The sequence below is a fragment of the Prosthecobacter sp. Pr1 genome (genome assembly GCF_057652315.1).
Genome location: NZ_JBYFBS010000009.1, coordinates 1 through 57671, shown reverse-complemented (window position 1 = coordinate 57671; position 57671 = coordinate 1). Strand labels below are relative to the sequence as shown.

Sequence of the window (57671 nt, the reverse complement as noted above, 5' to 3'; positions counted from 1 at the left end):
GCCGGTGGCTGTCAGGCAGCCGCGCACGGTGGATTCTTCGCTGCCGGAGGCCACGGCGATGGGGAAGCGGCCGAAGAGGGATCTGGCAAACTCCGCCACAGGGCTCACGGCCTGCACCTCAGGGATGCGCCGGGCGAAGATTTCCATCTTCAGTTCATCCACGCTCACGGGGTCCACGGAGGCGCCATGCTTTGCATTGAGCAGCTTCACCACGTCCTGCTCCTTCATGCCTGCGTGTGCATAAAACTCTTCTTCGGTGAACTCATACGGCGCATCATGCTGCTTCAAAGCCTCCACCCAGGCGACGTAGTGCAGCGGCATGGAATCAACGAGCGTGCCGTCACAGTCAAAGATGTAGGCTTGGAAGGGGTAGTCGGGGATTTCGAGGGGCATGGGGTGCGTTCATAAACCTCACACGACGGCGGGCGGCAACCAACTTTTCGGATGGAGCCTCTGTCTTACGGGAGGTGATTCAGCTTTGCGAGAGCCGGAGTGGCTCTCGCAAACGTTGAGTCTTCACTACGATGCTCGATTCACCGCACTGAGCACCGCCTTGATGGAGGCGAGTTCGATGTTCGTATCCACACCTGCACCCCAGATGGTTTTACCGCTGGCGGTTTTGATCTGGATGAAGGCGAGGGCGCTGGCTTCGGTGCCGGAGCTGAGGCTTTGTTCGCGATAGGTGGCGACTTCAAAAGGCTGGGCTCCGCCATCCTGAATCAGTGCATGCGCAAACGCGGCGATGGGGCCGTTGCCTTTCCCGGCGATGCCGCGTTCCTTGCCGTTGATGACGAGGCTGCAGCGACAGGTAAAGACGCCGTCCACGCCATCGGCATGGAAGTGATGGAGGGCGAAGGGGGTCTCGCGCTCGATGTATTCCTTCCAGAACATGCCTTTCAATTCGGCGGCGGTGACCTCGCGGCCCAGCTTGTCCACGATGTCGTTGGCCAGCGGACCGAATTCACGCTGCATGTCCTTGGGCAGTTCGATGCCGAACTCGCTTTCCAGCAGGTAGGCGACGCCGCCTTTGCCGCTCTGGGAGTTCACGCGAATGACTTCACGGTATTCGCGGCCGATGTCATTCGGATCGATGGTGAGGTAGGGCACATCCCAGATGGATTTGTGCTCCTCGTAGCCAGTGAGGCCCTTCTTGATGGCGTCCTGATGGCTGCCGCTGAAGGCGGTGAAGACGAGTTCGCCACTGTAAGGATGGCGTGGCGCCACGGTCATGCCGGTAGTGCGTTCATACATGTGGATGAGGCCGCTCATGTCGCTGAAGTCGAGGCCCGGGGAGATGCCGTGCATGTAGAGATTCATGGCCACTTGCACGATGTCCAGATTGCCAGTGCGCTCGCCATTGCCAAAGAGGGTACCTTCCACGCGGTCTGCGCCAGCCAGCAGGCCCAATTCGGTAGCGGCGGTGCCGGTGCCACGATCGTTGTGCGTGTGCAGGCTGATGATGAGGCTGTCGCGGTTTTTGATGTTGGTGCAGATCCATTCGATCTGGTCGGCATACACATTGGGCATGGCCACCTCGACGGTGTCGGGGAGGTTCAGGATCATCTTGTGCTGCGGCGTGGGCTGCCACACGTCCATGACGGCTTCACTGATCTCCTTGGCGAATTCGACTTCCGTGGCGCTGAAGCTTTCGGGCGAGTACTGCAAGGTCACCTGCGTGCCGCCTGCGGTGAGGCGATGCAGGCGGTCTTTGATCATCTGCGCACCTTTGATGGCCACGGTGATGATCTCTTCCTTGGATTTGCCAAACACATACTTCCGCTGCGCAGGCGACGTGCTGTTGTACATGTGGATCACCACTTTCTTGGCACCGATGAGCGACTCGACGGTCTTCTCGATCAAATCCTCACGCGCCTGCACCAGGCACTGGATCGTCACATCGTCCGGGATGCGTTTTTCCTCAATAAGGCGGCGGTTGAAGCTGAATTCGGTGTTGGAGGCGGATGGGAAACCGACTTCGATTTCCTTGAAGCCGCATTTCACCAGCGCATCGAACATTTCGAGCTTCTGGGAGACGTTCATCGGCACGGCGAGCGCCTGGTTGCCATCGCGCAGATCGACACTGCACCAGATGGGCGCATGGGTCAGATGACGGGAGGGCCATTGACGGTTGGTGATGTTGATCAGCGGGAAGGGCTGGTACTTGGAAGACGGATTTTTTAACATGACGGGACAATTGGAGACAGGATTAACAAGATTTCAGAATTGGACAGGATTCATTCCTGTTCTGAGATAACTGCCGTGGCGTGACGGCAAGGGGCATGACGAGGAAACACGGGCCGCCTACCCTTGCGTAAGTCGCAGGGAGAGAAGAAGCAGAGCCTTGGCTGGCGTGGCGGTCATGGACAAGTGGAAGAAAGCAGAGAAGAGGGAGTAGTCAAGCGGGGCAAGAGAGCAGATATTTCACCAAGGCTTCATGCGGATTTCACATAAAAAGACATGACTCGCGGGGGGCGGTGTTTCATAGACTCAACCCCATGAAGGGTTTCCTGAATTTTTGCAGACGTTTCCTGCTCGGCGCAGGCATCATTTTCCCGCTGATCTCCCTGGGCACGGAACTGGGCACGCGTGGTTGTGCCTCGTCGTTCTTTGACCCTATTCCCACCTGGGCGCACGTGGGACTGGTGCTGCTCATGCCGGCTGCCATTTTCTTTCCCTGGATGGGCCGAAAGCGGCCGGGCACAGCGTGGGAGTCGGCTGGAGTATTCCTGCACGGGGCAGGACTCTTTCCTTCGATCCTTTACACTCTGGCCATGGGATACCTGAATGTCATGGGTCTCATGATGATGCCATTCGCGCTGGTTTTTGCGCTCTCACCTGCGGGCGCACTGATCGCTTTTCCATTCGCCATGGCCATGACAGGCCCTCTGGCCGCACTGGTGGCGTGGCTCATCACCTGCAAAAGCTTGTGGAAGCTGCCGGCGGCAACAAGGCGCATGCCATGGCTCGTCGGCATGGCCTTGGGCCTGATCGCAATCGCATCTGCGGAATGGCGCATGGTGAGCCTGCATGCCGACATTGGCACCGCCATGAAGGCGGCGCGAGCGCACGATGGCAGCACCGCAAAAACACTGCCCAGGCTGCGGACAAAGTGGCGGGAGGAGTTTTTGCTGAATCTATGCTACACCGGAGGGCAGGCGGGTATTTTCGGACCGCTGACACACCTGGTGTTCGGCTCATCCACGCTCTTCGTTCAAGGGCGCTGGAGCAGCACCTCATCCTTTGACCGCGAAGCCCTGCGCGAGCTCTACTTCCGTGTGACGGGAGTCCCGTTCAGCGATGCGCCGCCACCGCAAGGGATGACGCAAACCCGGTCCGGCATGCGCATGACAAGGGATGAGAGCCTGGACAGTTTTGCGTGGGATGAGGACAGCGGCGGAGCGGAGGTGGGGGCGCGGATTCGCGGGCTTTCGATGCAGACCTCGCGCATGGACTGGCATGTGGATAGTGATTCCGCGCTGGCGCATGGTGAATGGACACTGGAATTTCACAACCAGCACCGCAACGCGCAGGAGGCGCGCTGCCAGATGCTGCTGCCGCCGGGTGCGTGTGTTTCAAGACTGACGCTGTGGATCAATGGCGAGCCGCGCGAGGCCGCCTTCGGTGCGCGCTCACAGGTGACACAGGCCTATCGCCAGACGGTGGTGGTTGACCGCCGCGACCCCGTGCTGGTCAACATGGTGGGACCGGACCGTGTGCTGACGCAATGCTTTCCGGTGCCGGCCGGTGGCAGTATGAAGATCCGGCTTGGCATCACCGCGCCGCTGGATGCGCAGGCTCCGGCGGCCCTGTTCATGCCCCTGATTGTGGAGCGCAATTTCAGCATCCCGGCGGGGATCTCGCATGCGGTATGGGTGCAGTCGCCGCAGGCACTGGAGGTGCCGCAGGAGTGGCAAAAGGCTGCCGCCACTCAGAATGGCGGATGGACGTGGCAGGCGGAGGTGCCGCAGGCAGATCTGGCCGGGCTGAACTTTGGCGTGAAGCAGCCCCCCCTGCCGAAGGTGTGGACGACAGACGAGCTAGCAGGAAACGAGTCACCTGTGGTCATCGTGGAGCGCACCCAGGCTGCACCGCAGGCAGCCAGCAGCCCAGTCTTTGTCATCGTGGATGCTTCCGCCACTTTGCGCCCACATGCAGCCATGATCCGCGAGGCGTTGAAGCAGTTGGCGCAGAAAACACCACTGACGATCTGGGCCACCACGGATGGGGAAGCGACCGAGGTCGCTGTGGCGGAGCTCGGCAGCCGCCTGCAGGACTCCAGCTTTGCAGGCGGACGCGATGTGGTGCCTGCTTTTAAAGCGGCGCTGCAGCGTCTCCGCACAACCGCTGCTCCTGCCACATTGATCTGGCTGCACGGCCCCCAGCCTGTGGAGCTCTCCGGAGAGGAAGGGATCAAGCAACTGCTCGAACGCAGCGGCTCCCCGCCACCGATTCATGCCCTCGAACTGGAGCATGGGCGCAACAAGCTCCTGGAGGAATTGTACGATGCCACGCCCGTTTTCGGTGGCCTGCGCTGGAGTGGCTCGGGAGCAAATGAACTGGCCAAGACCCTGCTCTCCATTCGTAATGGCCCCACGACCACAGCCAACATGTCCCGCTCCGCCACTGCGCCAGCCGATGGCAAGGAGGTGTGGGATCAACTGGCGCGGCATGCGGTGTTCCGCGAGGTGATGGCGTCTTTCCAAGGGCGTGATCGCGTGCCTGAAGACCAGGCCAAACGCGCCGCGCTGCATCAGCTGGTCACGCCGTACTCTGGCGCAGTGGTGCTCGAAAATCAGCAGCAATACGACCGCGCGGGCCTGAAGCCTGTGGATGCAGGAAGCACGCCGCAGATTCCAACCTTGGGAACGCCGGAGCCGTCCAGAATGCTGCTGTTCATGCTCGGTTTGTCAGTGCTGTCCCTGCGGAGACGTCGGCGGTGAAGGGCTCCAAAGGCTGAGTGGTTAAAGATCGTCAAGAAGGTACAGCACGACCTGCTTGACCACTCCTTGCCCCTCTTGACTAATCTTTGACCTTCTTATGACCAAATTCCGCCCCTGCATTGATCTCCACGACGGCCGCGTAAAGCAGATTGTGGGCTCGTCCTTGCGGGATGATGGGACGGGGTTGAAGACGAACTTTGTGAGTGATCGGGATTCAGCGTGGTATGGCGAGCTCTACAAGCGCGATGGCCTGACGGGCGGGCATGTGATCTTGCTAGGCAAGGGGAATGAGGAGGCTGCGAAGGCGGCGACGGGGGCGTTTCCGGGCGGCTTGCAGGTCGGGGGCGGCATCCGCTCTTGCAATGCGGCGGAGTATCTGGAGGCCGGGGCGAGCCATGTGATCGTGACGAGCTACCTGTTTGAAACGGACGGCACTTTCAATCAGACGCGGCTCGACAAGATGGTGGCGGCAGCGGGAAAGGATCGGCTGGTGATCGATCTGAGCTGCAAGGCCACTGTCACGGGCTGGACGGTGGCGATGAATCGCTGGCAGACGCTGACGACGCTGGATGTGACGCCGGAGTCCCTGCGCTTTCTCGCGGGGCATTGCGCTGAGTTTTTGATCCACGCCGTGGATGTGGAGGGGAAGTGCGAGGGCATCGATGAGGCGCTGGTGAGCTTCCTCGGCGAGCATTCGCCAATTCCCATGACCTATGCCGGGGGCATCCGGCATCTGGCCGATCTGAAGCGCATCGATGAACTGAGCCATGGCCGCGTGGATGGCACGGTGGGCAGCGCGTTGGATTTGTTTGGCGGCACTGGCGCGAAGTATGAGGAGTTGGTGGCGTGGAACAGGCGGCAGGAGTAGTGCGGGCAATCCTGCCCGCGCCGAGCGCGCTTGAAGCGGGCAAGATTGCCAGTGTTACTTTCAGAAACGGGATGCTGGTTGCGTGAAATGGGCCTTGGGTTGCATGGGGGATCTTGCACGTTGAGAAAGCGCCATTCGCGGGCAGGATTGCCCGCACTACTCCAATCATGAAAATCATCCGCTACTCCGACTCGCAGGGAAACATCGCGCATGCAGCGCAGCAGGCCGATGGATCGGCGCTCGTCATTGAGGGAGACATCTTTGGTGAGCATCATGTGACGGAGCGGAAGGCGGAGGTGGTGAAGCTGCTTGCACCGGTGCAGCCGTTTGCGATTGTCTGCATCGGATTGAATTACAAAAAGCATGCGGAGGAGACAAAGGCGGAACTGCCGAAGCATCCGGTGGTGTTCATGAAGCTGCCGAATGTGGTGCAGCATCCGGGGGAGCCGATCCTGCTGCCGACGAAGCTGAAGAGCGACAAGGTGGACTACGAAGCGGAGCTGGCGGTCGTGATTGGCAAGAAGGCGAAGAACGTCAGCAAGGCGGATGCGCTGCAATACGTGCTGGGCTACACCTGCGGCAATGATGTGAGCGCGCGTGACTGGCAGAAGCATGGTGGTGGCGGGCAGTGGTGCCGTGGCAAATCATTTGATACGTTTTGCCCGCTGGGGCCGGTGCTGGTGACGGCGGATGAGATCACGAATCCGAATACACTCGCGATCAAAACGGTGCTGAATGGCGTAACGATGCAGGACTGGAACACGGAGGACATGATCTTTGATGTGCCGACACTGATCGAATTCCTCAGCGGCAGCACCACCCTGATGCCCGGCACAGTGATTTTGACGGGCACGCCGCACGGTGTGGGCGCAGCCCGCACGCCGCCGGTGTTTATGCGCGATGGCGACAGCGTGACTGTGGAGATCGAGAAGATCGGGGCGCTGACAAATCCGGTGAAGAGTGAACTGACAAAAACTGCCGCTCCGCAAACATCTGCGGGCTAAACTGGGGCATGGGAAGTGTAAGTCGCCGCCTTCGGTAGTTTGATCCATCGCAAGAAATCATGACCGATCATTTCTGCTTGGCTGGCAGCACCACCGCACCTACTGCTCAAACAACTGTTTCCCGTGTTTCAAATTTCCCATGCCCGCTGAACCGAGCCTCGACGATCTGCGTCGCTACGCGGTGGCGCGCACCCTGTTTAAGCCGACCACGCTGCTGGCCGCCATCCAGCGCTTGGGTTTTGTGCAGGCAGACCCGATCCGCGCCCCGGCACGGGCGCAGGACCTGACTCTACGCCATCGCGTCAAGGACTACCGCGTCGGCGACTTGGAGCGCCGGTATCAGAGGCTTGCGATCGACGAGGACTGCTTCGTCAACTACGGTTTTCTTCCACGCGAGCACCTGGCGCTGATGCATCCGCGCCAAGCCGCCCGGCCTTGGGATGCCGAGACCCAGCGCAAGGCCGCCGACGTTCTGGCCTTCGTTCAAGAGCGCGGTGCAGTTCATCCGCGCGAGGTCGAACAGCACTTTGCCCACGGGCGCGTCAGGAACTACTGGGGCGGCTCGAGCAACGCCAGCACGCACCTGCTCGACGGCATGCACTATCGCGGCCTGTTGAGGGTGAAGCGGCGCGACAGCGGCACCCGCGTCTATGAGGCAGCGACGCATCCCCCCCCCGGATGACAGCCCTGAGGGAGGCGCACGGCGTGCGGCCGCATTGATCGACCTGGTGGTGCGCAAGTATGCGCCACTGCCTGCCGCCAGCCTCACCTACCTCGTACGGCTGCTCGGCTATGGAGCGCCGCATCTGTCGGCCCAGACGCAGGCAGCACTTCGGCTGGCGCGTGAGCGACTGGCCAGTTGCCGCCTCGACGGAACGATTTGGTACTGGCCCGCCGACGAGAAACCGCGTTCGCGCCGATACACGGTGGACGAACGGTTGCGCTTGCTCTCCCCCTTCGATCCAGTGGTCTGGGACCGTCGCCGCTTCGAGCTGCTATGGGGTTGGAAGTACAAGTTCGAGGCCTATACGCCGCCAGCAAAACGCCAGCTCGGCTACTACGCGCTGCCGATGCTCTGGCGCAGACATGTCATCGGCTGGGCCAACGTGTCCGCACGGGAAGGCAGGCTGGAGCCGGTCTTCGGCTATGCGGGAGGATCGGCACCGAGGGACGCGGCGTTCCGCATCGCGCTGGATGAGGAACTGCAGCGCATGGCCCAGTTCTTCACCGCACGCTGATCCATGTCGGAACACAAATGACAGTCATTTAAGATGATCTGGATGCGATGCGGAAGCCTTCATTTGGCAAAGGAATGCAGAATCCAGAAGTCCGGAGTTCAGATCTCTGATTCTGATCATTCCTTTGCCATCCAATTCCCTTGCCAAAAAAATGCCGCTCCGCCGCCACTGGCAAAGCACAGATGAAGTCTGCGTTTGCTCCGGTTTCAGTGCCGCGTTTCCCAGAGCGAGCTAAACCTCGGGACTACCTTGCTTTTTCCAGTTCGCTGATCAGCTTCTCGTAGCGGCGCTGCGGGCAGCATTCTTCGAGAAGAACACGCAGGGAGGCTTTGTTCCGCACGAAGTGGAAAGCGATGATGTCGCAGACGGCTTCGGCTTCGTCCATCTCTTCCAGTTCATGGCGCAGTTGCTGCATGCTCTCGCAGCTGTCATCTGTGGGTGGAGGCAGGAGATCCAGAGCGCGTGATTTCAGCTGGCGCAGGATTTTGGTGGGAGCGTGCTGGGTGAGCACCGGTTCCACACGGGCGATGCGGAAGGGCTTGATCTGATCCCAGCCGGTGATGCGCACGCGGCAGACGCCGTAGAGCATGACCTGCGAGGTGCCGTCGGGGTTTTTAACCGAGCAGCGGATCAGTCCCGCCGTGGTGACGGGAAGCACGTCATTCGCGCCGTCAGAAACACCGACGCAGAACATGCGATCGGTTTGCAGCGCATGATCCAGCATGCGGCGGTAGCGATCCTCAAAGATGAACAGGGGCAGATGGCAGGCGGGAAAATGGTAGCAGTCGTCCAGCACAATCACGGGGAGGGTGTGCGGGAGCACGAAACCTTTGGCTGAGAATGTTTTTGACGAGATGTCCATGAATGAAACGACACGCGGGATACGCGTGCATCCGCCCGATGGTTCCTTGTTTCCTGCGCAAACGCCAACGAATCATTCAAAGCGGAAGGAAAACACATCGGCGTCCTTGAGGGCCCAGCGCAGACGCACCGGTTTTCCGGCGAGCGCGGAGACATCGCTGCCGGTCTTCCAGCCAATAACGCGGTCGATGTCATCGTAGGAGAGCGCCTTGCAGTCATCCAGCGTGAAGCCCGGCAGGGGTTTGCCCTCGGCATCCTGGATTTCCACCGCCACGGAGCCAGCGGCCCCGGTGGAGAGATTCAGGTGCAGTGCTTTGCCGGTGAACGTGAAGGGTTTGGTGGTCATTTCACCGCCTGCGTAATCTGCGTGCAGCGAGGCGAAGCCATCGAGACGCAGGGTGAAGCGCTGCAACAGCGCGGTGCTTTGCCCGTAGTGGCGCTCCACGTAGAGAGACATCTCCGACTTTCCGGTCTGCACCACGCCGCAGGCGGGGTAGTTGCTGCGGCTGGTCCAGTTGCGGAAGTGCAGGCCGGGACGCACAAAGCCCTCCATGAAGCTGCGGTTGTAGGCGGTGGTGCCGGCGCGGCTCGTCATCAGCACGGCTTCGGAGCAGTCTTTGATCAGGGCAGGGTAGGCCTTGGTGTCTTCGGCGAGGTATTTTTTGGCCTGCTCATCGAGCACGTCCTTGCCGGGCATGAAGCGTGCGGCGGTGGAGATGTAGAGGTGCGGCGCATTGAAATACGGATTCGTCTGGCTGATGTAGATGTGGTCCACCAGCGGCTGGTCGCAGGTCATTTGGACGGCGTCGGTCCAGGTGAGGAAGTCCTTGCTGGTGGCGCGACTGACCCAGCGCACCCCCTTGGGTTTCCAAGTCTTTTCATCGATCACGCCTGCGGTGAAGACGCGGAAGTAAGCCACGTAGCACTGCTCCGCCTCCGACCAGAAGGAGACGTTTTGCGAATCAAACGCGCCTTTCGTGATCACCGCCGTGTCCTGCATTTTCTGCCAGTGCAAACCGTCTGCCGAGACGAAGGCGCTGAGACCGCCGGACTTGCCACCGAGACCGGCGAGGGCCTTGTAACGCTGCTCTTTGGGCACGCCGGGGCGCTTGTCGATGAAGGGGGCAAAGTTGTGCGTGTAGGGGGCCAGATTGGCCAGCATGACGTTGTTGTCTTTGCTGCCGTTGATCTCATGCAGACCGAGCTTGGGCTTCACCCATGTTTTGCCGTCGGCTGATTCGGCGTAGCAGGTTACCTCTCCGCTGGTGCCGTCTTTGAAGCCCGCATTGCCACGGTAGTACATCTGGAATTTGTTTGCCTCGTCATTGTGAATGACGGTGATGTAGGCGCTGAAGCGGCCTTCCCACGGCTGGTCAAATTTCACCGCGATGCCGGCTTCTTCGGGATGGTGCAGCCGCAGCGTGGCACCCTGCATTTGGTCGATGAGCAGCTTGTCTACGAAGAGTTCACGGCGGGAGCCGATGGACGTGACTTCGGCGGAAGCGATGCTGGCGCAAAGGAAGAGAAAGGGCAGGAGAGAGCGGCGCATGCTCTCTCATACAGGCGGTGAAGCAAAGTACTTGCGAGCTTTAGCTCGATCTGGGAGGGTCAGGTGCGCGTTGGAACTTCGAAAATCGATTGTTCGAAAATCGTCAATCCTCTGGCTTAGAGCGTGGTGGTTGTGCGCGATTGACGATTGATGAACAAGGATTGTTGATTTTCGAAGTGTTGAACACGCGCAGACGTAGAGCCTCGGCTAGCTCTGGGTGGTGCGGAGCTTCCCAGAGTGAGCTAAAGCTCACGAGTACTTTATTTCCCGGATCACAGACTCTTCAAATACGCCACGATGTCGCTGATGGCCTGCGGCGTGAGGCCGAGCTGCTGGGACTGATACATGAGAGAGCGGGTCATCTTCTGGATGCTGGCGATGCGCTCTTTTGGCACGGTCTGCACGAGGCCGCCCATGCATTTGATCATGACGGGATCGCCGCTGGAGAGGATCATGCCGCTGATGGTGAGGCCGTCCTTGGTTTTGATCTCGCTGCCTTCATAGCCGTGGGAGATGTCAGCGGAGGGGTGGGCGATGGCCTGGGCGATGACTTCGCTTGGCTGCTGCTTGCCGAAGGTGCTGAGGTCGGGGCCGAACTCGACCCCCATCTTGCCGACCTTGTGGCAGGTGAAGCAGACGGCGATGGCGGCCTGGCCACGCTTGGCATCGCCGGGAAGTTGGGCGATCTCTGCGCCGGTGGGCAGCTTTGGTGCGTCCTTGAGTTCAGGTGGCATCTCGACGGCGACGAGCTTCACCTTGGCAGGATCATACAAGCCCAGGGCCTTCATGCCGCTCTCCACATCGTAGGACTGCCAGTCGTTGCCTTTGCGATTGAGCAGCCACCACTTCGCGAGATCCTTCATGGGGAAGTCCTTGGTGTTGGCGAGTTCGATCATCGCGCCTGCAGCTTCGCGGCTTTTCACAAAGGCGAGTCCCGTGAGCATGAGCTTGCGCTGTTCTTCAGTGAGCGCACCGTCCAGCGCACGGGTCTTGAAGGCTTCTACGGCGGCAGGGGGATGGAGACGCCAGGCGAGCCAGGCCTGGGCATCGGTCCATGCGGCGGGTTTGTCACCACAAAGTCTGTCATAGGCTTCATCTGCAAAGCCTTCGCAGCCCATCCCGATCGCCTCAAGGTAAGCGCGGTCTTTGCCATCAAACTGCTGCGCGAGGATGAGCAGAGGAACTCCGCCAATCCGGGGATGCACTTTGCCCAGCATCAGCGCCAGTTCCCGACGCACGGCGGCGGAGGGATCACGGAGCATCTTCCCAACCAGGTCCCATGAGACCCTGCCGACACGACTCAGAGCGCGCACGGCCACGATGCGCTGGTCTTCAGACTTCGACTCGAGCCAGGGCCGGACCTGCGCCACACCCTCTTCCCCCATCTGCGCCAGCAGCCATGCGGCGCGTGCGGCGATGAAGGCGTTGTCGTCCTTGAGCAAGGCGGCGACGGCAGGCACTGCTTTCGCTCCTTGGGCTTTCAAGGCGATGAAGCCGTTGTAGCGTACGTTTGGCGCGGGGCTTTTTAGCGCTTCGATCTGGCCTTCCGTGGTGTCGAGCTTGAGCGCAGGCACAGTGGATGCGAAGCCCTTCGGTGCGATGCGGTAGATGGTGCCGGTGTAGCGTTCGTCCAGCGTGCCGTGGCCACCGACGCGGGCATCGAACCAGTCGGCGACGTAGATTGCGCCATCAGGACCGACGGTGACATCGCTGGGACGGAAGCGGGTTTTGAGTTCGCCTGAAGGCTTGCCGCCGAGGAAGTCGGAGCCTGCGAATTCCTTCTCCTTGTTGGAGGTCAGGAAATCAAAGCGCTCCATTTTCCAGCCTGCGCCGTCGAGCTTTGGCAGATAGCCGAAGACGACATTCTTGCCCGCTTCGCAGGCGAGGAGGAGGCCGTTCCATTTCTTGTCGAGTGCGCCGTTTTCATAGAAGCCCACGCCGGTGGGGGAGCCGCCGCCATACACATCTCCTGCTGGCATGGTGCCGGGATCTTCCTGGCGCCACTCGGCGGTGGGTGTGTCCTGGCCGGGGCGTTTGTCCGCACCCCAGGAGCGCAGGCCGTCTGCGGAGGCAAAGCCGGCATTGCCGCCTTCCATCACCGGGGACACGCGGCAGGCGGGCGGGTCGTCGTTGTCGCTTTGGAAGACATCGCCAAAGGAGGTGATCGTCTGCTCGTAGCTGTTGCGATAGTTGTGGCCGATGATGGTGACGTTCGTGCCATCGGGATTCATGCGTGCGGCGAATCCGCCGATCCAAACATGGCCGTCGTCGCTCTTCTGCCCGGCGATGTCCTGCATCATGTAAGGGCTGCCCATGCGGAAGGTCTTGCCGGAATGATCGGTGAACTTCGCTCCGGTGTTGCCCTGATTCCAATACCACTGGCCGTCGGGTCCGGCGGTAACGCTATGAAGGCTGTGATCGTGCTGACGACCACCGAAGCCGGTGAGCAGCACATCACGCTTGTCCACGGCAGGATCAAATTTGCCGTCGCCATTCACGTCGGTGTAAACGAGCAGGTCGGGCGGCTGAGAGACAACGATTTTGTTGCCTAGCACGGCGACGCCGAGCGGCGCTGCGAGTGCGGACTCCTGCACGAACACGGTGCTCTTGTCTGCACGACCCGAGCCGGTGGTGTCTTCGAGCACGACAATGCGGTCGCCCTCCGGCCTGCGGCTGCCTTTGCTGCGGTAGTTCACACCTTCAGCCACCCACAGGCGGCCCTGGGCATCGAAGTCGATGTTGGTGGGATTAAACAAGGCGGGTGAGGTGGCCCAAACGGTGACTTCGAGACCCTCGGGCACGGTGAACATGTCCGCAGGCACGGTGGTCTTGCCGTCGTCCACGATGGGGGGGGCGGGCTTGGGAGCATTCGGAGGTGTTTCTGTATAAACCTGGAATTTGACTGACGCATTGCTGGCCTTGCCGCCGCGCTCCATGCCGCCGTCATCGATAGCCGCCTGGGCGGTAAAGCCGACCACACCCTGCGGCAGATCATAAACAATCACCGAGCGTGCATGCGTGCCGATGCCGTTTTCAAACTTCTGGCCTTTCACGAGCAGCGCATCGCCCATGGCGGATTTGCCGACGCGTGTGCCGCCGGAGCCCTGGCTGGCGGCTTTCCATGGCAGCTTGGTCAGGTCCTTGGTGGAGCCGTCGGCCATGATGAGCTTGGGCTCCAGCCAGTCTGCCCAGTCGCAACTGATGCCGTCTTCATCCGAGACCACGAGGTAGAGTTCCTTCGCGCCTTTCAGGGAGGCATCCACCTTGACCAGACGAGATGTGCTGGCGGTGGTGAGCTTCGGGCTTTCGAAGACTGGAGTGGCCGCGATGGCGCAGGAGGCGGAGGCGAGCAGCGCGAGGAGGGGCAGATAGCGGGACGTCATGGATGGAAGGACTGGAAAGTAATCGAGAGCTTTAGCTCTGTGCGGAGTCTGGGAGGGATACGACTTTTCCAGAGAGAGTCTTAGCTCTCAACTACTTTGGCTTGTGGCGCGGAAAACTTTCTCCACATTCGCTGCATGAAATCCTTTCTGCTTTTTCTGACTGTTGCGCTGCTTTCATCCTGCCAGACCACCACTGAAGAGTACAACGTCGGCAGCGTGGCAGAGGCGAAAGCGTTTGCGAGGAGAGCGGTGGAGGTGGGCTACATTCACGCGGGAGGAGAGGCGGCGCTGGTCGCGGAGAAGTCCGTCGGCAGGCCGCTCGAAGGCAAATGGAGCCCGCAGAAGATTGACAACTTTCTGAACCAGTATGCGGCGGAACATCCGCGCCTGATGGAGATCAACAAGGCGGCCACCACGGGGAAGATCAGTGAGAAGGAGCGGGTGATCCTGGTGAATGTGCTGCGCGGGCAGGAGGAGAGGCTGGCTGAAGCCAAACTGGCCGAGCAGCAGGCAGCTGCGGACAACCTCAATGAATCGGCGATGATCAACAGCCAGAGTTCATCGTATCGGCAAAATTCGGCGCTCATGCAGGCGACTCCCCAGTCAAGCTATAGCGGGTACGGGACGGGGTTTGGTGGCACAAGCTTCTGAGAAAGTAGTATCGAGCTTTAGCTCGTTCTGGAAACGCATGCATCACACTCAGAATCCCGAACGAGCTGAAGCTCGGGAGTGCTTTTTTACTTCGTCTTCATGACATAGACTCCATCCCAATCAGCAGGAGGAGGATTGAGTTTCATGGCCTCGCAGCGCTCGATCATGACAAGAGAGGGGTTCGCATCCTGATGAATCTCGCGTCTGGCTGAGCGCCCAAACAGGGCTTTTGCGACGTCCCACTGCTGGGATTGATAGGCGGCGATGCCTTTTTCAAAGAGATGGAGGCACTCCTCGGTCTCAGGTGAAATTTCGTTGGTGAAGCCGACGAGTTCATACACCTCGGCCGGCGTGCTACGGCCTTTGACGACGATGCGGTCAAGGAAGCGATAGGTGATATCATCCCTATGCTGCTCGGCCATGGTTTTGGTTTCGCCCGTAATCATGGTATAAACGCCATAGCTCTTGGCCCCGCTCTCACTGCGTGCCGCCAGGTTCACGGTGTCTCCCATCATGGTGTAATTTTTACGACGGCTTGACCCCATGAGGCCGACGGTGGCAGGACCCGAATTCAGGCCGATGCGGGTTTTCATCTCATAGACGATGTCAGGCCAGTCAGCCTCTTTGCGCCATTTCTCGCGCAGTTCGAGCTGGCGCTTCTGGATGAGCAAGGCCGCACGGCAGGCACTGTGCGCATGACCTGCAATGTGCACAGGGGCATTGAACATGCCTACGATGGCGTCTCCTATAAACTTGTCGAGATTGCCACCGTTGTCCTCCAGGATGTTGGCCATCTCGGACAGGTAGTCATTCATCAGTTGTACGAGGCGCTCAGGAGTCAGCTTTTCTGAGAAGGAGGAGAATCCTGCGATGTCGCTGAAGAAGGCGGTAATCTCCGCTGTATGACCGCCGAGCTTCGGCTCTTCTCCGGAGGCAAGCAACTGCTTGACCACCTGTGGGGCGAGGAATGTGCCAAATATGCCGGTGATGCGGCTCTTGGCACGCAGTTCGATGATGAGGCGATGCAGGATGGAGCCGCCCTCCACCATCATGAAGCCGAGCACGGGCCAGGCGAGGGGCAGGTGCAGACTTTCCTTCTGGAAGAAGTGGAATGCAGCATAGGCATAGGCGCCGATGAAGAGCGCAGGGATCAGCACGGCCATCCAGATGCGGCCGAAGCGCACGGGTATGATGGTGAGCAGAGCGATGAGAGCCCAGAGGCCGATCAATTGCAGAAAGTCGGGCCTCCTGATGTAGTCTCCGCTGAGGATGTTGCTGAGGGCGTTGGCATGAGTCATGACCAGACCGACAAGCGGCTCGTGTGGTGTGGGGCCGAGATCGGCGAGACCTTCTGCCATCTGGCCGATGAAGAGCGTCTGGCCGGTGATGGGCGGAAACCCTTTGGGCCATTCTTGGCCCTGATTGTCCCGCAGGCTGCCCATGAGGCGGGCGTAGGAGAAGACGGAAAAGGTGTCGGGATGGCGATAATTGATCGTCATCCGACCGCGATCATCGATTGGGATGCGCCACTGCTGGTGCTTTCCCTTGATGCGGATGCTGTCGCCGAGGGTTACGTCCACGGCATCGCTCTCCACGCCTTCGCGTGTGAGCAGCGCCTGCAGCACAAGGCTGGGGAAGATGCGGGTGCCGCAGCGCACGACCAGCGGCAGCACACGGCGCACGCCATCAGGTCCCGGCGGTGCATTGACAAAGCCGACATGCGAGCTTTCGCCGATGATCTCGACGGGCAGCAGCGCCGTGTCATGACCGATGAGGCGGCTGATATCGCCATGGAAGCTCGTGATGGCCTTGGTATTGCCCGCTAATTCGGCCTCGAATTTCTTCTTCTCCAGCGGTTCGGCGACGGCGCCGGTGATGGAGGTGGTGATCTGCACCAGCGAGTCGCCAAAGGCAGCATCCAAGGTTGGGTCGGAGCTCGGTTCAGTGAAGAGCAAATCAAAGGCCAGCGCCACTGGAGGGCGCGTGGCGATGTGGTGCATGAACCGGGTGTGCACCTCGCGGCTCCAAGGCCAGCGGCCAAACTGAGCCAGAGCATCTTCATCAATGGCAACAACAAGGACCTCCGGCGACGCAGGCGGATCTGACGCAGCACGTGCTTTGAAGCGCCAGTCGAGTGTGAGGTTCTCCACTTCCTCCCCCAGTGGTGTGAGGCTGAAGCCCAGCGCGAACAGCAGCACCAGCGGCAGCAGAATGAATTCAAAACGCAGGCTGCCGAGTTTCCTTTTTCTCATGCGCGGCTAATACTTCATGTTCATGCCGAAGTGCAAGCGGCCCGCAGGCGCGCCGACCAGGCCGGTGCTGCGCAGATTCCAGCCGTAGGCGAGGCGCATATCGAGATTGCTGCCGAGGCTGTAGCGCAGGCCCACGCCTGAGCTTTGCAGATTGAGATTCGGCTCCGAGGCATAGGTGCCCACGCTTTCCAGATAGGCGAAGTCGTAGAAGACGAAGGTGTTCAGGTTGTCCACTTTCTTGCCGCCCCAGGTGGTGAACTGAATCATGGGCAGGTTCAGCTCCATGTTGGCAACGATGCCGCGATCTCCACGTGCGGAGCTTTCATTGAAACCGCGCACAGTCTGGTAGCCCCCTGCAAGCATCTGCTCTGTGGGGAGCAGACGCGTGTTGGAATACTGCCCCGCCGTGTGCATGAGAGCGGAGAAGCCAAACGGCAGGCGGATGAGGCGGTCCAGTTCCGCCTTCGCGTACCAATACTTCGCCTGGGAACCCGCGCGCAGGCTGTCAAAGGCGGCGTAATTGTTGTGCCCGAGTACATTGCCCGGACTGTAGATGGCGGAAATGCCAAAGCGTGTATAGCCCAGAGGGTCATGCACGAGGAGATTGTATCCGGCGCGAAATTGGAGCACCTCAGCGGTGTTTTGCGAGAAGGTCTGGCCGCCAAAGAGGATGTCGGAGGTGGTGCTCTTGTAGTCGAGCGCCACGGTGGCCTTGTGCTGCACTTTGCTCCAGGCGCTGGCCAGCGGAACGGTGTAGGCGGCGGAGAGCTGGCGGTTCCTGCCGTTGACGCCGAGAAGTCCTGCGGCCTGCCCGGACTGTGTGGCGGAGTCCACATACACGCCGAGAAGCTGCAGCCGGTGACGCCACGGAAGGGGAATGTCCCAGGCCAGGGCATGCGCCTTGAGCCGGTCGAGTTCCTGATTGCCGGTGAAATTATAATTCATCGACTGCTCCGTGCCAAACAACTGCATCACGGTGAAGCCGCCGGAGATTTGATTCAGCCCTGTGGAGCGCAGGCCGGAATTGGCATAACCGATGTAGGCTTTGACGGGATTGTTCTCGGTCGTTTTTAAGACGATGTCGCTGGTGCCGTCCTTTTTGCCGCGCTCGTAGATGACGTTGACGTTGCGGATGGGGTTCTCGTTGAGCCAGGCGACGTCGCTGGAGATTTTGCGGGTGTCGATGCGCTCTCCGGGCTTCACGCTCACTTGGCGGGCCATGTAAGTAGGGTTGGAGCGTTTGGCTCCTTCCACCTTCACCTCTCCCAGCACGCCTTCACGCACGATGACCTGCACATGCCCGCGGGTGATGTCCTGCTGAGGCAGGTAGGCATCCACGAGCGGGAAATCGGTGGCCTGATAGGCTTTGTTGATGCTCTTCACCATACGGTTGAGCACGGCCATGCTGAGCGGCTGCCCCATGAATTCCTTCTGCAGGGAATCGGCGAGCCCGGCAGGCAGATGCAGTGCCGGGTCCACCACGAGAACATGGCTCATGTCCTTGTGCATGGACTTGGACGGCTTCGAAATCAGGTGCAGGCCTTTCAGATTCACACCGAGCGGTTTTGTATCACCCTCGACATTGTCAGCGTCAGGTTTCTTGGAGGCTGCGGCCGCATCATCCGTGGCTGGCTGCGCACGTGGAATCTGCATTCTGTCCACCAGCGTGCCGGCACCGGTTGCATTGGGAAACTCCTGGGCACGCAGGCTGCAAGGCAGCGCGCAAACGATCATGGCAAGCAGCAGAAACTGCATGAATGAGAACGATGGCATAAGGTGTGTGGCTGCGTGGTCAGCGGAGCGCATGATCGAGTTCCTCCTGACTTTGAGGGGTGGTGGCGTTGTTGAGTTTAAGGATGACAAAAGGTCCCGGTGGGACGCCATCGAGAGCGGTGTTTACCATGCCGTCCCATGAAAGGACAAGCGCAGTGCCGTCCTCTCCCAGGGCCAGCGAAAGATCCTGAGCTCCAGCGGGCGCAAGCAATGAGTGGATATGGGTCTGCACCTCAGGTGCCGCAGCCGTGCCGGTGGCATCCATGACGGCGAGTCCGCTGGCTTCGTTCACAATGTAGTCGCCCAGGCCACCGAGAGCGAGTGAGAGCTCTCCAAAGGCTCCCGGTGAAATGCTGGCACGCAGGGCAGTTTCGATGGTGGCGGGAACAGGTCTGCCATTGACCTCCACGGTGGTGCTGCCGGAGACAAACTCGAGCCGTGCCGTGCCATCGCCACCCAGTGCCATGACCAAGGTGCTGAAGGATTCTGGTGTGGACACTCGATTGAGGAACTGCTGCACATTGAGCGAGGGCAGGGGATCTCCCAAATTGAGGGATTGTGCGCCTGCCTGCACGGTGAGAGGGACTTCTCCCGTGCCGATCGCGCCGATGGCGAGTTCGCTCTGGGCCAACAGGCTCATGCTTGCGTTTAACTGAGCCACGGAAGCCGCGCTGGGGGCACCCACTGCGGTGCCGATGGCGAAAAGTCCGCCACCATTTTGCAGACGGATGGTGCCATCGCCCCCGAGACTCAAGTTGAGCTCGCGTTCAGCAGTGGCAGACGTGCTGGAATTCATCTGCGACTGAAGGCTCAGGCTGGCTGGACCACCGCCGCCAATGGAGCCACTGCCAGAGCCGAAGGTCTGACCGAGAAAGGCTGAAGTGGAGGCTGTGCCTGCAATGCCCGCGCCACCGGCCAGAGCACCTGAGATACTCTGCGCGCCGATTCCACCGCCAGCTACGCCTGCGATGGAGGTTGTATTGAAATTGTTGGTTTGGGTGGAGGATGAAGAAGTCGATCCACCCGGTGGGTTGAAGTTTTGCAGGAAGACATTGGTCACCGGAGTGATGACAGCGCTGGTGGAAAAGCCGGTGGTGGTGATAGTGCCGAAGCCTGGCTTGGTGAGCGGTGAAGTCACCACCTTGGTGCCGTCCACGAAGAGCTGATTGTCACCGCCGCCACCGCTCAGGTTTTGCGTGAAGGTGTAGAAATTGGTGACGGTGTTGTCATTCCCGGTACCGAGATTGAGGCCGATGGTGTTCACGCCAGTGAAGGCGTAGCTGCGAGTGCTGACGGTGATTAAAGACGCACCAATGACGTAACCTTGCCCGGTCTGGAGGCTGGTGTCATCGAGGATGAGTACCGCGAGGGGATTGCCTCTGCCGTTCACGCTGCCGTCGATGATGGCCTGATTGGAGAAGACAAACCGGTTCGCGCCCGTGCTGCTGCCAGTGAGATTTTCAAACGAGCTGAAATGGATTGCGCCCAGAGTGCCTGAGTTGTTCGCGGTGATCTGAAACACATTGCCGCCTTCGGCACCGACGAGGGTGTCCGCATGACTGGCGGAGCCGATGAGGTTTTCAATGCTGGCGAAACTGGCGGTGCTGACGCTGACCGGGCCTGTGGCAGAGGCAAAGGTGACAGTGTCATTGCCTGCGCGCCCGGTGACTGTCAGGGAGTCAGTCGTCAGATGGGAGAGGTCGATCACGCCGTTGAAGGTGGCGGAGAAGGCTTGCGCAAAGATCTGCGGCGCACCCACAAGCCTGCCGCCGGTGAGATTCACGGAATGCAGTGCCGCCGACTGCCCGACGCTGCTCTGCAAGGTGACATCACCCGTGAGGCCGGCATTCAGCGTCAGATCACGGCCTGTGCTGCCGCCGTTGCTGATGGCTCCACTTACGGTGATGGATGCTCCGTTTGGCACGGCGCCGCTGCGCGTGGTGTCCAGCGTGGCATTGGCAGCGAGGGTGACGGGACTGCTGATGATGATCTCTCCGCCCGCAGTTGTGATGCCTGCGCAAAGAAGGGTGTTTGATCCATTCAAGGTGACAGCACCACCGAGGTCGATGATCTGCTCGCTCACGGTGATCTCGCCCAGGGTCAGGATCGTCAAAGGTGCGCGCCATGTCGAGGCGCGGATTTCAACATCTCCCGAAGTGGCGGCGCCGATGGTGATGTGGCTCAAACTGGATGAGAGCGCGCCGATGCCGGCGGAATTGATCAGGAGCGTGCCCGCTGCGCCGTCTCCCAGCCCGATGGTGGTGCCCGCAGAGACTGAGCGGATGGCCAGCGTGCCGGTGCCACCAATTGTTGAGGCTCCCGAAATGCTGACGGTGTCGGTGATGATGATGGTCGCGCCACTGTTGGTGATGGCGGTGTTGGCACCAAGATCCACGCCGGTGTTTTCATAGCCGGTGGGAGTGCCGATGCCGGAGACCGATATGGTGGCACCTGCGCTGGTGATGACGGTTCCAGCATCCTGAAGAGAAACGCCATGATTGCCGCTACCATCGCCACCACCAGCCACGCCGAGGAGCGTGATGCCGCCTGCCGTGGGCAAGGTGGAGGTGGAGCGGATGGTGGACCCATGAATCATGAGGATGCCGACATTGCCGTCCCCCGTGTCTCCGCTGCGACCGTTTAAAGCGATGGCCCCCATCCCTGACGTGGTCAGCGTGACGTTGTTCAGGATGATACCAGCGAAGTTGCCGCCTGTGGCAGTGGGGAACTGGTTGGCATCCAACTGCATGCGTCCATCCACCACGGAGATCGTGGCTCCGGAGTTGGCGTTGATCTCGCGCGTGGCTGTCAGGTAGATGGAGCCGGTGCCGGTGTTGGAAACATGGCTGCCATTCACTTCGATGCCGTATCCATTCAAAGTGATCACACCGCCTTGTGATGAGAGGTCGGCATTGATGCGGATGTGGTCCGTGTTGGTGGTGATGATGCTGACGCCGCCGAAGGCGCTGAGCCCTCTGTCCGTACCGATGGTGCCAATGGTGAGCCCCAGCGTATTGAGGATATGGATGGAGCCAATCGTGCCGATGGTCGTCACAGTCTGGACGGCGTTGTCGGCACTGGTGAGGTAGAAGTCGCTGTTGCCTGCGAGTTTAAGCCCCCACGACGTGATGGAGCCATGGCCGAGAACGCTGCCACCCGTCGTTTGGAGGGTGACCACGCCAAAGGCACCTGCGCTGACTGCGCCGCCATTGTCCAGCAGGATGGCCGCCGTTTGAGCGCTGCCGCTGGAGCCGGTCCTGCCCGCAAGCGTGATGTTGCCGCAGTCCGAAAGGATCTGCCCGCCAATGATGATGGCCTGGAAGTCTCCCTCAAACGAAGTGGCTCCCTGATTGGCGTTGAGGGTGACATTACCCGCGTGAGTAAGGATCTGCGACCCTGCCAAAATCTGCACGCTGCGTCCGGCATTGATGACAACCGAGCCGCTGCCGCTGGACTGAATCATCCCAGTGCCGCCGCCCTGTGTGGTCATGATGAAATCACGATCCGCATTGATAGTCAGTGTGGTGGAAGAACTCCACTGTATGAGCCCCGCGAGTGTGATGTTCCCCTCGCCGCCTGTGGCGTTACGGTCGGTCTGGATGATGAGGTTGCCGCAGTTGGTGTCGAGCCACGTGGAAATGTCCGAGGCTCTGAGCGTGTTCGCCTGCGCGGGATTGGTGATGGTATTTCCTGCCACGCAGTTGGTGATGAGGATGTCGTTGGGATCGAGCAGCAGGGTGCCTGCGCTTCCTTGAGGCGCGCTGAGATCAACGCGGCCTGTCAGTGATTCAATGATCAGCGCCTGCTTGCCGGAAAGCTCCGCCTGCCCGCCATCACCGCCGGTCACGCCACCGCGTGCCTGCAGGGTGCCGCTGAAGGTGAGCTGGCCGCTGGCAAAGGCCACCACCGTGCCGCCGTTGCCGCTCTGAATGGCATTGGCTGCAAGGATCGCCCCCTGCTGAATTTCCACCTGCGTGGAATTCGCCATGCTGGCGTCCAAGCCCTGCGCTCCGCCGCCTGCGAAGATGCTGCCGCCCCCCGTGGCTCCTCTGGCGCTGATGAGCGCCGCACCGCCGAGGGTGAGTGAACTGCCGCCCAGCCGGATGGCACCGCCGTTGCCGCTGGCTGCGTCGGCACGAATGGTGCCGTCGATGAATGTGACTGTCGGCGCTGTGGCAGTATCTGCGTCGCCCTGCGGCCGGGCGTTGATTTCGATCTGTCCGCCTGCGGTTTCGCCATCGGCAGAAACGACAATGGCGCGCCGTATGGTGACTTCTCCGCCCGTCACCGCGATGCTGCCACCGCGACCCGTGGTGCCATTGGCATCCACTCGTCCGCCCAAGGTGGCGCTGCCTCTGTTGCCGGCATTGATTTTGATCTGCCCGCCGTTTCCTGAGGGACCACGCGCCACCAGCTTGCCGATGCTCTCGATGCGTCCGCCGTTGGCACTGAGGATGATGCGGCCGCCCTGCCTTGTGGCGGCGGTGGCGGCGATGCGCCCCGTATTGCGGATGGCCAGTGCATACACGTTGCCGCCGTGGGCTTTGAGTTCTGCGACGTTCGCTTCGATGAGGCCGCTGTTGGTCACGCCCGTACCGCGCCGAGGTCCAGCGGCATTGCGCACGATCACGCGTTCATCGCCAGCGGGCATGATGAGTACATCCGTACCTGCGGCCAGTCCCACCGTGCCATTAGGCGCGCGGATGGCACCTGAGTTGTTGACCTGAAAACCGATGAGAAACACATCGCCGCTGGAGGCGCGGATGGAGCCTGCATTGGTGACGCCTGCGGTGGTGTTTCCTTGATAGACCATCTCTCCACCGGCCATGAACATGCGGTTGCTCAGATCCAGCGTGGAGGCCGTGAGGCCCGCCACATCCACCACCGAGCCCTGGCCAAAGACGATGCCGCTGGCATTGATAAGGAACAATTGCCCATTGGAAGTGAGCGTGCCGTTCAGGAGAGAAGGGCCGCCATCCAGCACGCGGTTGAGCGTGGCCGAATTGACATCCGGCACGATGAAGTTCGTGTGCTCGCCGCTGACGATGTTGAATGTGCTCCAGTCAATGACGGCTCGGTCCGTCTGCTGATGGATGGTCGTCAGTCCAGGGAAGGTGTTTTGAATTTGTGCATCTCCCAGCACCACCACGCCACCAGTGGGATTCGCAGAAATTTGAACCACTGATCCGTGCAGGAAAATCCATAACGCAGCCCCCCAAACGAGGGCGCGGACAGTCCTCAAAGATGGACACACCAAAGCCATTCCGTTTTATTCCTGAGGCTTGGGATTGGTGGCAGCGGTTTCCAGCGGGACGATGACGACTTCGCCGTCCTTCGTCTGCACGTAGCCTTTGCCGTTCTCCACGGAGACGGAGTAGAAGGCACCTTTTGCCACAGCGACACCACTGGGCGTCTTGATCTTGAAATCCATCTTGCCGGAGGTCTCAGGCTTCACCAGTGCGCCGATGGCCCCGTTCTTCAGGTCCAGCAGCACCTTGGGTGCGTCCTTGGACTCGACGATCTCAGCCACCACCGCCTCGGAATTCGGGCCGAGGCGAATCGCGGACGTTGTTGTCATAGTCACCGTGGCGTTTGAATCCGCACCGGTTTTGAGTGTGCTGCCCACGGTCACGATGTCACCTTCCTTCAGTGCGTGCTCGGCCTGACCTGGAAGAGTCTCGGTCACTTTGCCTTTAACGATCGTCACCTTGCCGCTCTGCGGCACCTGCTTCTTCACATCGTTCGGAGTCACGTCCACCTTGCCATGCTCCACTTTGACGAAGCCTTTGCCATCTTCCACGGCCACCGCAAACATCGTGCCGCGCGCAGCAGCGATGCCGCTGGGGGTCTTCACCTTGAAGTCCATGGTGGATTGCGCCTGCGGCTGAATCAGCGCGCCGAGGCTGCCTGACTTGAGATCCACCAGCACTTTGGGTGCTGTGTCGGAATCCACGAGTTCCATGAATACGGCCTGTGAATTTTCAGCGATGCGGATGGCCGACTGCTTGGTGGTCTTGATCACCGCACGTGAAGCAGGCCCGGTCTTCACCGTGGAGCCCACCGGCACCGCATCACCCACCTTCAGCGGAGTCTCCGCATTGCCACCCATTGGGATGAGTGTCACCTTGCCAATCGCCACCGAAACGGTGCCGTTGGATTCCGCCGCCATGCCATGCCCGATTAGAGCAAAGACCACCATGGCTATGAGGAGTTTCATGATATTGAATTTGTCGCACTTCATAAATTCGTCAAAAAAATAAACGCACCAAGATCAATGATGCGTCGCTATTTTGCGTCATTCTCAAGATTTACTATAACATCCATTATAGGATTTGCGCTTGTAAGAGCTTCGTAAACTAAGCGAGAAATTTAGCTCGGTCAGGGCTCAAAGAGCATCATTTGTGGACCGGGATCCACTCCCACTTTGACCGGCTCATCTCCAGCCTGCGGCACGGGAGGCGCGATCGGGCGGAGGGTTTCCTCACTTTTGTCGCGGGAACGATTGGCGGTGGTGGAGACGCGGTAGGCCTCCAGCATCTCGCTCTCATAGGGACGAAAGAGGGCGCGCAAGTCGTCGGCACTCATGCCGGGCTGCATCCATGCAAGGGCACTTTCGTCTTCCAGAATGAGGGGGCTGCGGTCGTGAAACTTTGCCATGTAGCGCCCCGGCGGCGTGGTGACGACACTCATGGAGGTGATGACGGCCCCACTTTCGAAATCCTCCGGGCTGCGACTCTCCCACACATCCCAGATGCCAGCCAGCAAGACAGGTGCATTGTCCGTGCGATGAATGAAGTAGGGAGTGGTGCGGTCAGGCCATTCATGCCAGCCCACCACGGGGATGAGGCAGCGCTGGCGCAAGATGGGACCGCGATAGGAGGCCAGCTCAAAGATGCTCTCACACCGCGCATTGAACGTGAGTCCGAACTTCTTTGCGACCTCCCTCTTGCCGCCTTTGGCCCACGATGGAACCAAGCCAAAGCGCATGCGTTCGATGCCGATCTCGTCAGCCTGCATGGTCAGCACGTCCGCGTAGTCCGTGGGGCAGATGTTGTGGATCACTGGCACCTCGGACTTCGTGTCCTCGTCCTTCTTTTTGGGCCGTCGTTCGATGCGCAGTTTCTTCCCCGCGAGAGAAAGCGCGGGGATCTTCGCGAACTGGTTCAGACGGCCACACATGGGAGGGCAGGAAAGCGCACGCATGCGCAGAGGCAAATCAGAACTCGTATGACAAAGGCGCTAAGGATGCCTTTTGGCAATGCCTCCCTAGTGAAACCAAGTTCCAGCCATGTAGCAAGCTGGTGCGCCCGCCAGGAATCGAACCTGGATATGCGGCTTCGGAGACCACCATTCTATCCGTTGAACTACGGGCGCGTTGTTCGGGGAGCGATGCTTCGCATGGGCACCGGAGTGCAGCAAGTCGTTTTCGGGGTGGGGTGCCCACCTTTTTCACAACAACTCGTGCTTGTGGGTGCCTGCTTTGGCGGAGGACTGAAATTTGTGCCAGCGGAAGGGCTCCACCACCTGGCCCCAGAACGTGCGGGGCATGGCGGACTTGATGCCGATCTCCACCGGGGGGCGGCGTTTGGTGTCGTCGTAATACGTCCCGAAGATGATGTCCCACAGCATGAGGTTTTCGCCGTAGTTTTTATTGCCTTCGCGCAGGTCCATGGAGTGGTGCCAGCGGTGCAGGGCAGGGGTGTTGAAGATGTAGTTCAGCCAGCCGAAGCGCATCTGAATGTTCGCATGCGTGAGAAAGCCGATGTAGGCGGTGATGGCCCCGAACCACAGCACCACGCTCTGCGGCGCGCCAGCCAGCGCCAGCAGCGGGGCGGAGAAGAGGGCGCTCTTGAGAGTGTCGATGATGTGAAAGCGTCCGGTGTTGAAGAACCACAGCTTTTTGGAGCTGTGATGCACCGCATGGAACCACCACAGCGGCATCCATTCATGCGCGATGCGGTGCGCCCAGTACAGGCCAAACTCAGCGATCACCAAACCCAGCACCACCTGGAAAAACATGGGCCAGTGATTCGGCCAGTACCCTGTGCCCAAGTCCCCTCCCACCACGGAGGCAAGGCCGAGCCAGGTGGCGGAAATGATGATGAGCTGCACAAACGATTTGGTGAAGGCCGTGTGCGCCAGGTCTGGAAACTCCTGCCCGTCCGACTGCAACCAGGCTTTCTCATGCGGATACACGCGCTCCAGAAAGTAAAGCAGCGCCGCGAGGCTGAAATAGGTGATGTTAAAGGCCAGCGGCCCTTGCTTGTGCGCGATGCCGATCCCGGTGGGGATCAAGGCAGCAACGAGGATCAGGGGCCAGAGCAGGTATTCGAATATCTTGCGGAGCATGGGGTCGATTTACAAAGCAAGAATTGGGCGGATTTCCAGTGCGGATGTGGTGAGATGATGTGCGGGGATTGCGGGGAGGGGTAGAAAATGTCTGGCGGCTCGGATACGGCCCATATGAGCCGCAAGATTCATCCACCCTCCGGCTCGCGCCTTGACCGCACGCTCTCCCAACCCGACAACCATCCACCATGAGTCGATTGTTCAACATTCTTCGCGCACGCCGGGCCGTGAAGGAAGCCCATTTCATGAGCCGTGCGGACCTGCTGAAGCTGCAGGAGCGCCGCTGGCGTGCCATGGCGCGCTATGCTCTGGAGGTGAGCCCCTTTTACCGGAGGCACCTCGCGGGCATCGATGTGGAGCGCTGCCAGATCACGGACATTCCGCCCATGACGAAGGAGTTGATGGTGGAGAACTGGGATGAGATCGTCCCTGACAAGCGTTTGCGCCGCGCTGAGCTGGAGAAGTTCCTTCATGATCCGAAAAACTGGGGGACGCTGCTGCATGGCCGCTGGATGGTCAGCACCACTTCCGGCACCACTGGCCCGGGCTTTGCGGTTCCGCATGACATCGCCTCCGTGGACTGGGGGCATGCCTGCCAGAATCTGCGCAATTCCACATCTCCGCACAGCGCCAGCCAGCCGCCGCTGCCGTTTTTTCGCAGGCGGCTCAAGGTCCTGGCCTTCGTCACGGCCACTTCACCTTCCGTTTCTGCCGCCTTGTATGCGACGCGGCCCTGGATTGGTGCGCTGTTTTGCACTTATCACCGCATCAACATCACCGCGCCTTGGAGCGAAATCCTGGCCGAGGTGCAGCGCATCCAGCCGGATGCCATGATGGGATATGCCTCCTTGTTTGGCCGGCTGGCGCAGGCCCAGCTCAATGGCGAGCTGAATCTCCGCATGCCCAAGGACAAGGGCTACATCTGGGCCGGAGGAGATGCCGTGACGCCTGGCATCCGCGACCTCTGCCGCAGGGCCTTCGGCATTGAGCCTTTCAACATGTATGGCTGCGGTGAGACGCTCGGCATTGCCCGGCAGTGGCGGGGCATGGAGCACCTGCATTGCCATGATGACATGCTGGTGTTTGAGGCGGTGGACGCTGCCGACCAGCCGGTGCCCGATGGCGTTCTCTCCGACCACGCGCTGGTGACGCCGCTCATCAACAAGGCGCTGCCACTGCTGCGCTACCACGTTCATGACCGTGTCAAACTCGGGCCGGTGGATGCCCATTGGCCGTTCAAGCGGATCGAGCAGATCATTGGCCGTAGCACGATGTGCTATGTGTTCAAGACTCCGGAGCGGCACGTGTTCATCGGCACTAACTTTCTGTTCTTCATGGATGAACAGTACGATGTGGCGATCTACCAGTTTCGTCAGACGGGGCCGGATGCCGTGGAGTGTCTGTTTGTCCCGCAACCGGGTGTCGATGTCGCTGCACTGCAGCAGCAACTGGAAGCCCTGATGCGCAGCTGCCTGGATGATGGTGGCTGCACGAGTGTGAAATGTTCGGCACGCAGGGTGGCTCAACTCAGCCCGGACCCGCGCACGGGCAAGGTGGAGCAAAACGTACCGCTGCCGGATGAGACGGCTTGAAGAAGTGAAAAGGCCCTCGCTCCGGGATTCCTCTTTTCACTTCTTCATCCCTTTTTACTCTCTCCGCCCCATGAAGTCCGTCATCGCCATCGCCCCAGGAGAACTCGCCATCCTCGACACGCCGCAGCCCAAGCCCGGGCCGTATCAGGCGCTGGTGCGCACGGAATGCGCCTGCCTGTGCAACCGCACGGACTCCGAACTGCTCGCCGGTAAATTTCCCGGCATGGAGGACAAGTTCCCCTTTGCCCTCGGCCATGAGAGCGTCGGCATCGTGGTCGCGGTGGGAGACAAGGTGAAAAATTTCAAGGTGGGAGATCGTGCGGTCGGCGGGCTTGTTTTCGATCTGCAAACGGAGGGCGTCGATTCCGGCTGGGGCGGCTTTGGGGAGTACACCCTGGCGAATGATCACGATGCCATGGTCGCAGACGGCGTGGCCGATGAGGCTCACGGCTGGGTGGAAGTCTTCGAAATTCAGACCCGTGTGGATGCCGACATCCCACCGGGGCAGGCCGTGCTCCTCTGCACCTGGCGCGAGGTGCTCGGTGCCTTTCGTGACTTTCACCTCCAGCCTGGCGATGACGTGCTGATCTATGGCGCTGGGCCGGTGGGCCTCAGCTTTGTGAAGCTCGGCCGCCTCTTTGGCCTCGGCTGGATCGGCATCGTGGACCGGCATGCGGACAAGCAGGCCAAGGCGCTGGCCTTGGGTGCGGATGCGGCCTTTGCGCCGAGTGACCTGGAGATCGGCGAGCTCTCCAAGATTCGGGGCAAAAAGCTGGATGCCGTCATCGACGCCGTCGGTCATCCCGACATTGTCCAGCAGGGGCTGCCGCTGCTGCGCCGTGGCGGCTCCCACTGCATCTATGGCGTGCTCACCCACGGCGTGCTGCACATCGACAAAGCGAAGGCCGATTTCAACTTCAACCTCTTCGTCCATCAGTGGCCCACACGCCGCTATGAGAAGGAATCTCAGGCCGCTCTCTGCCAGTGGATTCGTGAGGGCAGGCTCACCTCGGCGGATTTCATCACGCACCGCTTCCCGCTGGATGAGATCACCGCCGCATTCAAAGCCGTGGCCGAGCGCAAGGTCATCAAGGCTTTGCTGGAATACGCATGAGGCGGCTCTTCAAATGAAGCTGCAAACCTTGCTGCGCCGGTGCATGCAAATCGTTCTGCCGTTCGTCCACTGGCGTGTGCCGGTGGTTCTGCTGCGCGGACCTGCGCGGGCTTCTGGCCGGGAGGTGGTGATGCTCAGCGCAGGATCCCCGTCCGCCTTCATCACCGGACGTTTCTTTGCGCAGGAGCCCACCGTGGTGCGCCGCACTCGGGTGCCCGTCTGGCGGCTGCAGCGCTTTGTTAACGAGTGTCGCGCTGTCGCAGACCTGATGGACATCGAAATTGACCGGGTATCTGCACGACTGTTTCTGGACACGAAGTACATCGCTCTGCCGCGGTGGATCACCAGCTGGATGAAAGTCCCGGAGGATCTGCGGGAGTTTGGGCGCACGCACCGCAATGCCCAGACAGACCTCCGCCGCATACGCGTGAAAAACTTTGAGTGCCACCTCAGCCGGGAGGAGAAGGACTTCGATCTCTTTTGTGATAAGTTTCATCGTCCGCACACCACGGCACGGCATGGTGACATGACAATGGTCTCCCCCCGCTGGATGATGAGGTACGTGTTCCGCCAGGGAATGATCCAGTGGGTGTCTCGCAAGGGGGAGAAACTGGCCGGTGGGATTCTCACGATCAAGGGAAAGGAGCTGACCAGGCGGGTGAACGGCGTGCTGGATGGGCGGGCGGATCTGCTCAAAGAGGGAGTGTTGAGCGCGCTCTACGTGCATTCGATGCAGGAGGCCAAACGGCTGGGCTGCACCGAGCTCAACATGGGTGGAAGCATGCCCTCGCTGCATGACGGAGTCTTTCGCTACAAGAGCAAATGGGCCACGGGCCTGCGCAGTCATGATGGATTCATCTCCGCCAATTGCGTCACACTGCTGGCCTGGAATCGCCTGGCGGGGCCGGTGGCTGAGTTTCTGAGCCAGACCTCTCTCATTCATCATGATCAGGACGGCTACTCAGCCCTATGGGTCTTTCCACACGATGAGCCGCTGACAGCGAAGACTCTGCAGCAGCACTATGACAAGCTCGATACCGCCGGCCTGCGCCGGTTTGACATCCTGCTGCCCGGAGAGGTGCCTGAGGAATTTGTCTGCCCCGCCAATGTGCGTCTTATTCCCCTGACAGCGGTGCATGAGGGAGGGCCTGAACAGTTGAAGCTTTGCGAACTTGCAGCGCCTGCATTGACCCATGAAACCATCCTGCCCGATGTGAACTCAACCAGCCAAAGTCACGCTCAGCCATCATGATTGTCTTTCTGCATACCGTGCTGCGATGGTGGGTGGGCCTGCGCCTGCCATTCACCAGCTGGCGCGTTTCCGTGCAGGAGCTCTGCGGCACCTCGCGTGCGTCTGGTCAGGAAGTCCGGATGCTCGCGGCCGGAATGCCACGCTGGGCTGCGCAGGTCGGCCCCTACTTTTTTGCAGGGGAGCCCGTGGTGGAGAAAACCACCCAGGTGCCGGTGTGGCAGCTGCGGCGGCATCTGAACCAGCGGCAGGCCTCAGCCGACTTGACCCTCGTGGGGATTGACCGCATTTCAGCCCGGCTGTTTTTGGGGAAGGACTTTCTGGTGATGCCGCCCTTGATCTCCACCTGGCAGTCGGTCCCTGAGAATGCGTCGGATTTCTCCCTGAAGCGCAGCAGCGTGGCGTCGGATTTACGGCGTGTTAAAAAGCAAGGCTATACCAGCCAGCTTTCCAAGGCCGCCGGTGATTTTGATCTGTTTTACGAGCATTTCTACAAGCCCTATATTCTGGGCCGGCACACCACGAACGCCCGCCTGACGCCCCGCTGGATGCTGCGGCTGGTTTATGCTTTCGGTTTCATTCAGTGGCTGACACTGAATGGGGAACGTGTGGCCGCAGACCTGGTGATGAAGCAGGGCAGGGGCTACAACCTGGTGGTGACAGGAGTGAAGGATGGGCGGCAGGACCTTCTGCGTCAGGGGGCTCTGGCCGCCCTCTACGTTCATTCGCTGGATCATGCCAGGCAGCTCGGCTGCACCCGCATCCTTCTGGGCAGCAGCAGAGCCTTTTTGCAGGATGGTCTGACGCGCTACAAGGGCAAGTGGATGCACGGCTTCAATCAGGATGATGGACACATCACCGCCAACCATGTTCTGCTGCTGCGGTGGAACCGGCTGGCTGGGCCCGTGGCGGAGTTTTTGAGCAGCGCAGGGCCTATTCATCATGAACAGTCCGGCTATTCCGCACTCTGGGCATTTCCAAGTCATCTGCCCCTGAGTGCTGAAACTCTGCAAAAGCAGTACGATGTATTGAAATTGAAAGATCTATATCGTTTCCGCATCTTGCTGCCAGGCAAGGCTCCGCCTGGCTTTGTGTGCCCGCCGGAGGTGCGCTTGATCGAACTGGCGGCAGCGGAAAAGGCTGGGGCGGGTGGCATCATTGGCCTCGGTTAACTTGAAAACCGCTCTTGTAGCAGCAACGGCATGTTGATCCCCGGGTTTGGAGGCAGTGGCTGCAGCTCGTTCTGGGTTCAGTTGGAGGCTGGGGTTCTAAATCCCTTTTGAACTCAGTGAACCTAGAACCCATTGTGCGGGGATGACCTGGATTTGCCGGATGTGGCACTGCACGCCAAAGCGCTCCAGACGCGCGGGTCTCCGAACCCGAAGCAAGCGGTGTGCCGTGATTTTTTAATCTATATTTAGGCGTATTTAGTTTTGCTTCAGGCAAACTCTTTATCATAAAGAGAGGCAGTTTATCAAATCATGGTCCAGAAGATTCCTTTTCACGAAAATCGATCCATCATAGCGCAGATCCGGCGTGAAGTTTACACGACCGGCCTGCTGCATGAGATCGATGAATTTGATGAATTCGCCCATCATTTTGCGCTCTTCAACACCGCCGGAGACATCACCGGTGTGGTCCGCATGCTGCGCAGCGATGAAGTGCCGCGACTGGAACTGCAAAGTGAATCTGATGCGCAGGACCTGGTGTTCCCCCAGAGCGGGCTCATCATGGAAGTCTCACGCGGCTGCGCCCGGAAAAGCCTCGCCGGCATGCCGCTGATGCAGCTGGCCGTGGCGATGCAGGATTACGCCAAAAAACAGAAGGCCGCGCATGTGGTCACCAAATCCGGCAAGCGCCTGCTGCCGCTGTACCAGACCATGGGCTTTCGTGTCTTCGGCAAGCCATTCTACTCCGACTGGTTTGACGACCGCAAGACCGGGCTGATGAGCATCCCCATCATCTACGACTTCGTCAAACCCGGCGGGCTTCCCGCTGTGGCCGGGCCGCAGCCCCAGCAGCATGAGGAAGAAGAAGTGCTGGTGTGGTAAAACGACTGAGTGAAGTGGTGGTGCGGGCAGTGCGGGCACAAAAAACCGCGCGACGCTGCAGCGCCACGCGGTTGTGAGTGATCGCAACGGAGGATCAGATTCAGCCGAGATCCGCAATGCGCACGGGCTTGCCGCCCTGCTCCGCGCTCTTGTCGGAGGCGAAGATGACTTCAAAGGTGCGCAGCGCTTCGGGGAAGCTGGTGAGCGGCATGTCCTTGCCCTCGTCCAGGGAATCAAAGAAGGCCTGGAACTGGGATTCATAGGGATGATCGCTCACGTCACCGGAGTCGAGCATCTTCATGGAGAGCTTGCTCCAGGCGTGCTTGTCGGTGTGCAGCTTCATGGAGTGGAACTTGTCGTCCAGCAGGCTGCCCTGGCTGCCGCACAGGTGGGTGTGGAAGTAGTAGGGCTGCAGGCAGTCCACCACGGCGGCGGATTTGCCCACGGCGCCGTTCTTGAAGTGAATCAGTGTGACGCTGGTGGTGTCGTACTCATAGGGCTTGAAGATCTCGCTCTGCGTCTTGGTGGAGAAACTGGTGACGCTTTCGATTTCGCCGCCCATGACCATGAGCAGGGCATCCAGCGCATGGCAGCCGGCGGTGAGCAGTGCGCTGCCGCCGTCCTTCTTGCCGGTGTTCCAGCGGAACTGACCGTACCAAGGGCCGATGCCGTGGTAATAGTCGACTTCGCCATAATGGATGCTGCCGAGCAGGCCTTCATCGATGAGCGCCTTGGTCACTTGGAATTGATTCGAGAAGCGGCACTCAAAGCAGACGCAGCCTTTCACTCCGTTGGCCTTGGCAGCGGCGACGATCTCGCGCACTTCCTGCAGCGAGTTGGCCATCGGCTTTTCGAGGATGATGTGCTTCTTCGCATTCGCTGCCTTGATGGCCTGATCCCGGTGCTGGCTGGGGTAGCTGGAGATGTCCACCACGTGGATGTCCGGATTGGCCAGCATCTCGTCGATGTTTTGGTAGCTCTTGATGGGCGTACCGTGCTTCGCCGTCAGCTCGGCGTCGTCCAGTTTGCGGGAGGAATAGATCGCGGTGACCTGTCCCTGCTTGGTTTTGTTGATGGCGTCAATGTGAGCGCTGGCGGCCCAGCCGTATCCGATGATTCCGACGTTGTATTTCTTCATGGTGAGTGGGGGCATGCTCCAAACCGGAGGCATGATTGTCAATATCAATACCCGGTACGGAAGTGTCTCTTTCGAGTCTTTTTGCACCAGAGTGCACGCATTAGGCGGCGCACAACAACTTCAGCCAAGCTCCCTATCTGCTAAAAAAACAAAGCCGCGTTGTTCACGCGGCTTTGCAGGAGGGGTTTTAAACTGGAGGGGCTGGCTTTATTCAGCGTCGTCTTCAGCAGGAGCGGCTTCGCCGGCGGCGGAGACGTTCAGCTTGACGGTGGCGGTGATTTCGTGGCCGAGTTTGACGACGATTTCGAAGTTGCCGGTGTTCTTGATCGGCTTTTCGAGGACGATCATGTGACGATCCACTTCGATCTTGGACTCTTCGGAAAGAGCCTTGGCGATGTCGATGGTGGTGATGGAACCGAAAGCCTTGCCGCCCTGACCGGTGGAAAGGGTGAGCTTGAGCTTCACCTTCTTCAGCTTGGAGGCAATCTTTTCAGCTTCAGCGACTTCCTTGGCTTCGCGCTCGGCACGCACGGCCTTGAGACGCTCGGTGTAGCGCAGGTTGCCCTTGGTGGCTTCATAAGCCTTGCCTTGGGGAAGCAGGAAATTGCGCGCAAAACCGCGCTTCACGCTGACGACGTCAGCTTCGGCTCCGAGGCCTTTGATTTGTTCTTTGAGAATAACTTGTGTGTTTGGCATGGCGACATTCCCTCGGGGAAAAAGGGGCGCGAAACTACACGCCTCCTAAGTTCTGTCAAAGGCGGATTCTAGGTTCTTTTGAAAGTGTGGGTTCCACTTCAGATCCCCATGTTGGCCAGCGTGGTCGCCAGCCGGTTCATAAAGCCCGTCGCTTCAGGGTGCGCGGCCTCGAGTTCTTCCACGGAAGAAAGCCACTGGCCCTGGGCCTGCCCGGGCTCTGCGGTGGGGGCTTCTGCCTCGGTCTGTGCCAGCAGCTCAAGCAGCTTGGTTTTCGCGGCTTCTGGCAGATCGCCTGCGTCTGCCACCAGTGTCTTGAGTTGTTCCAGTTGCTCTGTGTTCATGGTCTTCCCACTCTGTCACCGTGAGCATGTCCCGACAAGAGTTTTGATGCCGCAAGAATGTGCAAGTCATGCGGTCAAATCGCCACGTCCTGCCACTGCCAGCAGCGCGAGCACGCTGATGCTGTCGCGGATGCGTCCATCGCGGGCCATTTGAATGGCCTCAGTCAGCGGCAGTTGCAGGACTTCGAGTTCCTCCGTGTCCTCGGGCTGCGCCTCGGTGTGGGTCAGGCCGGTGGCGATGAAGATGTCGCAGACTTCGTTGCTGGTGGAATTCGAAAGCTGGATGCCGGAGAGCAGGGGCTCGATGGTGGCGGCAACGATGCCGGTTTCCTCCCTCAACTCACGCCTTGCTGCCTCTAATGGGGATTCACCAGCCGGACAGCCGCCTTCGGGGATCTCCCACTCATAGCGTCCGTGGCAGTAGCGCCACTGGCCCACGAGCCAGGTGTGGCCTTCTTCATCCACAGGAATGACGCCAACCGCGATGTTCTTGTACTCCACCACGCCATAGATGCCGGGGCCGCCAGTGGGTTTGAGCACCTGATCCTCACGCACGCGGATCCATGGATTGGCATAGGTCTCCCGGGTGGAAACGGTTTTCCAGGGGTTGGGGTGCTGGGGGAGATTCATGGTCTGAGAATGAGGATTCACTTCTCTGTGGAAAGAACCACCCCGTCTGCCTCCACCAGATACTTTTTGATCGCCTTCAGCACCGGGCCCAGCGTCTTGTCGTTCTGATAAGGGCCCATGGCTCCATACATCGCCATGCCTTTGACCATTTCCTCTGGCACCGTCTTGCCCGGCACCCGCACAGCGCTGACTTTGGCATCGGGTCCCAGCTCGGTCATCTCCAAGGTGTAGTCCACTTCGCCGACGAGGTAACGCTTCGAGTCCTCCCAGAACTTTTTATTCATGGGCAGGCTGACATCGGTGACGATCGTCTGCTTCGCGGCATCCAGTGATTTCACCCTCAGCATGTCTTTGTAGCTGCCGCTTCCGCCGTCTGGAGCCAGCACGAGCATGGAGTTGAGCTCCGCCACGCTGAGTTTCATCGTGGCCGGTTTGCCCGCATTCGCTGCATCGGCAAAGTCGGTGAGCTTTTTCTCCAGGTCTGGCACCGCCGCCACGTCAGGCAGTTTGGCAGGGGCCGACTGAGTGATCGCCGCGATGGCCGCATCCATCGTGGTCAGCGTGTAATAGCCCCACCAGATGATGAAGACGAAGACTCCGACCACCGCACTCATGATGATGCAGCCGTAGCCGGAGTGGAACTCGCTGGTGGGAACTTTTTGAATCTTATCCATCCCTCATCTGAATGCGGCGCTGGCAAAGATCAAGCCGGGGTTCGTCCGGGAGGTTATGAACTGCTCAGGGAGCAAGCCCGGCCTCAAGCCCTTCCAAGGCTGGCTGACTGACCGTCTTCGAGTAACCTGCACGGGCGAGGCGCTGGCCTGCCTCCACAAGGATGGCGGCGGATGCTGCTGGAGTACGTGGCTTGGCGAGGCTGGCGATCATCTTCTGCCCAATGGCATCCAAAGCCGGACGCACAGTCAGCTTGAGATCGGGCACCATCACATAGGAAGTCACCCCCTGCGGATGCTTTTGCAGCCATTCCTCCTGCACCACTTTGGCCGCCACCATCTGCCCGGTGAAAAAGCGCCGCACGTTCTCTTCTTTCAACCCAGCCGCGACACCGCGCTGCGTCATGGCGCGCAGCAGTTCCGCCTCACGCACAGGATCGGTGATGGGCAATGACCGCACCTGCTTGGCCATGGCCACTTCATCCATCCAGTTCAGCCGCTCCACCATCAACATGGGAAGGGAACTGCGAGAAGAGCAGGCAGACAGCATCAGAGCCAGTCCGAGGAGGGCGGCATGGCAGCATGAAAGGAAGGGAGAAAAAACAAAGCGCATGCGCCGAGATATACCGGCAGGTGGCGATGAACAAGCAATGACGCTGCGCCTCTTGATTGACGCCAGCCATCAGCCGCCGATTCTCAGCGGATGAAGATTCTCGCAGCCATGTCCGGAGGCGTGGACAGCAGCGTGGCCGCAGCCGAGCTCGTCCGCGCAGGGCATGACGTGTCCGGCGTGTACATGAAGAACTGGATCAATGAGGAGAACATCATCGGCCACTGCCCGTGGGAGGAGGATATCACCGATGCCGAGGCGGTGGCCAAGCAGCTGGGCATCCCGTTTCGGGTGGTCAATCTCATGACGGAATACCGCGAGAAGGTGGTGAAGTACCTGATCGAAGGCTACCAGGCCGGCATTACTCCAAATCCGGATGTGATGTGCAACCGCGAGATGAAATTTGGCGTCCTCTGGGACTGGGCGCAGGAGCATGGCTTTGAGGCCATCGCCACCGGGCACTATGCACGCAAGGTGGATGCAAACAGCGAGCATCCAGCCTCCATCCTGCGCGGCGCAGACCCGAACAAGGACCAGACCTACTTCCTCGCCATGATGCAGCCGCATCAGGTGCGCATCGCGCAGTTTCCCATCGGGCATCTGCTCAAGCCGGAGTTGCGGGAGAAAGCCCGTGAGTTCGGCCTCAAGACAGCGGAGAAGAAAGACAGCCAGGGCATCTGCTTCATCGGCCAGGTGAAGATGGAAGATTTCCTGCGCACTTTTGTGCCGGACCAGCCGGGGCCCATTGTGAATCTGGAAGGGAAGGTGCTGGGCGAGCATCGCGGCCTGCACCTCTACACGCTGGGCCAGCGCAAGGGCCACGGCGTGGCCAGCCCCATCCACAAGCAGGCCTATGTCGTGGTGGCCAAGCGCCCGCAGACCAACGAACTCGTGGTCGCCATTGAAAATTCGGACACACCGCTGCTCTGGGCACGCAAGGCCACACTGCATTCCATTTCCAGCACCGGCGCCCCTTTGCAGGAGGAGCGCCTGCTGCAGGCCCAGCCACGCTACCGCTGCCCGGCAGGCAATGCCATCTTCCGCCCGCTGGGCGATGGTCGCGCGGAACTCGAATACTCGGAGCCGCAGCGCGCCCTCACGCCGGGCCAAATCTGCGCCTTGTATGATGGGGAACGCCTGCTCGGTGGCGCAGTGTTTGAAACCATCCAGTACACATGACCCCCACCATTCTCATTCTCGGCGGCGGTTGCTTTGGCCTGACCGCTGCCCTTGAGCTCCGCGCTCGGGGCTGGCTGGTGACCTTGATCGATCAAGGCCCGCTCCCGCATCCCGACGCCGCCTCCACGGACATCAGCAAGGTGGTGCGCATGGACTACGCCAACGACGAGCAGCATACGGCGATGGGCGAGCTCAGCCTGCGACGCTGGCGCGAGTGGAACGCCCGCTGGGGCGAAGACCTCTACCACGAGGTCGGCTTTCTCGTCATGTCCCGGGACACGATGAAGCCCGGCGGCTTTGAACATGACAGCCGCGCCTTCCTCACGCCACGCGGCCACCCATTACGCCGGACCCCGGCTGAGATGCTGCGGGAACTGCACCCGGCCTGGAATCATGCGCTTTACCGTGATGGCTACCTGAATCCCGCCGGTGGCTGGGTGGAAAGCGGGCGGGTGATTGCGCGGCTGGCCGCCGAGGCCCGGCAGGCCGGAGTGGAAATCTCCGAAAACGTGCCTCAGCCGCGCCCGCAGTTCACGGGCTCCCGCTGTACCGGCATCACCTCCGCCACCGGGCAAACCTGGCAGGCCGATGCCGTCCTTGTCGCCGCCGGAGCCTGGACGCCCACGCTGCTGCCGCATCTGCAGGAGGTGATGTGGGCCACCGCTCAGACGGTCTTCCATTTCCAACCGCAGGATCCGCGCCCCTTCACTCCGCCGCAGTTTCCCGTCTGGGGTGCCGACATTGGCCGGACCGGCTGGTATGGCTTTCCCGCCAATGCTGCCGGACTTGTCAAAGTGGCCAACCACGGCCCCGGCCGCCGGGTCAATGCCTCAGATCCGCGAACCCTGCCGGCAGGGGAGGAGGAGCGCTATCGCGCCTTCCTCCGCGAAACCTTTCCCACCCTGGCAGACGCTCCGCTGCACTCCACCCGCGTCTGCCTGTACTGCGACACCTTTGACGGAGCCTTCTGGATCGACCACGACCCCGGTCATCCCGGCCTCATCATCGCTGCCGGAGATTCCGGCCACGCCTTCAAGTTCACGCCCGTCTTGGGTGAAATCATCGCCGATGTCGTCGAGCGAAAGCCGAACCCATGGGCGGAGCGCTACCGCTGGCGCGAAAAAACTGCCACCAGTTCGGACGGTGCCCGCGCTTCAACGTAGGCCATCTTTCATGCCGAGTATGGGTGGTAGAAGGTTGGCTTGAAACGTTACGTAAATAGCTATTTAACAATGCTTAATAATCATTTGTCACTGAATATTTATATAACCCTAGTTGAGCCATCGTGTCTCCAAGCAATGAAGATGGACTGCTCGGGGAAACGGATTGAGCGTTTCAAAATGAAACGCCATTGATGCAGCGGTAGGAAGGGTTAGAACAGCATGGGCTGATCATCGAGCTCAGCCGACTTGCTGCGTTTTTTGCGCGGTGCAGGCTCTTCAACTGGAGCAACGACAGCGACGTTTTCTGCGGGTGCTTCAGGAGCCGTAACTACGACCACTTCAGGGAGAGCTTCAGGAATATCGACAGCCTCTTCTTCTGTGGGCACTTCTGGAGCAGCGGCTGCTATCTCTTCAAGTGGTGCCTCATGGATCACTTCAGGTGCAGCCTCAGCCACCTCTTCAGGAACCTCTGATGGCAACATCTCAGGCTCTTCCACCACACTCAGAGACTCGACCACAACCTCAGCAGGCACCGTGACATTTTCCACGACCTCTGGCTCAATATGTGCCACACTTTCCTCACTGATAATCAAAGAGGAATCTGTTTTAATTACTTCCTCAGCAGGATGAACCGGAGCGGCGCTTTTCTTTACCTTGGGTGCCTTCACAGGCTTTGGCGCTAACGGTTCGTCCGTCACTTTTTCTGTCACGGCGGCTTTGCGCAGTCGGTGTCTGGCCACCCGTTTCGCGGTGAGAGCTTTGTTCTGCGCCACCGGGCTGTTGTGGCGTTTGAAGTTACGGAAGGAGAGTTTCTCATTCGTTTCAATAAGCCAGCCGGTTTTCTCCAAAGCTGCGGCGAAACCTTTGCGCCCCACGATCTTGTCGATGAATTCTTTGGTAACGCCGAGGTCGTTAGGTTCAATGCGGTTCAATTCCGCCCAGGACCACAAGCGCACCAGCTTCCCCACGACCGCGTCATCATCGAGACGCAACTGAGTGGCCAGGCTGCAAATCTCCGGTTTGTCCGGCGTGCAGATTTCGATTTTGATCCATGGGCGTCTCATACCTGCATTTCAAAGGTTAACCGCCCTCAGGTCAAGAAAACGTTATTAACGTTACATTGCCACAATGTGAACAACTCGTATGGACAGGGAGTTCCAGGCGCTGCTACTGCCGAGGGGCGAGCCCCCCGGCAGTGAGAAGAACACATTCAGCCTACTTGGCGCCGTCTTTCATGAACGCTTGCGCACGTTTGTTCAGTTCATCCGGCGGCACGTCTTCGAGGTGCTGGCTGAAGCTCCAGCGGTAGCCGAAGGGATCGCGGAGCATCGCGGTGCGTTTGCCCCAGAACTGATCTCGGGAAGGTGTCAGCGGGGACCCGCCAGCGGCGAGGGCGCGGGCGAAGGCTTGATCGCAGTCATCGACCTGGATCGTGAACACGCAGGGGGCCAGAGCGCCCTCCGGGATGGCGAAGGCGTGCCCTGGAGGAAACTCATCGGAGATGTAGATGTGCGTGGTGCCGATCATGAACTCGGCATGCGGCACGATGCCCGGGGCCGGGGAGAGTCGGAAGAACTCCACGGCACCGAAGGCCCGGGCGTAGAAGTCGAGTGCATCAGCGGCGCTTTTGCAGGTGAGGGAAAAGGAGACGGTGGGTTCGTTGGCTTGGCTCATGGGTGGTATTTCGGTGGGTTGTGAAGGCGGATCGCCATCTGTTGCGATCACGCCCGATTCATCGCACCGCCCCCTGACAACCTTATGTCAGGGGTGTTTTCACCCGTGACGATTTTTTCGGCTGATGATGCTCCGCAGTCGCGAGGGCCAGTTCGGCCACCTTCATCTGCAGAACTTCGGGAGAGAGAATCTGGGCATCGGTTCCCATGCTCAACAACCAGCGCGCCACGTAGTCGAAGCCGTCCGAGCGGAAGACAAAGCGGACGCGCACTTCGTTGCCTGTGGCTTCTTCCTCGATGATCGTCGGCCCCCAGAAGCGGCGGACACTTTCGATGAGCCTGTCCGGGACTTCGATGACGGCGAATTCACTGCGCTCCGGCATCATGCACTTGGCGATGTGCTGCGTGAGATTGAAATCTGGGTGCGGTGGGATCGGCTCAGGCAGCGTCTCGCAGCGGACGATGCGGTCCACGCGAAAGTCCCGCATGTCACCGCGCAACCGGCACCAGGCGATGAGGTGCCAGTGATCGAGGTAGAAGACCAGTCCCCGCGGCTCCACCAGACGCTCGGTGGGCTCACCGCGTGCTGCACCCAGGTAGTTGAGTCGCAGCACACAGCCCTCGGCCATGGCCCGCTGGACGGTGCTCAAAGGCACGCTGCCCTTGGTCGGAGACCGCCCTCCGATCACCATGGTTTTGCGCAGCCGATCCACGCGGCCTTGCAGGCCAGGAGGCAGGACGGCCGTCACCTTGCCCATGGCGGAGCGGATGGCATCGCGCATGGAGGCATCGGTCATGCGTTCGACCAGCAACCCTCCGGTGACGAAGGCAAAGGCTTCCTCAGGCGAGAACATCACAGGCGGCAGACAGTAGCCGCTCATCAAACTGTAGCCCACACCGGGCTCCCCCACGATGGGCACGCCACCTTCACCCAGTGCCGCGAGATCGCGGTAAACTGTGCGCTCCGTGATTTCGAAATGATCGGCCAACTGCGCAGCCGTAATGACCCGGCGCGATTGCAGCAGCATCACCATGGAGACGAGGCGGTCGGTGCGGTTCATGCCTCACCTCCGATGTCAGGATACTGCTCCGCAAAGGGCAGCCAGGTGTCGAGTTTCAGTTTCGGTGCGTTGGAGCGAGTGATGTTCAGCGTCACCTGCAGTTCCACCAGAGCACCGTCCACCTTGCTCTTGCTGATCGCACCTGAAGGAGACAACGCCTTGCGCAATTCCGCTGTGGTGTGCGGTTCACTGCGGATCAGCTCAAAGGCGCGACGGGCCAGCGGGCTGCATGTGGACACTGGGCGATGATGCGCTGGATAGTGGACGTCCCGCAGGTGCTCGATGCTCATCAGCATCGCGAGTCCTCCGGGCAGCTTGCCGTAGAAGATCTCATCGGGAAACTGCGCTGGCAGTTCATTCTTCCATGCCCACACCGCCTCCACTTTCGCACCCCATCCTGGCTGCCCCGGCTGTCTCCCGGGCAGATCCACCACATCCCACAGGCTGGGGAGGTCGGAGGTTTTCGAGCCAAAGATGAGGCAGGTCTTCGCTTTCAAGACGAAGGCGTAGGCTTGCTCGAAGGTTTTGATTTTGGCGGAGCGCTTCGGCTTCATGAGGGGCTGCAGTTACGCTGCGTCATACACTGATCCCCGAAACAGCGCCCCGAGTTTCTTTTCCAAAATGGCCCTCGTCCCGCCTTCTCAATTCGCCCGATGCTCGGCATGGCTCAGGGCATGCAGTGCGTGGCGGAGTTCGGTGAATCGAACCGGCTTGATGAGGTGCGCGACGAAGCCGGCTTCGCGGGACGCCTGGAGGTCTTCGTCCGTGCCGTAGCCGCTGAGGGCGATGCCCTGCAGGCCATGCTGCGTGTGCAGGATTCGCATGAGCTCGTGGCCGGTGCCATCCGGGAGGCCGAGGTCGGAGATGACGGCATCAAACTCTTTCTGGCGTGCCTGGGTCAGGGCCTCCGCCTTGGTGCCCACCCCCACCACGGAATGACCGCCGCGTGTGAGCAGGCGTGAGAGCACCTGCAGGCTCTGCTCATGGTCTTCCACGAGGAGCAGCCGCAGCGGAGCCTGGGCCACCTCGGCGTGCGCGCCGCCCGAGGCATCCGGCTCGGTGCCAGGAGACTCCTGGGCTGCGCCCGGCAGGCTCACGGTGAAGCGCGCTCCTTTACCCGGGCCTTCGCTATGGGCCTCCACCTTGCCAGCATGCAGAGTCACGATGGCACGGGTGATGGCGAGGCCGAGGCCGAGGCCTGGGGCGCGGGAGTCGCGGGGAGTGGTGGCCTGCTCAAAGGGCTCAAACATGCGTTCCTTCATGGCCGCATCGAACCCCCTGCCTTCGTCGTCAATCTCAATGCAGAGCGCGTCCCCTGTGTCGGGGCAGGAAGAAACATCGAGCGAACGAATGGTGACACAGGAGCCTGCGGGAGAAAACTTCACGGCGTTGCGCAGGATGTTCCAGAACACCTGCTGGAGGCGGGTGGAGTCTCCCTGCAGCTGAGGCTTCGCCGCGCGCAGTTCCAGGGCAAAACGAATGCTCCTCTCACGGGCTTCGTCCTGCACCATTTCCACCACATGCCTGAGCAGGGCGTGCACATTGCAGGGCTCGGTGCGCAGGGAGAGCTTGCCATGGGTGATGCGCGTGATGTCCAGAAGGTCGTCAATCAGGCGGGCCTCCAGCGCGATGTTGCGCTCGATCATGCGAAGCTGCTGGCGCACGTCTTCCGAAAGGGATTCGTCCTCCTTGAGCGCGCTTGCGGTCATGAGCACCGGAGTCAGAGGCGTGCGCAGTTCATGGGAAAGCTGGGCGATGAAGACGTCCTTGGCGGCGGAGGCTGCGCGGGCGGTGGTCTCGCTTTCCCGCAGGAGGGCCTCCGCTCTGCGGTTTTCCGTGACGTCAAAAGTGGCGCCGTCAAAGCGGAGCGGCCTGCCGTCCTCGGCATAGAACGGATGGCCGACGGCGCGGATCCATTTGATGCTGCCGTCCTGCGGGCTGACGGTGCGGTATTCGATTTCGAAACGCTGCTTGTTGGCAATGGATTCCTCGATCCCGAGGCGGGTTCTTTCGCGGTCCTCAGGATGCAGGATCGAGTAGAAGAGAGCGATGTCCACGCCTGCCTCCGGCGGCAGCCAGAAGTGTTCTTTCACAAGGCTGTCCCACTCCAGGGTGCCAAAGGGGAGATCGCAGAACCAGAAGCCGACTTCGGCGATGTCCTTGACGATTTCCATGCGCTGGGTGGTGCGGAGCAGGGCCTCCTCCGCTGCTCTGAGCTCCGTGGTGTCCTGCACAGTTCCCCTGAGGCCGAGGACTTTGCCATCCGCGCTGGTCACGCGTTCGCCGCGCGTGGTCACCCAGATTTTCTTGTCTCCGCAGCGTGCTTCCAGGTGCAGCCGGTAGCCTTTGCCCGTCCGGGCGGTGGTTTGCATGGCCTCGTTCAGCTGGTTCCAGGCCTCCTCGGAATAGAGGGTGCCGCGCTGCTCGCTGAAGGAAGGGAGGCGGTCTCCGGTGGGGTCGATGTTAAAGATGTGGTAAAGCTCCTCGGAGCCAATGATGGCATCCGTGCGTGCATCCCAGTACCAGCTCCCCAGATGAGAAAGCTGCTGGGCCTCGCGCATCAGGCGTGTCTGCTCCAGCAGGGAGCGCTCGCGTTGTTCACGCTCCCGGAGTTCCTGATCCACATGGGCGCGGGAGCGGTGAAGCATCTCGCCCAGGGCGATGATGGCCGTGGCCATGAAGACAAAGCCCGTGACCCCAACCGCCCAGGTGGAGGGCGTGATATCGGGCTGGTTCGGCGGGACAAACAGCCAGAGGGTCAGGAGGAAGCCGATCAAGGCGGCGGCGGCAGTGGCCCGCCAGCGGCAATAGCGGGCTGCGATGGCGATGCCAAAGATGAGAACGAGGAAGGGCAGGCGCTCCCCCAGCCAGGGGGTGAGAAGAGCTCTCACGACAACAGAGCCCAGCATGACAAGCAGGGCTTTGCCAAAAGACAGCAGTGAGGTCGTGATACGTGCGCGCGACATAAATCAGCAGCAGCAGCGAGCCTACCTTGAACCACCAGAGCAGCAACACGGAATGCTGCGGCAGTACTGGCAGGCGTGGTGCGGGTTCTGCCGAGTCAAGCGGCTAAAACGTCCGTCTCACGCGCCGGTCAAAATCTGCCGCTGCACCCGTAGGTTCTCACCTTCATCAAAGATCGCTCGCACAGGAATTTCAAACCCGGCGATGGCATCGCTGCTCAGCAATCCCTCGGTCTGCCGCTCTGTCGGAGGATAGACATCTCCCGCCAGACGGTACAGTTCCACGCTATCGGCAACGGGGTCAATGATCCAGTACTCCGCCACGCCATGCATCGCATAGTCCTGAAATTTGATGCCGCGATCTCGCTCTTCCGTGGAAGGAGAGAGAACTTCGATGATGAGATCAGGAATGGGAAACCTCAGCGTGTCCGGGCCGGTTAGACGAGCCTTGGTCAGGCCAAAAAAAGAGATGTCCGGCTCATAGTCATTGCGCGGAAAGCTACACATGGCTTTCTCGATGTGAACGACGCCGAGTTTTTTCACACGGACATAGGCGTTCATTACATCGTAGAGCTGCTTCGTGGCAAGCAGGTGACGGTTCAGGGCTGGGGAATGCATAATGACCTCTCCCTGGATGAACTCCCATTTGTGTTCAGGAGTGATGTCGGCATAAAATTTCTCTCGGAGCTTTTGCTCGCGAGCTAGAGCCTTTTGTCCCTCCTCCACCAGTTCAGGCAGGGCAGGACTGTCCAGCAGGGACTGTAGGATGGCAGAATTCATGCTGTACTATAACGTTAAGTCATGTCGAAAACATCGACTTTTTCCACGCTCGAACCCAGGCTTTGGATTCGTGTTTTGCCAACTCATCCCCGAAACAGCGCCCCGAGTTTCTTCCCCAAGATCACCCCGGCTCCAAGGATGGTCACGGCGAGGAAGATCATGGCCCATACGCCGAGCGCAGAGGCGAGATTCGGGCCGCTGCCGAGGGAGAGCACGAGGGAGTAGATCGCTTTGGTGATGGGGAAGTAGGCGGCTTGCTGTGCGAGGATCATGGAGTCGCTCACTTCCAGCATGGCAAAGGAGAAGGCGAGCAGGGCACCGGCCACGAGATTGGGTGCAACAAGGGGCAAGGTGATGCGCCAGAGCGCTTTCTCCGGGCGCGCGCCGAGGTTCTGCGCGGCTTCTTCCAGTGTGGGGCTGACCTGCTGAAAGCCGGCGGCGGCAGACCTCACCACGTAGGGAAGTCGGCGCACGGCATACGCGATGACGAGCAGCAGCAGCGGATCTTCACCGAGCATCAGCCAGTGGAAGGGCTGGCCCTCCCGCGTCATGGCCAGATAGCCAAAGGCCATCACAATGCCTGGCACGGCCAGCGGCAGCATTGCCATGGCATCAAGAAGCTGGCGGCCCCAGATGCGGGTGCGCACGGAGACGTAGGCCACGCCGATGCCGAGGACGAGCGCCACGAGCATCGCCAGCGTGGAGTATTTCAAGCTGTTGGTGATGGAGGAAAGCGTGAGCTCATGCCCCAGCGCATCGCGGTAATGCTCCAGCGTCAGCGAGTGCGGGATGACGGTACCATACCAGTCTTTGGAAAATGACAGCAGCACCACGCCGAGATGCGGCAGCACTGCCAGGAAGGTGACACCGGCAAAGAACGCAGTGCAGATCCAGCCGAGGCCCGCAGGCAGCGCGATGGTTTCACGCCCCGTGGTGGCACGGCCGCCGCCACCGGAATTCGCGCTGCCAAAGAAGAGCTTGCCCGTCAGGTAAAACAGCGTGCTAAAGACCAGCATCACTGCGACCAAGGCGTAGGGGAAGGGGTTCCCGCTGAGGTCATTGATGCTGCGGAAAATCTGCACGGCTGTTACGCGATCGTAGTCAAACAGCAGCGGCACGCCCATCTCGGTGAAGGACCACACAAACACGATGGTGCCACCCGCAAAGACACCGGGCATGATGAGCGGCAGCGTCACGCGCCAGAAGCGGCTCCAGGCATTGCAGCCCATGTTTGCCGCGGCTTCTTCGAGCGCGGGGTCCAGGTTTGAAAGCGCCGCCGCTGCATTGAGATAGATGATGGGGTACAGGTGCAGCACCTCCATGACGATGATGCCCAGCATGCGGTGCTGCCCAAGCCAGTCCGTCGGATGCAGAGCGTCCATGAAGCCGAGATTGATGAGCAGGCTGTTCAGCGCGCCCGCCTGACCCAGCATCGTCTTGATGCCGATGGCTCCCACAAACGGCGGCAGGATCATGGGCATGAGCACCAGCGAGTTCATCAGCGCACGTCCCGGAAAGGCAAAGCGCACGTAGCACACCGCCAGCGGCAGGGCCAGGCACAGAGAGCCCAGCGTCGTCCATACCGCGATGATGAACGAATTCCACAACCCGTCGCGATACAACTCATTGAGAAACACCTCGGACACATACTCCAGTGTGAACTGATGATCCGGCCCCCGAAACGCCGCCTCCAGCGCCGCCCAGATCGGGTAGGCAAAGAAGCACGCGAAGAACGCGGTCATGCCCAGAAAGATCAGCAGTGAGAGGGTTTTTGACATGGGGTTGAAGGATTACTCGCCGTTCCGCGCCATGCGGCCGGCCTTGATGTATTGATTGCGAAAGGCGTCTCCGAGTTCGCGCGCAAGGCGGGTTTCCTGCACCTTGTCACGGGCGGCCAGAATCTTGGCGATGTTACCGGTGGCGGCTTCGTATTTCACACGGGTGAGGTCTTCCAGCACCTTGATGGCGCGCTCCGGCATGCCATGATCAATGATGGTCTTCCATGCGGCATGGAGTTCATTGTGGGAGTCCACGCAGATGATGCGGACGATGAAGCGGATGGCATTGAAGGCTGCGGCGGTGCGCGCTGGGTGGTAGGTGAAGGCCTGGGCTTTTTCAAAGGGTGCCTCACGCCCATCGCTCATGCGGGCGATGTTGTCCGGCGTGTAGAAATCATGCCGCACGGGCAGGCGGCGCAGGGCGTGCTCCTTTGGGCCGCCGGGTTCGCCGACGCGGTAGCTCCACAGCTTCTGCCCCTGATCTCCGAGCACAAACTCGATGAATGCGGTGGCCAGCTCCGGCTCAGGAGCGCCGCGCAGCAGGCCGATGGGATCCACACTGACCGAGGTGCCGCCCAGCGGCGCGATGAAGCCCACGCGTGAGGTGCCATCAGCCTTGCGCACGTCCTCTTCCGCAGAGCGTCCGTAGAAGTCGATGCACATGCCCGCAGCGGCATCGCCCTTGGCGACTTCGAGCGGGATCTTGGTGGAAAAGTCGGTGAAGTAGCGTGCATTGGCGCTGATGCGCAGGATCAGGCGCAGCCCTTCATTCCAGCCTTCCGCCACGGCTTGCGCTTCGAGTTGATCTGGTGTGAGCTTCGACTTCGGCACTGCTTTGAGGCGATCATACGCGATCTGCATCTGCTGCTGGATGAGCATCTCGAGCGCCTTGGTCACCGAGCCGCTTTTGCCGGGATCGCTCAGGGCGATCTGGCCGTAGTAGCGCGGATCGGCCAGGTTGTCCCAGGCCACGGGATCGGTGGCGATGCCGATGCGGCGCAGCACATCGCGATTGAAGACCATGCCGCTGCTGGAAAGGCAGGTGCCGCACCAGCGGAATTGCGGATCGCGGAAGGGCTCGCCGCTGAGTTTCTCGGGAATGCCGGCATCGCTGAACCACTCGGGGTGCTTTTTCGCGAGACCACTGAGGCCGGTTTTTTCACCGTCACCCGCCACCAGCGTGCCCGCCCTCGCCTGCTGCTCGAAATCGTAGGCACCACCTCCAAAAAACACATCGATGCCGGTGCCGATGTTTGAGGCGAGGTAGGCTTTGCGTGCGGCATCTTCGGGTGCGGCCTTGGGGTTTAGGCAGGACTGCGCCACGGCGGGAGTCCAGATCTGATGCAGCTTGGACTGCCAGTAGTTTTGAAACGCCGCCGTGGCTTCGGACTTGATGAGCATCGCGATCTCCGAAGTGCCGCCGGGCACGCGCCAGTCGATGAAGATCGTTTCTCCTTTCGTGGCTTTCCACTGCCTGGCAAACGCATGCCCAAACTCCTCGCGGATGCGGTCATGGTGCGGGGAGATGATCACCAGCCGCCGGTCATAATGCGCTGGGGCGGTGCTCTGCGTGGGCTTCAGCAAAAACGGACCCGCCAGCGTGGCCAGCATGAGAAAAAAGACCGCGAGTTCCTTCCGCCACTGCTGAATCCATGCGAGCACGGCCCGGGTGCGCGGATGTGCCAGCAGAGTTGTGAGGCGCTCGTTCATTTGCGCAAAATCACAACATCACCCATCGCGGCCATCACACGCACTTCATCCTCGCCGGGCAGGCGAAGGTCCTGAGGGTTGGTCTCGCAGACTTTCAGCAAGGGGCCGCCAGTGACCTGAACAAGGTACTGCACCGTTGCTCCCAAATAGGTCGTATCGATGATGCGACCGGGGAAGCGGTTCGGGGAATCGAGCACGCTGCCAAACGTGAGCGCCTCGGGGCGCACGCTCATCATTACGGGCTGGCCGCTGGCGGGCTGCCAGGTGGCGTCGGTGCGGCCGCGCAGCACGCCGAAGGGAGTTTCCACATCGTAGAATCCTGCCCGGCTGCTTTCGCGAAGGGTGCGGCCTTCGACGAAGTTCGTTTCGCCGATGAACTCGGCCACCATGCGGGTCGCGGGATTGAGGTAGATCTCGGGAGCCGCCCCCACCTGGATCAGCTTGCCGGCATCCATGATGGCCATGCGGTCGGCCATGCTCAGGGCTTCATCGCGGTCATGCGTCACGTAGATGGCGGTGAGACCGTGCTGCTTGACGATGTGGCGGATCTCCGTGCGCATTTCCAGGCGCAGCTTGGCATCCAGATTGGACAGCGGTTCATCCAGCAGCAGGCACTTGGGGCGGATCACCAGCGCACGCGCCAGAGCCACGCGCTGCTGCTGCCCGCCGGAAAGCTGCTGGATCTTGCGGGAGCCGAGGCCGTCCAGCTTCACCTGCTCCAGCGCTTCCGAGACGCGGTGCTCGATCTCCCGGCGGGGGCGCTTTCGCTCCTCCAGCCCGAAGGCCACGTTTTGCGCCACGTTCAGGTGCGGCCACAGGGCATAGCTTTGAAACATCATGCCCGTGCCGCGCTTGTGGGCAGGCAGGCGGGTCACGTCCTCGTCATCAAACCAGATCTTGCCGGCATCCGGCGTGTAGAATCCGGCGATGTGGCGGAGCAGGGTGGTCTTGCCGCAGCCGCTGGGCCCCAGCAGGAAGAACAATTCCCCGGATTCGATCTGCAGGTTCACGCTGCTCAGCACGACACTGCCGCTGAATCGTTTGGTGAGTTCCTGAATTGTGATCGTGACCATGCGGGTAAGCTCAGGTTCTAATTGAGCGGCAGGGCAATGGCAAGCTTTGCAGACATTCTCACGAGAACTCAACATCGCAGTTGCAAAGCCTGCGGCTCTGTCCAAAATGCACGTCCTCTCGCCAACCGGCAGCCACCTCAAAACGGCTCCGCTGGAGAGAACGTCAAACCTAGGTCGGGCTGTAGTTCAGCCTGGTAGAACGCTTGCATGGGGTGCAAGAGGTCGTGAGTTCGAATCTCGCCAGCCCGACCACGGTTTACGTCTCAGCGCCACAACTGGCGCTTTGGAGCGCGGACTTCAGTCCGCAGCTCTCCGCCGGAGCGCCAAGTTCTTAACAGCGAATCATTCCCTTCAAGCCGAGGATCCTCTTGTCTGCGGCAGGGAAGATGGCCAGCAAGCCCGTAGCACTGCGATTGTTGAAGGACTCAAGCTAAAGCGGAGGTGTGCGTGTTTGCGGAGTGCTGCGGAATAAATTCCGCGCTCCGGCGATCCTGGTGCGTCAAGAAGACGCGGCTGTTTATCGGAGGCGAGGCATCTTAGGAGCGCGGAACTTTAGTCCGCAGTTCTCTGCCGGAGCAACAGGCTCTTAACGACGAACCATCCCCCTTAAAGCCGAGGACTCTCTTGTCTTTGGCTGAGCAATGTGGTCAGCGCGCTCGTAGCACTGCGATGCTGAAGGACTCAAGCTAAAACGGAGGTGTGCGTGTTTGCGGAGTGCTGCGGAATAAATTCCGCGCTCCGCCGTGCGCCGTCATGCTCCCTCAGGTGCTTTCTTCGGCTCTCTGAAAAAGAGCAGAAACACCACCAGCACCGTCACTGCGATCCATGCGGGAGTGGCCCAGATGGCGGACCAGTCGTGGGTGATGGCTCCTTTCGGCGCGGCCAGTTTGTGCTGATCCATGAAATACCCTGCAAGGTAGGTGCCGACGAGGGAGCCGAAACCCCAGAGGATGATGGCGATGAGGCCCTGTGCGGCGCCGCGAATGCGTTCGTTGGCTTCGCTGTCCACGTAGAGCTGTCCGGCGATGAAGAGGAAGTCGTAGCAGACGCCGTGCAGCAGGATGGCCCCGAAGATGAGTACGGTGCCGCTGCTGGCGGCACTGGCGCTGAGCATGAAGTAACGCACGGCCCAGGACAGGATGCCGAGGAAGATGGTCTTCTTGTAGCCGAGCTTTTTGAGCATCAGTGGCAGCAGCATCAGGAAGACGATGTCGGAGACCTGGGCCAGCGTCATCTTCTGCGCCATGTCCGCCCACTTCAACTGCGTGAGGTAGGTGCCCATGTTCACGAAGTAGAAATACAGCGGGATGCAGATGAGGAACATGCAGAGGATGAAGATGGCAAAGGTGGGCTTCTTGAGCAGCGCCAGCGCATCCAGGCCGAGGACTTCGCTCAGCGGCACGTTCTGGCCTTTCTTTCTCGGCGGGGTGTGCGGCAGCGTCAGGGCAAACAGGCCAAACACCAGCGAGGTGCCGCCGGCGAGGTAGTATTGCAGCGACGACTGCTCGCCCTTCAACTGGCTGAGCACCACGCCCCCGGCGATCCAACCCACGGCGGAGAAGATCTTCACGAAGGGGAAGTCTTTCTTCGCGTCTGCCAGATGGGTCATGGAGATGGAATTGCCCAGAGCCAGCGTGGGCGCATAGAGCGTGCAGTAGAGGATGAGCGTGGGATAGACGCTGCCAAAGGTTTTCAATTGCGGGACGTAGAACATCACCAGTCCACCTGCGATGCCGAGCACGGCGATGATTTTCTCCGAGGCAAAGAAGCGGTCGGCGATCAAGCCCACAATGAAGGGCGAGAGGATGGCACCCCATGCAAAGGCACCATAGGTCGCGCCGATCTCGGTGCCGGTGAAGTTCAGCGTGCCGAGGTAGCTGCCCAGCGTCATGTACCAACTGCTCCAGATGAAGTACTGGAGGAACATGAAGAGGGAGAGCTTGATCTTGAGGGAGGATTGCATGGTGTGCGCGTTGTGGGTAAAAATTCACTTCATGCCGTCGGCGGCGGACCAGGGCTCGATGAGCTGGAGGTTCTGCTTCTGAAGCGCCTGATAGCAGGCAGGTAAATCAAAAATCTGCAATACCTGCGGCAGCATGAAGGCCGTGGGCCATTGCTGATCTTCGTGAGACGCGAGATCATGGAAGGAGCTGAGCGCATGTTTCAGCGTGACCTGCTTCAAACCGGGGCTGAGCACTGCGGCCAAGGCGGCGGGCAGCGCGCCCCAGCCCTGACCGGCGAGGTGAATCTCCGTGTGCCCCGCTGCGGCAAGAAGCTGGATCACGCGCAGCACATCGAAGGCGCGCTGGCCCAGCAGCGGGCGGTCGAGCATCTGGCTGTAGGCCGCGTAGAAGTAGTGGCTGCCGTAGAGGCCAAGGAACTGGTTCGCGCCGCAGGTGTCGGGCTGGGAGTCGCCGATGCCGCGCACATCGCAGGCAAAGAATGCCGCATCCGGCGCGGCGGCGATGAGTTCCTGCACGAAGGGATCGCTGCGCAGTTCGACATCGGCCGAGCGGTGGGAGATGTAGAGCACGGCCTTGCTCTGCCCGCGTGGCAGGCGCGAGGTGAGGGCTTCGGCGCTCAGGCGCGTGAGCAGCGCGAAAATCATTGGCTCCGTCTCCACGGCATAAGTGCAGTAGCCCTTGGTGGGATACTTGCGTGAGCCCACGCTGCGCAGGATGCGGTAATCCGGAGGGGAATCGGTCAGCACAGGCAGCTTCAACACTTCACGCACAGCTTTCTGCAAAGCCTCACCGCTCAGTGGCTTGCGATTGGCAGCCAGATCGTCCGCCTTCTCACGCGTGAAGCTCATCAGCGTGCGCGAGCCGGACTCGGCTACCTGTCCCTTGGGCGTGCAGAGCAGGTCTGCGTCTTTTTCGAGGGTGATCGCGGGCTCGGCGGCTGCGGCGGGGATGCCGGTGGCGTTGCCAAAGAAGCGATACATCGCCTCCCGATTGGACTGCGTGTAGCCGTGTGGATCGGGCCCGATGTGGAGCTGGATGTTCTCCGGCTTGCCGAGCAAGGTGTAGAGTTTCTTCAGCCGCTCGTAGCTTTCCGTGGAGCCACGATTGTCGAAGAAGTCCTTTTCCTGCGCCAGAATGATGACCGGCTTGGGAGCCATGGCAGCGAGGAAGTCGCAATGATCGAGATCCTGGGCGAGCACACGTGGCGGGCACTGCTCCATATCCTGCGGCAGTTCGTTTTCGGCATCGCGGCGGAAGGTGGTGATGAAGCAGGAGGGCGCGCCCATGGTGAAGCGTGGCTCCAGCCCGCAGAGCCAGGTCGTCTGCGTGCCGCCACCGGAGTTGCCTGTGATGCCGAGATGCTGCGGGTCAACCTCCGGACGCGTGAGCAGATAGTCCAGCGCACGAATCCCATCCCACACGAACCAGGTGCCGAGAAATTCGCCGACGAGCGCCTGCGGTGCGCCCATCTGATTGTGCTCCGAGGTGCCACCGCCGAGGCGGGAGCCGAGCTTCTCATTCAAATACTGGAAGCGCTCGCCCTGGCCGACGGGATCAATGAGGAAGCAGACTTGTCCCTGCCGGGCGAGTCCCTGCGCAAAGCTTTGGTAAGCCTCCGCCGCCTTGCCATTGAGCGAGTGACCGCAGACGCCGATCACACCGGGCACCTTGCCTTTACTATTTGTGGGCAGGTAGAGATTTCCCGTGACCAGATAGCCGGGGCGGCTTTCAAAGACGATGTTCTCAATGCGGTAGCCATCGCGCTCCAGAGTCTTCGTGACCTTCGCATTGAGAGGTGTTTTTTTCGGCAGGGGGCCGAAGCACTGGCGGATACGCTCTTGAACGGACTTCACATAGGCCTCGGCATCCGCCTTGGTCTTCAAAGCTTCGCGGCGTGCATTGCCACGCTGCTCGGCGGCACGCACCTCGGCCACCAGCCACTCCTGCATCATGCGGGGGAAGCGGTTCAAGGCGGGGACGGCTGGTGCAGCGCCTGCCGCTGGAGCTTTGGCGGCGGTTTGAGCCGCTGCAGTGCCCGTGCTGCCGAAGAAGGACTGGAGCACTGGCAGGCTCATCAGGCCCAGGCCGGTGGTTTGCAGAAAGTCACGACGGCGGGGAAGGTGAGAGGTGTCCATGAGAGGTAGCTTGATGAATATCGGAACCAATGTGCGTTTCTTTCCCATGCACACGCCTGCTACTCCAAATCGTCGTCAATTTCTTAGCACCGCCGTTCCTTTCATTGTCTCCGCCGCCACGCTTGGCCGGGCGGGAGCCGTCTCTCCAAATGAGAAAATCAGGCTGGCCTGCATCGGTGTAGGCGGGCAGGGGACGAGCAACCTGCGGGCGCTGATGGCGGATGAACGCGTGCAGGTCGTCGCCATCTGTGATGTGGACTCCCAGCACGCCGCTGCTGCCGCGAAGCTGGCCGGACTGCCCGAAGGCGCGATCTTCAAAGACTTCCGCGAGGTTTTGGCCCGCAAGGATGTGGACGCCGTGATGAACGCCACGCCCGACCACTGGCACTCGAATGTGGCCATCGCCGCGGCGAAGGCGGGCAAGGATCTGTATTCAGAGAAGCCCCTCGGGGCCAGCATCGCCGAAGGCCGCGCCATCTGCCGGGCGGTGGAGGAAAACAAGCGCGTGCTCCAGTGCGGCACCTGGCGGCGCTCCGGCCTGAAGGTGCGCATGGCCTGCGAGCGCGTGCGCAATGGCTACATCGGCACACTGAAGGAAATCGAGATCGGCGTGCCGGGGAAGTTTGCCATCCGTGGCGGCTACACCGGCCTGGAGGCCACCGAGCCCGTGCCCGCCCACCTCGACTACGCCATGTGGCTCGGCCCGGCGGCGGAGAAGCCCTACACGGCGGCGCGCTGTCATTTCAATTTCCGCTGGATCGAGGAGTACGCCCCCGGCTACATCACCGACTGGGGTGCCCACTTCCTGGACGTGGCCCAATGGGGGGCCGGCATGGACGAAACCACCCCTACTGAAGTCAGTGCCACCGAGGTGAAGCGCCGTGACAAGGGCATCTACGATGCCGCCGAGAGCTTCCGCATCGAGTACCACTACGCCAACGGCCTGCGCGTCGTCATGACCAGCACGGACGACAAGACCAAGTGGGGCACCCGCTTCATCGGCAGTGAGGGCTGGATCTACACCGAGTCCGAAGTCCTCAAGGCCAGCGATGACAACATCCTACGCGCCAAGCTCAAGGACAGCGACGTGAAGCTCTACGAGTCCAAGAACCACCACCGAAACTTCATCGACGCCGTCTACTCCCGGGGCCGCACCGCCGCCACCGCCGAGATCGCCCAGCGCGCCGCCACCACCTGCCACATCGGTGCCATCTCCGCCGTGCTGAAGCGCCCGCTGAAGTTCGACCCCAAGGCCGAGCGTTTCGAAAATGACGATCAGGCCAATCAGATGCTCCTCCGGCCGATGCGCGAGGCGTGGAAGATCGCGTGAGGGCAGGGGCAAAGCGGCCCCGTGGCGTCACAGCGCGGGGCCTTCTCTGAATCAGCAGCCCAAGGCGGAATTACCGGCTTGGGCTTGAGGCTGTGAATAGACTTAATCGCCACATTAAGAAGGACATACCGAATATTAACACATATTAATTATGTGTTAGGCATGCAATGGATAAGAGACGGCTTTGGCCATGCCTGAGCGGCGCGTTGCCTCAGACCAGACAGGCCAGAGACCCGTCCGCCAGCGACAGCCAGGACGGCAATCCTCCAGGACGAAGTGGAGATTAGCCTCCTGGCCTGATTGCGCCCTGAGGCGTCCCGCCTCCAGCTTCTGAAAAAGGCGGCCTTCATGCCGACCCTCGGCTGTGGAACATTGGAGCAAGGCACTCACAACGCATCTTTCACCCCATGTAATCGACACATTTATAATTGTTTATGTTTATTTAACACATATTAATCATGTATTCGAAAAGGCTCGGAAAATGATAAAAGAGGGCTAGGTTGATCTCTGAAAAGGCGGGGCAGACAGCTTCAAACCCACCTTTCTCCCGGGATCGATGAACGCCCGCTCTGGAGGAGAGGGATCGTCCCGATCCCTCACGCTCTCACCGCACCCTGCGGGTGCGAACATCTCAAGCCTCTCCAAACTGGAGGCTCAAGATGCCCCCTCCGTGCAGAAAAAGGAAACGCCGCAGAGGGCTGCTTGCGTTGCCTGCTCTGCGGCGTTCCTTTGGCGGGTTGCCCATGGGGGATTTGGGCATGTGTCGGATCATGGAATTCGCCAGAAAGGCCCATGTCCGTGGAGGACTTGCTACTGGGCGTCGGTGTCTTTGGTTCCAGCCGGGAAGTCACGTTCATCGATCCTGACCACCCAGGGGGCGGCGAATTCGGCCACCAAAGAATCTTCCCGGTAGAACTTGAACCATTCACCCTCCTTCTCCCAGCGGTCCGCAGGGATGAAGGATGCGCCTCCGATATTGAGAATTACTTTGAAGTTTTTCATGGGACGTATTCTCCTAACACCCATGAAATCGAAGCCTGGGGAGCAAGTTAGCGGGCGAAAACTTACGAAAGGATTGAACAGATTCCAGACATCCCCTGATGCCAGCCTGCTCATTTAAACAAGTCTGCGAATGCTCCAACCTGACCTCACGGGGAGAGGCAGGTCGAAGGATCGCCAGAGGCAAAGGGACAGCCGATGCCCGCTGCTGAGGCTCCGTATCAGGCTGTGGCAGCGTTACATCACCCAAGCCGGTTTGGGAGAAGTTCATGCCATGGCTTCCCAGACGACGACTTCGAAACGAAAACATTCCACACCGAGCGCCTTGGACAGCCCCGGTGACACCCTCACGTTCAGGACCACGTTCGACTTCTCCAGAAGCAACTGACAGCGTTCGTTTTCAGAGATCGAAATCTTCGTTTGGGAGGGAATAAAATCCCCGCGAATCACCGGCGCTTCTCCCTTCGGATCAAAAATCACGGTTCCTTCCACCTTGTGAGAAGTGATCAAAATGGCTCTGGAGACAAAATGTCCGGCTTTGCGCAGTGATTCACGCAGTTTTTTGGTCAGGACTGAGTCGCTCATGAGTAGCTCAGGGTTCGGTAAGAAGTGGGCGCAGAATTCAAGCCTTTAAGCGTAGCAAGATTTTCACCAGCCCTCGGTGTTTTAAATGAATTTTTTAGTCACATGCGACTTGAATGTGGAGAATAGCCGTCCCGGCTGTCTCCGGGAGACAGCGCCTCTGACCTGTCCTTCCAGCCCACAGCTCCCGTTCGGTGTCAGAGCATTCACGCAACAAGCCAATACAGATAAGAACGCGGGAGCATCGTGGAGTGTGGTGGCAGAGAGGCAAGGCAGCTCCTTGCCTCGGCGACACCACCTTGGAACAGCGTAGGGGAGTTC

At 60.4% G+C, this 57671-nt stretch carries 42 protein-coding genes, 2 tRNA genes and 1 pseudogene (1 of these 45 running past the window's edge); 14 read left to right on the top strand and 31 right to left on the bottom strand.

What is annotated here, in order from left to right:
- Both AC24GY_RS15860 and leuA read right to left on the bottom strand, forming a co-directional pair.
- On the bottom strand, positions 1-393 hold the 5' portion of the coding sequence (locus AC24GY_RS15860; RefSeq protein WP_422316804.1) for an HAD family hydrolase. 201 nt of this gene lie to the left of the window's left edge; the window shows 393 of its 594 coding nt (coding positions 1-393); it begins with the start codon at positions 391-393; its stop codon lies beyond the left edge, outside the window.
- A gap of 126 nt (positions 394-519) precedes the next feature.
- On the bottom strand, positions 520-2184 hold the full coding sequence (gene leuA, locus AC24GY_RS15855) for a 2-isopropylmalate synthase (protein ID WP_487684912.1): 1665 nt from the start codon (positions 2182-2184) through the stop codon (positions 520-522).
- A gap of 311 nt (positions 2185-2495) precedes the next feature.
- Here leuA and AC24GY_RS15850 point away from each other — a divergent pair, with 311 nt between their 5' ends.
- From AC24GY_RS15850 to AC24GY_RS15835, 4 genes and pseudogenes are all read left to right on the top strand, one after another.
- Complete coding sequence (locus AC24GY_RS15850) at positions 2496-4940, top strand: VIT domain-containing protein (RefSeq protein ID WP_487684909.1); 2445 nt, start codon at positions 2496-2498, stop codon at positions 4938-4940.
- Between the two features lie 97 nt (positions 4941-5037).
- Positions 5038-5808: a phosphoribosylformimino-5-aminoimidazole carboxamide ribotide isomerase gene (hisA, locus tag AC24GY_RS15845; protein ID WP_487684906.1), complete on the top strand. Its 771-nt coding sequence runs from the start codon at positions 5038-5040 to the stop codon at positions 5806-5808.
- Between the two features lie 167 nt (positions 5809-5975).
- Positions 5976-6812 carry a fumarylacetoacetate hydrolase family protein gene (locus tag AC24GY_RS15840; protein WP_487684903.1) on the top strand — a complete coding sequence of 279 codons (837 nt, stop codon included), beginning with the start codon at positions 5976-5978 and terminating at the stop codon, positions 6810-6812.
- Between the two features lie 139 nt (positions 6813-6951).
- Positions 6952-8050, top strand: a pseudogene (locus AC24GY_RS15835) (DNA glycosylase AlkZ-like family protein).
- A 244-nt stretch (positions 8051-8294) separates the two neighbouring features.
- On the opposite strand, the gene AC24GY_RS15830 reads toward AC24GY_RS15835, so the two are convergent.
- The 3 genes from AC24GY_RS15830 to AC24GY_RS15820 all read right to left on the bottom strand — a co-directional run bounded on the left by AC24GY_RS15830 (position 8295) and on the right by AC24GY_RS15820 (position 13843).
- Complete coding sequence (locus AC24GY_RS15830; RefSeq protein WP_487684900.1) at positions 8295-8912, bottom strand: LON peptidase substrate-binding domain-containing protein; 618 nt, start codon at positions 8910-8912, stop codon at positions 8295-8297.
- Between the two features lie 72 nt (positions 8913-8984).
- Entirely contained in the window at positions 8985-10460 is a 1476-nt protein-coding gene (locus AC24GY_RS15825) for a hypothetical protein (RefSeq protein ID WP_487684897.1), read from the bottom strand.
- 272 nt (positions 10461-10732) lie between these two features.
- A complete protein-coding gene (locus AC24GY_RS15820; RefSeq protein ID WP_487684894.1) occupies positions 10733-13843 on the bottom strand; it encodes a PVC-type heme-binding CxxCH protein in 3111 nt (1036 codons plus the stop codon).
- 135 nt (positions 13844-13978) lie between these two features.
- Here AC24GY_RS15820 and AC24GY_RS15815 point away from each other — a divergent pair, with 135 nt between their 5' ends.
- Positions 13979-14494 carry a hypothetical protein gene (locus AC24GY_RS15815; protein ID WP_487684891.1) on the top strand — a complete coding sequence of 172 codons (516 nt, stop codon included), beginning with the start codon at positions 13979-13981 and terminating at the stop codon, positions 14492-14494.
- 86 nt (positions 14495-14580) lie between these two features.
- Here AC24GY_RS15815 and AC24GY_RS15810 read toward each other — a convergent pair whose 3' ends face one another.
- The 7 genes from AC24GY_RS15810 to AC24GY_RS15780 all read right to left on the bottom strand — a co-directional run bounded on the left by AC24GY_RS15810 (position 14581) and on the right by AC24GY_RS15780 (position 26868).
- Complete coding sequence (locus AC24GY_RS15810; RefSeq protein WP_487684888.1) at positions 14581-16746, bottom strand: CHASE2 domain-containing protein; 2166 nt, start codon at positions 16744-16746, stop codon at positions 14581-14583.
- A 6-nt stretch (positions 16747-16752) separates the two neighbouring features.
- Positions 16753-18519 carry a ShlB/FhaC/HecB family hemolysin secretion/activation protein gene (locus AC24GY_RS15805; RefSeq protein ID WP_487684885.1) on the bottom strand — a complete coding sequence of 589 codons (1767 nt, stop codon included), beginning with the start codon at positions 18517-18519 and terminating at the stop codon, positions 16753-16755.
- A 19-nt stretch (positions 18520-18538) separates the two neighbouring features.
- Positions 18539-23701: a beta strand repeat-containing protein gene (locus AC24GY_RS15800; RefSeq protein WP_487684882.1), complete on the bottom strand. Its 5163-nt coding sequence runs from the start codon at positions 23699-23701 to the stop codon at positions 18539-18541.
- Between the two features lie 87 nt (positions 23702-23788).
- A complete protein-coding gene (locus AC24GY_RS15795; protein ID WP_487684879.1) occupies positions 23789-24736 on the bottom strand; it encodes a FecR family protein in 948 nt (315 codons plus the stop codon).
- 161 nt (positions 24737-24897) lie between these two features.
- Positions 24898-25698 (bottom strand): SOS response-associated peptidase, encoded by an 801-nt coding sequence (locus AC24GY_RS15790; RefSeq protein WP_487684876.1) that lies wholly within the window; start codon positions 25696-25698, stop codon positions 24898-24900.
- 120 nt (positions 25699-25818) lie between these two features.
- A tRNA-Arg gene (locus tag AC24GY_RS15785) sits at positions 25819-25893 on the bottom strand.
- 75 nt (positions 25894-25968) lie between these two features.
- Positions 25969-26868: a sterol desaturase family protein gene (locus AC24GY_RS15780; RefSeq protein ID WP_487684873.1), complete on the bottom strand. Its 900-nt coding sequence runs from the start codon at positions 26866-26868 to the stop codon at positions 25969-25971.
- 188 nt (positions 26869-27056) lie between these two features.
- On the opposite strand from AC24GY_RS15780, the gene AC24GY_RS15775 reads away from it, so the two are divergent.
- From AC24GY_RS15775 to AC24GY_RS15755, 5 genes are all read left to right on the top strand, one after another.
- A complete protein-coding gene (locus AC24GY_RS15775; RefSeq protein WP_487684870.1) occupies positions 27057-28460 on the top strand; it encodes a phenylacetate--CoA ligase family protein in 1404 nt (467 codons plus the stop codon).
- Between the two features lie 70 nt (positions 28461-28530).
- Positions 28531-29574, top strand: a complete 1044-nt coding sequence (locus AC24GY_RS15770) for a zinc-dependent alcohol dehydrogenase (protein WP_487684867.1) — start codon at positions 28531-28533, stop codon at positions 29572-29574.
- A 13-nt stretch (positions 29575-29587) separates the two neighbouring features.
- Positions 29588-30826 carry a hypothetical protein gene (locus AC24GY_RS15765; RefSeq protein WP_487684864.1) on the top strand — a complete coding sequence of 413 codons (1239 nt, stop codon included), beginning with the start codon at positions 29588-29590 and terminating at the stop codon, positions 30824-30826.
- Positions 30823-31995 carry a hypothetical protein gene (locus AC24GY_RS15760; RefSeq protein WP_487684861.1) on the top strand — a complete coding sequence of 391 codons (1173 nt, stop codon included), beginning with the start codon at positions 30823-30825 and terminating at the stop codon, positions 31993-31995. Before AC24GY_RS15765 ends, AC24GY_RS15760 begins: the two co-directional genes overlap by 4 nt.
- Before the next feature lie 309 nt (positions 31996-32304).
- A complete protein-coding gene (locus tag AC24GY_RS15755) occupies positions 32305-32874 on the top strand; it encodes a GNAT family N-acyltransferase (RefSeq protein WP_487684858.1) in 570 nt (189 codons plus the stop codon).
- 100 nt (positions 32875-32974) lie between these two features.
- On the opposite strand, the gene AC24GY_RS15750 is transcribed toward AC24GY_RS15755, so the two are convergent.
- The 6 genes from AC24GY_RS15750 to aroQ all read right to left on the bottom strand — a co-directional run bounded on the left by AC24GY_RS15750 (position 32975) and on the right by aroQ (position 36963).
- Complete coding sequence (locus tag AC24GY_RS15750) at positions 32975-34027, bottom strand: Gfo/Idh/MocA family protein (protein WP_487684855.1); 1053 nt, start codon at positions 34025-34027, stop codon at positions 32975-32977.
- A 192-nt stretch (positions 34028-34219) separates the two neighbouring features.
- Positions 34220-34708 (bottom strand): 50S ribosomal protein L9, encoded by a 489-nt coding sequence (rplI, locus tag AC24GY_RS15745; RefSeq protein WP_422314894.1) that lies wholly within the window; start codon positions 34706-34708, stop codon positions 34220-34222.
- Positions 34709-34806: 98 nt separating this feature from the next.
- Complete coding sequence (locus AC24GY_RS15740; protein WP_395732524.1) at positions 34807-35049, bottom strand: DUF4404 family protein; 243 nt, start codon at positions 35047-35049, stop codon at positions 34807-34809.
- A 66-nt stretch (positions 35050-35115) separates the two neighbouring features.
- Positions 35116-35679: an NUDIX domain-containing protein gene (locus AC24GY_RS15735; protein ID WP_487684851.1), complete on the bottom strand. Its 564-nt coding sequence runs from the start codon at positions 35677-35679 to the stop codon at positions 35116-35118.
- Between the two features lie 17 nt (positions 35680-35696).
- The gene (locus AC24GY_RS15730; protein WP_487684848.1) at positions 35697-36353 is read right to left on the bottom strand and encodes a hypothetical protein; all 657 of its coding nucleotides are present in this window, start codon (positions 36351-36353) and stop codon (positions 35697-35699) included.
- A 64-nt stretch (positions 36354-36417) separates the two neighbouring features.
- A complete protein-coding gene (gene aroQ, locus AC24GY_RS15725) occupies positions 36418-36963 on the bottom strand; it encodes a gamma subclass chorismate mutase AroQ (RefSeq protein WP_487684845.1) in 546 nt (181 codons plus the stop codon).
- Between the two features lie 90 nt (positions 36964-37053).
- Between aroQ and mnmA the strand changes: the two genes are divergently transcribed.
- Both mnmA and AC24GY_RS15715 read left to right on the top strand, forming a co-directional pair.
- Positions 37054-38139 (top strand): tRNA 2-thiouridine(34) synthase MnmA, encoded by a 1086-nt coding sequence (mnmA, locus tag AC24GY_RS15720; RefSeq protein WP_487684842.1) that lies wholly within the window; start codon positions 37054-37056, stop codon positions 38137-38139.
- Positions 38136-39302, top strand: a complete 1167-nt coding sequence (locus tag AC24GY_RS15715; protein ID WP_487684840.1) for an NAD(P)/FAD-dependent oxidoreductase — start codon at positions 38136-38138, stop codon at positions 39300-39302. Before mnmA ends, AC24GY_RS15715 begins: the two co-directional genes overlap by 4 nt.
- 209 nt (positions 39303-39511) lie before the next feature.
- On the opposite strand, the gene AC24GY_RS15710 is transcribed toward AC24GY_RS15715, so the two are convergent.
- The 9 genes from AC24GY_RS15710 to AC24GY_RS15670 form a co-directional block, all read right to left on the bottom strand.
- Positions 39512-40366 carry a hypothetical protein gene (locus tag AC24GY_RS15710; RefSeq protein WP_487684837.1) on the bottom strand — a complete coding sequence of 285 codons (855 nt, stop codon included), beginning with the start codon at positions 40364-40366 and terminating at the stop codon, positions 39512-39514.
- 151 nt (positions 40367-40517) lie between these two features.
- On the bottom strand, positions 40518-40976 hold the full coding sequence (locus AC24GY_RS15705; RefSeq protein WP_487684834.1) for a VOC family protein: 459 nt from the start codon (positions 40974-40976) through the stop codon (positions 40518-40520).
- Between the two features lie 82 nt (positions 40977-41058).
- Entirely contained in the window at positions 41059-42036 is a 978-nt protein-coding gene (locus tag AC24GY_RS15700) for a helix-turn-helix transcriptional regulator (protein WP_487684831.1), read from the bottom strand.
- A complete protein-coding gene (locus tag AC24GY_RS15695; protein ID WP_487684828.1) occupies positions 42033-42590 on the bottom strand; it encodes an AlkZ-related protein in 558 nt (185 codons plus the stop codon). The genes AC24GY_RS15700 and AC24GY_RS15695 overlap by 4 nt, the downstream gene beginning before the upstream one ends.
- 87 nt (positions 42591-42677) lie before the next feature.
- On the bottom strand, positions 42678-45002 hold the full coding sequence (locus AC24GY_RS15690; protein ID WP_487684825.1) for a hybrid sensor histidine kinase/response regulator: 2325 nt from the start codon (positions 45000-45002) through the stop codon (positions 42678-42680).
- Between the two features lie 117 nt (positions 45003-45119).
- Complete coding sequence (locus tag AC24GY_RS15685) at positions 45120-45779, bottom strand: Uma2 family endonuclease (RefSeq protein WP_487684822.1); 660 nt, start codon at positions 45777-45779, stop codon at positions 45120-45122.
- 83 nt (positions 45780-45862) lie between these two features.
- Positions 45863-47557, bottom strand: coding sequence for an ABC transporter permease (locus AC24GY_RS15680; RefSeq protein WP_487684819.1), 1695 nt, complete (start codon positions 47555-47557; stop codon positions 45863-45865).
- Positions 47558-47569: 12 nt separating this feature from the next.
- Positions 47570-49267, bottom strand: a complete 1698-nt coding sequence (locus tag AC24GY_RS15675) for an ABC transporter substrate-binding protein (RefSeq protein WP_487684816.1) — start codon at positions 49265-49267, stop codon at positions 47570-47572.
- A complete protein-coding gene (locus AC24GY_RS15670) occupies positions 49264-50340 on the bottom strand; it encodes an ABC transporter ATP-binding protein (RefSeq protein ID WP_487684813.1) in 1077 nt (358 codons plus the stop codon). Before AC24GY_RS15670 ends, AC24GY_RS15675 begins: the two co-directional genes overlap by 4 nt.
- Positions 50341-50515: 175 nt before the next feature.
- On the opposite strand from AC24GY_RS15670, the gene AC24GY_RS15665 reads away from it, so the two are divergent.
- Positions 50516-50592: transfer RNA gene (locus AC24GY_RS15665), tRNA-Pro, on the top strand.
- A gap of 499 nt (positions 50593-51091) precedes the next feature.
- Here AC24GY_RS15665 and AC24GY_RS15660 read toward each other — a convergent pair.
- Positions 51092-52303 (bottom strand): MFS transporter, encoded by a 1212-nt coding sequence (locus tag AC24GY_RS15660; RefSeq protein WP_487684810.1) that lies wholly within the window; start codon positions 52301-52303, stop codon positions 51092-51094.
- Positions 52304-52327: 24 nt separating this feature from the next.
- The gene (locus AC24GY_RS15655; protein WP_487684807.1) at positions 52328-54439 is read right to left on the bottom strand and encodes an alpha/beta hydrolase family protein; all 2112 of its coding nucleotides are present in this window, start codon (positions 54437-54439) and stop codon (positions 52328-52330) included.
- A gap of 46 nt (positions 54440-54485) precedes the next feature.
- Here AC24GY_RS15655 and AC24GY_RS15650 point away from each other — a divergent pair, with 46 nt between their 5' ends.
- The gene (locus AC24GY_RS15650) at positions 54486-55769 is read left to right on the top strand and encodes a Gfo/Idh/MocA family protein (protein WP_487684805.1); all 1284 of its coding nucleotides are present in this window, start codon (positions 54486-54488) and stop codon (positions 55767-55769) included.
- An 810-nt stretch (positions 55770-56579) separates the two neighbouring features.
- On the opposite strand, the gene AC24GY_RS15645 is transcribed toward AC24GY_RS15650, so the two are convergent.
- Together AC24GY_RS15645 and AC24GY_RS15640 are read right to left on the bottom strand one after the other, a co-directional pair.
- Complete coding sequence (locus AC24GY_RS15645) at positions 56580-56771, bottom strand: hypothetical protein (protein WP_487684802.1); 192 nt, start codon at positions 56769-56771, stop codon at positions 56580-56582.
- A 264-nt stretch (positions 56772-57035) separates the two neighbouring features.
- Positions 57036-57353 (bottom strand): hypothetical protein, encoded by a 318-nt coding sequence (locus tag AC24GY_RS15640; protein ID WP_487684799.1) that lies wholly within the window; start codon positions 57351-57353, stop codon positions 57036-57038.
- Positions 57354-57671 lie beyond the last annotated feature (318 nt).

What these genes read in the sequence shown, in the direction of transcription:
- leuA (WP_487684912.1), bottom strand. Translation starts at nt 2,184, where the DNA reads ATGTTAAAAAATCCGTCTTCCAAGTACCAGCCCTTCCCGCTGATCAAC.
- AC24GY_RS15850 (WP_487684909.1), top strand. Translation starts at nt 2,496, where the DNA reads ATGAAGGGTTTCCTGAATTTTTGCAGACGTTTCCTGCTCGGCGCAGGC.
- hisA (WP_487684906.1), top strand. Translation starts at nt 5,038, where the DNA reads ATGACCAAATTCCGCCCCTGCATTGATCTCCACGACGGCCGCGTAAAG.
- AC24GY_RS15840 (WP_487684903.1), top strand. Translation starts at nt 5,976, where the DNA reads ATGAAAATCATCCGCTACTCCGACTCGCAGGGAAACATCGCGCATGCA.
- AC24GY_RS15830 (WP_487684900.1), bottom strand. Translation starts at nt 8,912, where the DNA reads ATGGACATCTCGTCAAAAACATTCTCAGCCAAAGGTTTCGTGCTCCCG.
- AC24GY_RS15825 (WP_487684897.1), bottom strand. Translation starts at nt 10,460, where the DNA reads ATGCGCCGCTCTCTCCTGCCCTTTCTCTTCCTTTGCGCCAGCATCGCT.
- AC24GY_RS15820 (WP_487684894.1), bottom strand. Translation starts at nt 13,843, where the DNA reads ATGACGTCCCGCTATCTGCCCCTCCTCGCGCTGCTCGCCTCCGCCTCC.
- AC24GY_RS15815 (WP_487684891.1), top strand. Translation starts at nt 13,979, where the DNA reads ATGAAATCCTTTCTGCTTTTTCTGACTGTTGCGCTGCTTTCATCCTGC.
- AC24GY_RS15810 (WP_487684888.1), bottom strand. Translation starts at nt 16,746, where the DNA reads ATGAGAAAAAGGAAACTCGGCAGCCTGCGTTTTGAATTCATTCTGCTG.
- AC24GY_RS15805 (WP_487684885.1), bottom strand. Translation starts at nt 18,519, where the DNA reads ATGCCATCGTTCTCATTCATGCAGTTTCTGCTGCTTGCCATGATCGTT.
- AC24GY_RS15795 (WP_487684879.1), bottom strand. Translation starts at nt 24,736, where the DNA reads ATGAAACTCCTCATAGCCATGGTGGTCTTTGCTCTAATCGGGCATGGC.
- AC24GY_RS15790 (WP_487684876.1), bottom strand. Translation starts at nt 25,698, where the DNA reads ATGTGTGGCCGTCTGAACCAGTTCGCGAAGATCCCCGCGCTTTCTCTC.
- AC24GY_RS15780 (WP_487684873.1), bottom strand. Translation starts at nt 26,868, where the DNA reads ATGCTCCGCAAGATATTCGAATACCTGCTCTGGCCCCTGATCCTCGTT.
- AC24GY_RS15775 (WP_487684870.1), top strand. Translation starts at nt 27,057, where the DNA reads ATGAGTCGATTGTTCAACATTCTTCGCGCACGCCGGGCCGTGAAGGAA.
- AC24GY_RS15770 (WP_487684867.1), top strand. Translation starts at nt 28,531, where the DNA reads ATGAAGTCCGTCATCGCCATCGCCCCAGGAGAACTCGCCATCCTCGAC.
- AC24GY_RS15765 (WP_487684864.1), top strand. Translation starts at nt 29,588, where the DNA reads ATGAAGCTGCAAACCTTGCTGCGCCGGTGCATGCAAATCGTTCTGCCG.
- AC24GY_RS15760 (WP_487684861.1), top strand. Translation starts at nt 30,823, where the DNA reads ATGATTGTCTTTCTGCATACCGTGCTGCGATGGTGGGTGGGCCTGCGC.
- AC24GY_RS15755 (WP_487684858.1), top strand. Translation starts at nt 32,305, where the DNA reads ATGGTCCAGAAGATTCCTTTTCACGAAAATCGATCCATCATAGCGCAG.
- AC24GY_RS15750 (WP_487684855.1), bottom strand. Translation starts at nt 34,027, where the DNA reads ATGCCCCCACTCACCATGAAGAAATACAACGTCGGAATCATCGGATAC.
- rplI (WP_422314894.1), bottom strand. Translation starts at nt 34,708, where the DNA reads ATGCCAAACACACAAGTTATTCTCAAAGAACAAATCAAAGGCCTCGGA.
- AC24GY_RS15740 (WP_395732524.1), bottom strand. Translation starts at nt 35,049, where the DNA reads ATGAACACAGAGCAACTGGAACAACTCAAGACACTGGTGGCAGACGCA.
- AC24GY_RS15735 (WP_487684851.1), bottom strand. Translation starts at nt 35,679, where the DNA reads ATGAATCTCCCCCAGCACCCCAACCCCTGGAAAACCGTTTCCACCCGG.
- AC24GY_RS15730 (WP_487684848.1), bottom strand. Translation starts at nt 36,353, where the DNA reads ATGGATAAGATTCAAAAAGTTCCCACCAGCGAGTTCCACTCCGGCTAC.
- aroQ (WP_487684845.1), bottom strand. Translation starts at nt 36,963, where the DNA reads ATGCGCTTTGTTTTTTCTCCCTTCCTTTCATGCTGCCATGCCGCCCTC.
- mnmA (WP_487684842.1), top strand. Translation starts at nt 37,054, where the DNA reads ATGAAGATTCTCGCAGCCATGTCCGGAGGCGTGGACAGCAGCGTGGCC.
- AC24GY_RS15715 (WP_487684840.1), top strand. Translation starts at nt 38,136, where the DNA reads ATGACCCCCACCATTCTCATTCTCGGCGGCGGTTGCTTTGGCCTGACC.
- AC24GY_RS15710 (WP_487684837.1), bottom strand. Translation starts at nt 40,366, where the DNA reads ATGAGACGCCCATGGATCAAAATCGAAATCTGCACGCCGGACAAACCG.
- AC24GY_RS15705 (WP_487684834.1), bottom strand. Translation starts at nt 40,976, where the DNA reads ATGAGCCAAGCCAACGAACCCACCGTCTCCTTTTCCCTCACCTGCAAA.
- AC24GY_RS15700 (WP_487684831.1), bottom strand. Translation starts at nt 42,036, where the DNA reads ATGAACCGCACCGACCGCCTCGTCTCCATGGTGATGCTGCTGCAATCG.
- AC24GY_RS15695 (WP_487684828.1), bottom strand. Translation starts at nt 42,590, where the DNA reads ATGAAGCCGAAGCGCTCCGCCAAAATCAAAACCTTCGAGCAAGCCTAC.
- AC24GY_RS15690 (WP_487684825.1), bottom strand. Translation starts at nt 45,002, where the DNA reads ATGTCGCGCGCACGTATCACGACCTCACTGCTGTCTTTTGGCAAAGCC.
- AC24GY_RS15685 (WP_487684822.1), bottom strand. Translation starts at nt 45,779, where the DNA reads ATGAATTCTGCCATCCTACAGTCCCTGCTGGACAGTCCTGCCCTGCCT.
- AC24GY_RS15680 (WP_487684819.1), bottom strand. Translation starts at nt 47,557, where the DNA reads ATGTCAAAAACCCTCTCACTGCTGATCTTTCTGGGCATGACCGCGTTC.
- AC24GY_RS15675 (WP_487684816.1), bottom strand. Translation starts at nt 49,267, where the DNA reads ATGAACGAGCGCCTCACAACTCTGCTGGCACATCCGCGCACCCGGGCC.
- AC24GY_RS15670 (WP_487684813.1), bottom strand. Translation starts at nt 50,340, where the DNA reads ATGGTCACGATCACAATTCAGGAACTCACCAAACGATTCAGCGGCAGT.
- AC24GY_RS15660 (WP_487684810.1), bottom strand. Translation starts at nt 52,303, where the DNA reads ATGCAATCCTCCCTCAAGATCAAGCTCTCCCTCTTCATGTTCCTCCAG.
- AC24GY_RS15655 (WP_487684807.1), bottom strand. Translation starts at nt 54,439, where the DNA reads ATGGACACCTCTCACCTTCCCCGCCGTCGTGACTTTCTGCAAACCACC.
- AC24GY_RS15650 (WP_487684805.1), top strand. Translation starts at nt 54,486, where the DNA reads ATGCACACGCCTGCTACTCCAAATCGTCGTCAATTTCTTAGCACCGCC.
- AC24GY_RS15645 (WP_487684802.1), bottom strand. Translation starts at nt 56,771, where the DNA reads ATGAAAAACTTCAAAGTAATTCTCAATATCGGAGGCGCATCCTTCATC.
- AC24GY_RS15640 (WP_487684799.1), bottom strand. Translation starts at nt 57,353, where the DNA reads ATGAGCGACTCAGTCCTGACCAAAAAACTGCGTGAATCACTGCGCAAA.